The organism is Streptomyces sp. NPDC024698, assembly GCF_055559015.1.
Genome location: NZ_JBVHLK010000028.1, coordinates 1 through 56304 on the forward strand (window position 1 = coordinate 1; position 56304 = coordinate 56304).

49 protein-coding genes (1 of these 49 only partly in view) are annotated in these 56304 nt (G+C 71.9%); 24 read left to right on the plus strand and 25 right to left on the minus strand.

Annotated features, from left to right (window positions below; all coding sequences use genetic code 11):
* On the minus strand, window positions 1-187 hold a 187-nt coding region (locus ACZ4AA_RS34710; protein WP_467611495.1), incomplete at its 3' end, for an STAS domain-containing protein.
* 551 nt (window positions 188-738) lie between these two features.
* Here ACZ4AA_RS34710 and ACZ4AA_RS34715 point away from each other — a divergent pair.
* Both ACZ4AA_RS34715 and ACZ4AA_RS34720 read left to right on the plus strand, forming a co-directional pair.
* Complete coding sequence (locus tag ACZ4AA_RS34715; protein ID WP_467611497.1) at window positions 739-2790, plus strand: phosphocholine-specific phospholipase C; 2052 nt, start codon at window positions 739-741, stop codon at window positions 2788-2790.
* 52 nt (window positions 2791-2842) lie between these two features.
* Complete coding sequence (locus tag ACZ4AA_RS34720) at window positions 2843-3682, plus strand: LURP-one-related family protein (RefSeq protein ID WP_467611499.1); 840 nt, start codon at window positions 2843-2845, stop codon at window positions 3680-3682.
* Window positions 3683-3744: 62 nt separating this feature from the next.
* Here ACZ4AA_RS34720 and ACZ4AA_RS34725 read toward each other — a convergent pair whose 3' ends face one another.
* Entirely contained in the window at window positions 3745-4740 is a 996-nt protein-coding gene (locus ACZ4AA_RS34725) for a DMT family protein (protein ID WP_467611501.1), read from the minus strand.
* Window positions 4737-5600: a phosphatase PAP2 family protein gene (locus tag ACZ4AA_RS34730; protein ID WP_467611503.1), complete on the minus strand. Its 864-nt coding sequence runs from the start codon at window positions 5598-5600 to the stop codon at window positions 4737-4739. Before ACZ4AA_RS34730 ends, ACZ4AA_RS34725 begins: the two co-directional genes overlap by 4 nt.
* Window positions 5601-6006: 406 nt before the next feature.
* Between ACZ4AA_RS34730 and ACZ4AA_RS34735 the strand changes: the two genes are divergently transcribed.
* Window positions 6007-6624 (plus strand): TetR/AcrR family transcriptional regulator, encoded by a 618-nt coding sequence (locus ACZ4AA_RS34735; RefSeq protein WP_467611505.1) that lies wholly within the window; start codon window positions 6007-6009, stop codon window positions 6622-6624.
* A 262-nt stretch (window positions 6625-6886) separates the two neighbouring features.
* Here ACZ4AA_RS34735 and ACZ4AA_RS34740 read toward each other — a convergent pair whose 3' ends face one another.
* Entirely contained in the window at window positions 6887-7867 is a 981-nt protein-coding gene (locus tag ACZ4AA_RS34740; protein ID WP_467611507.1) for a DUF2510 domain-containing protein, read from the minus strand.
* 610 nt (window positions 7868-8477) lie between these two features.
* On the opposite strand from ACZ4AA_RS34740, the gene ACZ4AA_RS34745 reads away from it, so the two are divergent.
* Entirely contained in the window at window positions 8478-11144 is a 2667-nt protein-coding gene (locus ACZ4AA_RS34745; protein ID WP_467611509.1) for an ATP-binding protein, read from the plus strand.
* Between the two features lie 142 nt (window positions 11145-11286).
* Here ACZ4AA_RS34745 and pcaDC read toward each other — a convergent pair whose 3' ends face one another.
* The 6 genes from pcaDC to ACZ4AA_RS34775 all read right to left on the minus strand — a co-directional run bounded on the left by pcaDC (window position 11287) and on the right by ACZ4AA_RS34775 (window position 16723).
* Window positions 11287-12417, minus strand: coding sequence for a bifunctional 3-oxoadipate enol-lactonase/4-carboxymuconolactone decarboxylase PcaDC (gene pcaDC / locus ACZ4AA_RS34750; RefSeq protein WP_467611511.1), 1131 nt, complete (start codon window positions 12415-12417; stop codon window positions 11287-11289).
* On the minus strand, window positions 12414-13763 hold the full coding sequence (pcaB, locus tag ACZ4AA_RS34755; protein WP_467611513.1) for a 3-carboxy-cis,cis-muconate cycloisomerase: 1350 nt from the start codon (window positions 13761-13763) through the stop codon (window positions 12414-12416). Before pcaB ends, pcaDC begins: the two co-directional genes overlap by 4 nt.
* On the minus strand, window positions 13760-14323 hold the full coding sequence (gene pcaG / locus ACZ4AA_RS34760; protein ID WP_467611515.1) for a protocatechuate 3,4-dioxygenase subunit alpha: 564 nt from the start codon (window positions 14321-14323) through the stop codon (window positions 13760-13762). The genes pcaB and pcaG overlap by 4 nt, the downstream gene beginning before the upstream one ends.
* 2 nt (window positions 14324-14325) lie before the next feature.
* The gene (pcaH, locus tag ACZ4AA_RS34765) at window positions 14326-15096 is read right to left on the minus strand and encodes a protocatechuate 3,4-dioxygenase subunit beta (protein WP_467611625.1); all 771 of its coding nucleotides are present in this window, start codon (window positions 15094-15096) and stop codon (window positions 14326-14328) included.
* Between the two features lie 143 nt (window positions 15097-15239).
* On the minus strand, window positions 15240-15887 hold the full coding sequence (locus tag ACZ4AA_RS34770) for a CoA transferase subunit B (RefSeq protein WP_467611517.1): 648 nt from the start codon (window positions 15885-15887) through the stop codon (window positions 15240-15242).
* Entirely contained in the window at window positions 15887-16723 is an 837-nt protein-coding gene (locus tag ACZ4AA_RS34775) for a CoA transferase subunit A (RefSeq protein ID WP_467611519.1), read from the minus strand. The genes ACZ4AA_RS34770 and ACZ4AA_RS34775 overlap by 1 nt, the downstream gene beginning before the upstream one ends.
* Before the next feature lie 268 nt (window positions 16724-16991).
* On the opposite strand from ACZ4AA_RS34775, the gene ACZ4AA_RS34780 reads away from it, so the two are divergent.
* The gene (locus ACZ4AA_RS34780) at window positions 16992-17456 is read left to right on the plus strand and encodes a MarR family winged helix-turn-helix transcriptional regulator (protein ID WP_467611521.1); all 465 of its coding nucleotides are present in this window, start codon (window positions 16992-16994) and stop codon (window positions 17454-17456) included.
* Between the two features lie 14 nt (window positions 17457-17470).
* Here ACZ4AA_RS34780 and ACZ4AA_RS34785 read toward each other — a convergent pair whose 3' ends face one another.
* Window positions 17471-18448 carry a DUF3048 domain-containing protein gene (locus ACZ4AA_RS34785; RefSeq protein WP_467611523.1) on the minus strand — a complete coding sequence of 326 codons (978 nt, stop codon included), beginning with the start codon at window positions 18446-18448 and terminating at the stop codon, window positions 17471-17473.
* Between the two features lie 168 nt (window positions 18449-18616).
* A complete protein-coding gene (locus ACZ4AA_RS34790) occupies window positions 18617-19687 on the minus strand; it encodes an ATP-dependent DNA ligase (protein WP_467611525.1) in 1071 nt (356 codons plus the stop codon).
* Window positions 19688-19761: 74 nt separating this feature from the next.
* Here ACZ4AA_RS34790 and ligD point away from each other — a divergent pair, with 74 nt between their 5' ends.
* Together ligD and ACZ4AA_RS34800 are read left to right on the plus strand one after the other, a co-directional pair.
* Window positions 19762-20793: a non-homologous end-joining DNA ligase gene (ligD, locus tag ACZ4AA_RS34795; RefSeq protein ID WP_467611527.1), complete on the plus strand. Its 1032-nt coding sequence runs from the start codon at window positions 19762-19764 to the stop codon at window positions 20791-20793.
* A 149-nt stretch (window positions 20794-20942) separates the two neighbouring features.
* Complete coding sequence (locus ACZ4AA_RS34800; RefSeq protein ID WP_467611529.1) at window positions 20943-21980, plus strand: LacI family DNA-binding transcriptional regulator; 1038 nt, start codon at window positions 20943-20945, stop codon at window positions 21978-21980.
* Window positions 21981-22014: 34 nt separating this feature from the next.
* On the opposite strand, the gene ACZ4AA_RS34805 is transcribed toward ACZ4AA_RS34800, so the two are convergent.
* Window positions 22015-22806 carry a VOC family protein gene (locus ACZ4AA_RS34805; protein WP_467611531.1) on the minus strand — a complete coding sequence of 264 codons (792 nt, stop codon included), beginning with the start codon at window positions 22804-22806 and terminating at the stop codon, window positions 22015-22017.
* 269 nt (window positions 22807-23075) lie between these two features.
* Between ACZ4AA_RS34805 and ACZ4AA_RS34810 the strand changes: the two genes are divergently transcribed.
* Entirely contained in the window at window positions 23076-23321 is a 246-nt protein-coding gene (locus ACZ4AA_RS34810; protein WP_386602258.1) for a WhiB family transcriptional regulator, read from the plus strand.
* Window positions 23322-23451: 130 nt separating this feature from the next.
* Window positions 23452-24669, plus strand: coding sequence for an esterase/lipase family protein (locus ACZ4AA_RS34815; RefSeq protein ID WP_467611533.1), 1218 nt, complete (start codon window positions 23452-23454; stop codon window positions 24667-24669).
* Between the two features lie 107 nt (window positions 24670-24776).
* Here ACZ4AA_RS34815 and ACZ4AA_RS34820 read toward each other — a convergent pair whose 3' ends face one another.
* The 3 genes from ACZ4AA_RS34820 to ACZ4AA_RS34830 form a co-directional block, all read right to left on the minus strand.
* On the minus strand, window positions 24777-25754 hold the full coding sequence (locus ACZ4AA_RS34820; RefSeq protein WP_467611535.1) for an acyl-ACP desaturase: 978 nt from the start codon (window positions 25752-25754) through the stop codon (window positions 24777-24779).
* Between the two features lie 213 nt (window positions 25755-25967).
* A complete protein-coding gene (gene ddaH / locus ACZ4AA_RS34825; RefSeq protein WP_467611537.1) occupies window positions 25968-26744 on the minus strand; it encodes a dimethylargininase in 777 nt (258 codons plus the stop codon).
* Between the two features lie 127 nt (window positions 26745-26871).
* Window positions 26872-28506: an ABC-F family ATP-binding cassette domain-containing protein gene (locus tag ACZ4AA_RS34830; protein WP_467611539.1), complete on the minus strand. Its 1635-nt coding sequence runs from the start codon at window positions 28504-28506 to the stop codon at window positions 26872-26874.
* A gap of 303 nt (window positions 28507-28809) precedes the next feature.
* On the opposite strand from ACZ4AA_RS34830, the gene ACZ4AA_RS34835 reads away from it, so the two are divergent.
* Window positions 28810-29496 (plus strand): GOLPH3/VPS74 family protein, encoded by a 687-nt coding sequence (locus ACZ4AA_RS34835; protein WP_467611541.1) that lies wholly within the window; start codon window positions 28810-28812, stop codon window positions 29494-29496.
* 350 nt (window positions 29497-29846) lie between these two features.
* Window positions 29847-30689, plus strand: a complete 843-nt coding sequence (locus tag ACZ4AA_RS34840; protein ID WP_467611543.1) for an isocitrate lyase/PEP mutase family protein — start codon at window positions 29847-29849, stop codon at window positions 30687-30689.
* A 14-nt stretch (window positions 30690-30703) separates the two neighbouring features.
* Here ACZ4AA_RS34840 and ssgD read toward each other — a convergent pair whose 3' ends face one another.
* Window positions 30704-31120, minus strand: coding sequence for a spore wall synthesis regulator SsgD (gene ssgD / locus ACZ4AA_RS34845; RefSeq protein WP_467611545.1), 417 nt, complete (start codon window positions 31118-31120; stop codon window positions 30704-30706).
* A 297-nt stretch (window positions 31121-31417) separates the two neighbouring features.
* Here ssgD and ACZ4AA_RS34850 point away from each other — a divergent pair, with 297 nt between their 5' ends.
* Window positions 31418-32518 (plus strand): WD40/YVTN/BNR-like repeat-containing protein, encoded by a 1101-nt coding sequence (locus ACZ4AA_RS34850; protein ID WP_467611547.1) that lies wholly within the window; start codon window positions 31418-31420, stop codon window positions 32516-32518.
* A 111-nt stretch (window positions 32519-32629) separates the two neighbouring features.
* Here ACZ4AA_RS34850 and ACZ4AA_RS34855 read toward each other — a convergent pair whose 3' ends face one another.
* Window positions 32630-32926 (minus strand): YciI family protein, encoded by a 297-nt coding sequence (locus tag ACZ4AA_RS34855; RefSeq protein WP_467611549.1) that lies wholly within the window; start codon window positions 32924-32926, stop codon window positions 32630-32632.
* Between the two features lie 269 nt (window positions 32927-33195).
* Between ACZ4AA_RS34855 and ACZ4AA_RS34860 the strand changes: the two genes are divergently transcribed.
* Together ACZ4AA_RS34860 and mmpA are read left to right on the plus strand one after the other, a co-directional pair.
* Window positions 33196-33885 (plus strand): endonuclease V, encoded by a 690-nt coding sequence (locus ACZ4AA_RS34860; RefSeq protein ID WP_467611551.1) that lies wholly within the window; start codon window positions 33196-33198, stop codon window positions 33883-33885.
* A gap of 165 nt (window positions 33886-34050) precedes the next feature.
* A complete protein-coding gene (gene mmpA / locus ACZ4AA_RS34865) occupies window positions 34051-34197 on the plus strand; it encodes a morphogenic membrane protein MmpA (protein WP_467611553.1) in 147 nt (48 codons plus the stop codon).
* Window positions 34198-34260: 63 nt separating this feature from the next.
* On the opposite strand, the gene ACZ4AA_RS34870 is transcribed toward mmpA, so the two are convergent.
* Window positions 34261-35433 (minus strand): saccharopine dehydrogenase family protein, encoded by a 1173-nt coding sequence (locus ACZ4AA_RS34870; protein WP_467611555.1) that lies wholly within the window; start codon window positions 35431-35433, stop codon window positions 34261-34263.
* Between the two features lie 142 nt (window positions 35434-35575).
* On the opposite strand from ACZ4AA_RS34870, the gene ACZ4AA_RS34875 reads away from it, so the two are divergent.
* From ACZ4AA_RS34875 to ACZ4AA_RS34895, 5 genes are all read left to right on the plus strand, one after another.
* Window positions 35576-35950 carry an MmcQ/YjbR family DNA-binding protein gene (locus ACZ4AA_RS34875; protein ID WP_467611557.1) on the plus strand — a complete coding sequence of 125 codons (375 nt, stop codon included), beginning with the start codon at window positions 35576-35578 and terminating at the stop codon, window positions 35948-35950.
* Window positions 35951-36074: 124 nt separating this feature from the next.
* Window positions 36075-37211: a CaiB/BaiF CoA transferase family protein gene (locus ACZ4AA_RS34880; RefSeq protein ID WP_467611559.1), complete on the plus strand. Its 1137-nt coding sequence runs from the start codon at window positions 36075-36077 to the stop codon at window positions 37209-37211.
* A gap of 58 nt (window positions 37212-37269) precedes the next feature.
* Window positions 37270-38412, plus strand: coding sequence for an acyl-CoA dehydrogenase family protein (locus ACZ4AA_RS34885; protein ID WP_467611561.1), 1143 nt, complete (start codon window positions 37270-37272; stop codon window positions 38410-38412).
* A gap of 22 nt (window positions 38413-38434) precedes the next feature.
* On the plus strand, window positions 38435-39649 hold the full coding sequence (locus ACZ4AA_RS34890) for an acetyl-CoA C-acetyltransferase (RefSeq protein ID WP_467611563.1): 1215 nt from the start codon (window positions 38435-38437) through the stop codon (window positions 39647-39649).
* Window positions 39650-39687: 38 nt separating this feature from the next.
* Window positions 39688-41880, plus strand: coding sequence for a 3-hydroxyacyl-CoA dehydrogenase NAD-binding domain-containing protein (locus ACZ4AA_RS34895; RefSeq protein WP_467611565.1), 2193 nt, complete (start codon window positions 39688-39690; stop codon window positions 41878-41880).
* Between the two features lie 252 nt (window positions 41881-42132).
* Here the strand turns inward: ACZ4AA_RS34895 and ACZ4AA_RS34900 are convergent, their stop codons facing one another.
* Window positions 42133-42831: a MerR family transcriptional regulator gene (locus ACZ4AA_RS34900; RefSeq protein WP_467611567.1), complete on the minus strand. Its 699-nt coding sequence runs from the start codon at window positions 42829-42831 to the stop codon at window positions 42133-42135.
* A 244-nt stretch (window positions 42832-43075) separates the two neighbouring features.
* Between ACZ4AA_RS34900 and ACZ4AA_RS34905 the strand changes: the two genes are divergently transcribed.
* On the plus strand, window positions 43076-44008 hold the full coding sequence (locus tag ACZ4AA_RS34905) for an adenosine kinase (protein WP_467611569.1): 933 nt from the start codon (window positions 43076-43078) through the stop codon (window positions 44006-44008).
* Between the two features lie 96 nt (window positions 44009-44104).
* Window positions 44105-44803 (plus strand): GNAT family N-acetyltransferase, encoded by a 699-nt coding sequence (locus ACZ4AA_RS34910; RefSeq protein WP_467611571.1) that lies wholly within the window; start codon window positions 44105-44107, stop codon window positions 44801-44803.
* On the opposite strand, the gene ACZ4AA_RS34915 is transcribed toward ACZ4AA_RS34910, so the two are convergent.
* Complete coding sequence (locus ACZ4AA_RS34915; RefSeq protein WP_467611573.1) at window positions 44706-45188, minus strand: hypothetical protein; 483 nt, start codon at window positions 45186-45188, stop codon at window positions 44706-44708. The genes ACZ4AA_RS34910 and ACZ4AA_RS34915 overlap by 98 nt on opposite strands.
* 151 nt (window positions 45189-45339) lie before the next feature.
* A complete protein-coding gene (locus ACZ4AA_RS34920; RefSeq protein ID WP_467611575.1) occupies window positions 45340-46839 on the minus strand; it encodes a M1 family metallopeptidase in 1500 nt (499 codons plus the stop codon).
* A gap of 182 nt (window positions 46840-47021) precedes the next feature.
* On the opposite strand from ACZ4AA_RS34920, the gene ACZ4AA_RS34925 reads away from it, so the two are divergent.
* Complete coding sequence (locus ACZ4AA_RS34925) at window positions 47022-48980, plus strand: Xaa-Pro dipeptidyl-peptidase (protein WP_467611577.1); 1959 nt, start codon at window positions 47022-47024, stop codon at window positions 48978-48980.
* Between the two features lie 229 nt (window positions 48981-49209).
* Here ACZ4AA_RS34925 and ACZ4AA_RS34930 read toward each other — a convergent pair whose 3' ends face one another.
* The gene (locus tag ACZ4AA_RS34930) at window positions 49210-50166 is read right to left on the minus strand and encodes an FAD-dependent oxidoreductase (protein WP_467611579.1); all 957 of its coding nucleotides are present in this window, start codon (window positions 50164-50166) and stop codon (window positions 49210-49212) included.
* 66 nt (window positions 50167-50232) lie between these two features.
* Here ACZ4AA_RS34930 and ACZ4AA_RS34935 point away from each other — a divergent pair, with 66 nt between their 5' ends.
* Both ACZ4AA_RS34935 and ACZ4AA_RS34940 read left to right on the plus strand, forming a co-directional pair.
* On the plus strand, window positions 50233-51309 hold the full coding sequence (locus ACZ4AA_RS34935) for an oxidoreductase (RefSeq protein ID WP_467611581.1): 1077 nt from the start codon (window positions 50233-50235) through the stop codon (window positions 51307-51309).
* Window positions 51310-51322: 13 nt separating this feature from the next.
* A complete protein-coding gene (locus ACZ4AA_RS34940; protein WP_467611583.1) occupies window positions 51323-52963 on the plus strand; it encodes an ABC-F family ATP-binding cassette domain-containing protein in 1641 nt (546 codons plus the stop codon).
* 72 nt (window positions 52964-53035) lie between these two features.
* On the opposite strand, the gene ACZ4AA_RS34945 is transcribed toward ACZ4AA_RS34940, so the two are convergent.
* The gene (locus tag ACZ4AA_RS34945) at window positions 53036-55444 is read right to left on the minus strand and encodes a Tex family protein (protein ID WP_467611585.1); all 2409 of its coding nucleotides are present in this window, start codon (window positions 55442-55444) and stop codon (window positions 53036-53038) included.
* A 154-nt stretch (window positions 55445-55598) separates the two neighbouring features.
* Window positions 55599-56304: the 3' portion of an SCO6745 family protein gene (locus tag ACZ4AA_RS34950; protein ID WP_467611587.1), read on the minus strand. Its footprint extends 161 nt past the window's final position; the window shows 706 of its 867 coding nt (coding positions 162-867); the start codon falls outside the window, past its right edge — the gene reads right to left on this strand; it ends in the stop codon at window positions 55599-55601.

The window sequence follows — 56304 nt, forward strand, 5'->3', positions numbered from 1 at the left end:
GGCCGGTGCAGTCGCAGAAGGTGACGGGGGTGAGGTCGATGTCGATGGCGCGGATGCCGTCGCTCAGACACCGGGCCAGCGCCGTGCTTATCAGCCGGGCCGATTCCAGGTCGATCTCACCGGCAAGGGTGATCAGTACCCGCTTTCCTCGGTCATGGCGGTAGAGGGCGAGCTGCGGCCGGGGCATGATGCCTCGATTCGGCGGACCATCCGGCAGCGGACGCGGTGACGCCGGAGAATCCGGCCCCTTGGCGCGCTGCCGGCAGGGCGTACGTTCGGCGGAGGCGGAGCAGCGGCCTGTCCGTCAGCCCGTGCGACGGCACGCGGGACCCGCTCGGTTCCCTCCAGGGATGCGCCGGGTCACAGACGAAGTGTCCGCTCCCTACAGCCATCTGTGTCGAGCAACGACAAGCCGCCAGGGTCTGGGACGCCCGTACAGCAGCATAGTCCTCGACCCGGTCCGGCGGACGGCGGACAGCCGTCCGTTCCTCGCATCCCGGCGACGCCCGGAGATGATGCCGCGCGAGCGCGTCCGAGAGCGTCCGTCGTGCCCATGGTCCGTCGAGAGCGCTCCGCCTCGGGTGGCGCTGTCCGGAATCGTTCGTCCGGCGTACCGCCGACCTTCACGCAAGGGACAGAGGGCCCTTTCCTGACGTTCGGTGCGCTTGGAAAACTTCCATCACGCACGTTCCGTCAACCTCCGGCCGCAGGGCCGTCAGGACGAGAGGTCACCCACACATGCCTCAAGTGAATCGGCGCCGGTTCTTCCAACTCGCTGGTGGCACAGCGGCGTTCACCGCGCTGTCCAGCAGTGTCCAGCGTGCCGCCGCGCTGCCCGCGCACCGCCGTTCCGGCACGATCCAGGATGTCGAGCACATCGTCGTCCTGATGCAGGAGAACCGTTCGTTCGACCACTACTTCGGCTCGATGAGAGGTGTCCGCGGTTTCGGCGACCCGCGTCCCGCGACCACGACGGGCACCAAGCCGGTGTGGTACCAGTCGGACGGCACCAAGGACGTCCTGCCCTTCCACCCGGAGGCGGACGACCTGGGTCTCGCGTTCCTCCAGGATCTCCCGCACGGGTGGAGCGACGGGCACGCCGCGTTCAACAAGGGCAGGTACGACAAATGGGTGCCCGCCAAGTCGGCCACGACGATGGCCTATCTGACGCGGGACGACATCCCCTTCCACTACGCGCTGGCCGACTCCTTCACCGTCTGCGACGCGTACCACTGCTCGTTCATCGGCTCGACGGACCCCAACCGCTACTACATGTGGACGGGTTACACCGGCAACGACGGCAAGGGCGGCGGCCCGGTCCTCGGCAACGACGAGGCCGGGTACGGCTGGACGACGTACCCGGAGCGGCTGGAGGCGGCCGGGATCTCCTGGAAGGTGTACCAGGACGTCGGCGACGGGCTGGACGCGAACGGCTCCTGGGGCTGGATCCCCGACGCCTACCGGGGCAACTACGGCGACAACTCGCTGCTGTACTTCAACCAGTACCGCGACGCCAAGCCCGGTGACCCGCTGTACGACAAGGCCCGCACCGGCACCGACGCCCGCAAGGGCGAGGGCTTCTTCGATCAGCTCAGGGCCGACGTGCGGGGCGGGAAGCTGCCCCAGATCTCCTGGATCGCCGCTCCCGAGGCCTTCACGGAGCACCCGAACTGGCCCGCCAACTACGGCGCCTGGTACATCTCCCAGGTGCTGGACGCGCTCACCTCCGACCCCGAGGTGTGGAGCAGGACGGCCCTGTTCGTCACGTACGACGAGAACGACGGCTTCTTCGACCACGTCGTGCCGCCCTTCGCGCCCCAGTCGGCCGCTCAGGGCAAGTCCACCGTCGACGTCGGCCCGGACCTCCACCCCGGCGACGCGAGCCACGCGGCCGGACCCTACGGACTGGGCCAGCGCGTGCCGATGCTCGTCGTCTCGCCCTGGAGCAAGGGCGGTTACGTCTGCTCCGAGACGCTCGACCACACCTCGATCATCCGGTTCATGGAAGCCAGGTTCGGGGTGCGCGAGCCCAACATCTCGCCCTGGCGGCGTGCCGTCTGCGGCGACCTGACCGCCGCCTTCGACTTCGCGCGCAAGGACACCGCGCCGGTCGGCCTGCCCGCCACCGAGGGGTACCGGCCGCCGGACGCGAACCGGCACCCCGACTATGTGCCGACCCCGCCCGCCCATCCCGTCCTGCCCCGGCAGGAGCGCGGCTCGCGGCCGACCCGCCCGCTCACGTACGCGCCTCTCGTGGACGGTTCGGCGGACACGGCGGCCGGCAAGTTCACGCTGACGTTCGGCTCAGGAGCCCAGGCGGGCGCGGCCTTTCTCGTCACCTCGGGCAACCGCACCGACGGCCCCTGGACCTACACCACCGAGGCGGGCAGGACCGTCTCGGACACCTGGAACTCGGCCTACTCGGCGGGCTCGTACGATCTGACGGTGCACGGTCCGAACGGCTTCCTGCGCACCTTCAGGGGAGTCGCCAGGACGGTGGGGGTCGAGGTCACCGCCCGCCACACCGGCTGCGACGTGGAGCTCACGTTCGTGAACAGGGGCGCCGCCGCGGCGAAGCTCACGCTCACGAACGGCTACGGCGGAGGTTCCCAGGCCATACGGGTCAAGGCGGGCGCGACCGTGAAGCACACGGTGGACCTGCGGGCGAGCAGCCGCTGGTACGACCTGAGCGTGGTCGCCGACGGTCAGGCGGGCTTCCTGCGGCGATTCGCCGGACATGTGGAGAATGGCCGTCCCGGAGTCAGCGACCCCGCTCTCATCACGGTCTGATGGATCCACAACTGCCCGTTGATTTCCGGCCATGTCACGGTAGGGTGCCCCGGTGACCACGCAATCGAACACTCCTCCGGGCTGGTACCCGGACCCCAACGGGAAGCCCCAGACTCAGCGTTACTGGGACGGCTCGCAGTGGACCGACCAGGAGGCTCCGGCCGGACAGCAGGTGCCGCACCAGGGCCCGCCGCCCCAGCAGCCGTTCCCGCAGCAGGCCGGCGCCCCCGACCCGCGCGTCCAGCGCCAGGTGCAGCAGCAGGCCGGGGTGGCCCCGAGCGGTGTCGGCGGCGGCACGCTCTTCACCGAACCGGTCCTGGTGGTGAACCAGAAGGCCAAGCTGATCGAGCTGACCAACGAGTACAAGGTCATGGACCAGCAGGGCAACCCGGTCGGCTCGGTCGTCGAGGTCGGCCAGGGCGTGTTCAGGAAGATCCTGCGCTTCGTCTCCAGCATCGACCAGTACCTGACGCACCGGCTGGAGATCCGTGACGCGCACGGCGTGCCGCAGCTGCTGCTGACGCGCCCCGCGAAGATATTCAAGTCGCGGGTGATCGTGACCCGTCCGGACGGTTCGGCCGTCGGTGAGATCGTCCAGCAGAACATGATCGGCAAGATCAACTTCGCGATGAACGTGAACGGCCAGAAGGTCGGCGCGATCAAGGCGGAGAACTGGCGGGCCTGGAACTTCGCGATCGTCGACCAGTCCGAGAACGAGGTGGCCCGGATCACCAAGACCTGGGAAGGCCTCGCCAAGACGCTGTTCACGAGCGCGGACAACTACGTCCTACAGATCCACTTCCAGCTCCCCGAGCCGCTGCTGAGCCTCGTCGTCGCGACGGCGCTGACCGTCGACACGGCGCTCAAGCAGGACGCCCGCGGACTGGGCTGACCGGCCCCGCACCTACGGAAGGGCGGCCGCGGAACTCTCCGCGGCCGCCCTTCCGGCATGTCCTACAGTGACGTCAGATGGCCCGAGTTGGGCTGCCTGGGCATCAACGAGGGCTCGTACGCCGCCGGTCCGGACTCCAGCGCGAGCACCGCGGCGACGGGGTGGTCGTCGTCCTCCAGGCCGCCCAAGCCGTCCAGACCGCCCAGACCGCCCAGGCGCGGATCCGCCGGTGCCGGGGGCGGCTCGGGCGCCGAGCGGGACAGTGTCACCACGCCCCACGCGGCGACCGACGCCCCCGCGAGCGCGAGCAACAGACCGGACGCGCCGCCCTGAAGACGCTCACCGAGCAGGGACAGCCCGATCACCGCCGCGGCGAGCGGATTGGCGAGCGTCACGACCGCCAGCGGCGCGCCGAGCCCGCCCTGGTAGGCGGTCTGCGACAGCAGCAGCCCGCCCGCCGCGAAGGCCGCCACGAGCAGGGACACCACGACGACCTGCACGATCGGCGTCGAGTCCGAACGGTCCGTCGCGGCGACCGTCACGGTCTGGGTGAGCGCCGAGGCCACGCCCGAGGCGATCCCGGAACCGGTCGCGTGCCGCAGTCCCGGCCGGGCACCGCGCGCCAGCACGCCGATGACGGCGGCCGTCGTTCCCGCGACGCCGAGCGCCTGCGGCAGACTCAGCACCTCGTCGGGCGCCGTCCCCGACGCCGTGACGAGCAGTGCGGCGAGACCGGTCAGGGTGAGCGCCGTACCGCGCCACTCGACCGCGCTGACCCGCCGTCCGGCCATCCGCGCGCCCAGGGGCACGGCGGCCACCAGCGTGAGCGCCCCGAGCGGCTGGACCAGGGTGAGCGTTCCGTACTTGAGGGCCGCGACGTGCAGCAGTGCGGCGCCGGCGTTCAGGGTCACCGACCACCACCAGGCGCCCCTGGCCAGCAGCCGCAGCGTGCCCGAGCCGGCCGACCGGGCGGCGAGCCGCTCCTGGGCGACGGCCGCGGAGGCGTAGGCGACGGCCGAGAAGAGGGACAGGACGACGGCGACGAGTGTCGGATTCATCGCCCCGCTCCCACGAGTTCGGGCCGCTCCGGTACGGGGAACCCCGCGGGTTCCCGGCCCGGCTGCCGTTCCGGTGCCGCCGCCCTCCGGTGGGGCGGGTGGACCACGGCGAGGGCGACGCAGAGCAGCGCGGTCGCGGCGATCGCGTCGAGCCAGTAGTGGTTCGCGGTGCCGACGATCACCAGCAGGGTGAGCAGCGGATGCAGCAGCCACAGGACGCGCAGCCGGGAACGGGTCGCGGCGATCAGGCCGATCGCGACCATCAGCGCCCACCCGAAGTGCAGTGACGGCATCGCCGCGTACTGGTTCGCCAGGGCGTCGGCCGCCGGGTGCGCGCCGTACACCGTCGGCCCGTAGACCCGGCCGGTGTCGACGAGGCCCGTCCCGGCGAGCAGTCGCGGCGGTGCGAGCGGGAACAGCAGGTGCCCGGCCAGGGCGGCGGCGGTGACCAGGGCGAGGACCCGGCGGGCCCACAGGTAGTGCGCGGGGCGCCGCAGGTACAGCCAGACCAGGAAGGCCACCGTGGCCGGGAAGTGGACGGTGGCGTAATAGGTGTTGGCGATGTGGACGAGCGTGTCGCTGTGCAGCAGCGGGGCCTGTACGGCGCCCTCGCCCGGCAGACGCAGGGTCCGCTCCCACCCCCAGACGCGGTGCGCGTTCGCGAAGGCCTCGTCCGTGCGGCCGGTGGCCAGCAGCCGGCCGGCTTTGTAGACGACGAAGAGCCCGACGACGAGCAGCAGTTCCCGCAGCAGCGGCGGGCGTGCGGTGCTCTGGTCCGCGCGGGCGGAGGCGCCGTCCGGATGTGCGGTGCTCTGGTCCGGGTGCGCCGCGGTGTCGTCCGGGCGCGCGCTCTGGCCCACGGGAGAGGGTGTGGGTGCGTGCGGGCGCGCGGGGGCGGCCGCTCCGCGTGAGGCGGCCGCGGGTGTGCCCGTGTCGACGGGTATGCCCGTGTCGGGTGGTTCCGGGTCCGGCGCGGAGTCGGACGCGGATCGTGCAGGCTCGGTTCGGGAATCCATCCCCCGGCCCCCTTGCTGGCGGTCTGATGTCGTGCGAAGCGCGGTGAGCCCAGGACAGGATCCACTCGGCCTTCCCCGTGCGGGGAGGAGTGGATCCTGTCCGAGGCCCATCGATACGGCAGTGTACCGATACGGGTGAGTACCGATACGCGAGTGTACCGATACGGATGCGTACCGGTACCCTTGCGTATCGATTACACTTGCGCCAAGACCGCACCGGCACCGACCGGATCGAGCGAGGAGAAGCGCCATGACGTCGCAGGCCGCGGACGGACCGGACTCGGTCGTCGCCTCGCGCCGCTCCAAGATCACGCCTCAGCGTGAGCAGGAGTTCTTCGACGCCGTGCTCGAACAGATCCGGGAGTGCGGGTACGAGGCGTTCACCATGGAGGGCGTCGCGGCGAGCACGCGGTGCAGCAAGTCCACGCTCTACCGGCAGTGGAAGTCGAAGCCTCAGTTCGTGGCCGCGGCGCTGCGCAACAACCGCTGTCCCCGGTTCACCGGGATCGACACCGGCTCGCTGGCCGGGGACCTGCGCGCGGCGGCCACGGCCGCCGGCGAGTGGTCGGCCCGGGACAGCACGCAGCTGCTCCAGGGTCTCGGCAATGCCGTGATGCAGGACAAGGAGCTCCAGCAGGCGCTCCGCGATGCGCTCGTCGAACCCGAGGTCGCCGAGCTGCGGCAGATGATCGGCCGCGGCGTCGAGCGCGGCGAGGTCGACGCCGGCCATCCGGCGCTGGAGTTCGTTCCGGCCCAGATGCTCGGGGTCCTGAGGGTGCGCCCGCTGCTCGACGGCCAGTACGCGGACGCGGCGTATCTCACACGCTTCGTGGAGGCCGTCGTGCTGCCGACGCTCGGCCTCACCTGAGTCTCAGGCCGCCGTCTGTGGGATGACCGGACGTCGGCCTGTCACGCGCCGCACCGTGGGGACGGGGGCGGCGCACACCCCCGGCCGGGTGGTGTGCCCCTTGAGCGGAGGGGCGCACCATCCGGCCGATCCATTTCCGCCGGCCGACCCCGGCCGGCCTCGTCCGGCAGGGGTCGGGCCAGGGCCGACCCGGCCACGCCCATCTGGACCCGGTCAGGCCCATCTGCCCCGGTCAGGCCTGGTCGGACCCGGACGGGGTGCCCTAGACGTTCTGCCCGTTGCCGCCGGTCCCCGGTGCCACCTTGATGCCCTTCGTGATCGTGTCGATGATCGTCTGCTGGGGGGCCTTGGTGCCCGCGTCGACGCCGAAGCGGACGACTACCAGCGAGGAGGGGTCGGCGGGGGACGGGAACACCAGCGACTCGACGTAACCGTCGTCGCCCTTGCTTGTCACGACCTTCCAGCGCACCAGGTAGCCCTTCTCGCCGGCCACCGTGACCGCCTTCGAGGCCAGCTCCTCGTGCGAGGTGATCGAGCCGTAGCCCTTGCCGTACGACTCGGTGGCGTTCTTGGGGATGTCCTCCTTGGCCGCCGCCTCCGCCGTCGTGGACTTCAGCTTCTGCGCCCTCGCCGGGGCCGAGTAGGCACCGCCGCGCTGGCACTTCTGCGTGGTGTCGCCCGGGCACTGATAGGTGTCCTTGGTGGAGACCGAGGCCGTGCCCGCGAGGCTCTGACCGGTCCAGCCGTCCGGAACCGGGATGCTGATGCCGTTGTAGACGTCCGTGGCGTAGCCGGGGTCGGTCTGCGGCCGGCCGGACTCGCCCGGCGCCGGACTCTGCCCACCGGGGCCACCGGAGCCGCCCGAGCCCCCGTTCGGTCCGCCCTCCTGGCCACCGCCGGGTCCGCCCTGGCCGTTCGGCCCGGCGGGGTCGGCGGAAGCCGCGCTCCCGCCGTGTCCGCCGCCGTTCGTCAGCGCGTACACGCCGCCGCCGATGCCCGCGAGGACGGCGACCGCCGCCGCCACCGCTATGCCCGTGCGCAGCCCGCGCCGCGGGCCGCTCGGGGCGTACGCCGGGTAGGGGCTCGTCCCCGCCGGATGCACGGGGGGACCCCAGGCGGCCGCCGACCCGACGGGGCGGACCTGGTCCGTCCATGTCCTACCGTCCCACCAGCGTTCGGTGGCGGGAGCGTCATTCGTCTGCCCGGGGTCGGGATACCAGCCGGGGGGAGTCACCTGCGTCATGGGTCCACCGTATGAGCCCAGGGTGAAAGGCGGATGAGAGGGTTCCCCCCAAGGCCCCCCGAGGCCCCTCCGCCCCTCGCTATTTGATGCGGGCATGGCAATGAAAGGGCCGGGCGGACGCGGAGTCTCACCGGACGGATGAAGAACGCCTGTGCCAAGGGTGGACACGCCTCGGCTGCGGCTCCGGCCGGCCGTCCCCCTCCGGGGGCGAGGCGGCGGGTGACGGTGAGTGCCATGACCGTCGGCCCCGGCGGCCTCGACGAGACGTCCGCCGCGCCCGCGAGGAGCGCCCGTCCGGAGCCCGGGAGGAGAGGGCGCGCAGGTCACGGTCGCGCGCGGGGGCGTTCGTGCCGGTACCTCCGAAGGGAGCTCGCGGATCGGGCGGCCGCCGTGCCGGCCGATGGACGGAGGAGGAAAATTACCTTCATTTTCCCCGCAGTTGACTGCCCGTCACTTCCCTTCGCGGCCACCAGGTGTTCCGTGTCCGCACCTTCGCGGCATCACCGTCACCCGTCCCGGCAACTGGTGCCGGGTCCCGCCTCCGTCGCGGCTTCCATGAGGCTAGGCTCAGGGGAGTTACGTCGTTTGGGCGACCTGGGGAGGTAGCGGGATGACGGAGGCACGGCCAGGAACGGTCGCCTCGGCTTCCCTGTGGGAGCGCGACGCCGAGGTCGCGGATCTCGAAGAGGCGATCATCGCGCTGCGCGCGGACTCCGCGACCTCGGGCACCCTGCTCGTGATCGGCGGAGAGGCGGGAATGGGCAAGACCGCCCTCCTCGCCGAGACGCGCAGGATCGCGGAGAGCCAGGGCTGTGCCGTGTGGTCGGCACGCGGAGGCGAGACCGTCACGTCCGTCCCCTTCAATGTCGTACGGCAGTTGCTCCAGCCCGCCCTCGTCTCGCTGCTCCCGGAGGAGGCACGCGAGTACCTGGGGGACTGGTACGACGTCGCCGGTCCCGCCCTCGGCATAGCCGAACCCGGTGCCCGCCAGCCCGACCCGCAGGGCGTCTGCGACGGTCTGGTCGCCGCGGTGCGGCGGCTCGCCAAGCGGGACTGGCCGCTCGTCCTGCTCATCGACGACGCGCACTGGGCCGACCAGGAGACGCTGCGCTGGCTCGCCGCGTTCGCCGAACGCCTGGACGACCTGTCGGTCCTGGTCGTGGTGGCCCGCAGGCCCGGCGGGGTCAGCGGCGAGAGCGCCCGGCTGCTGGACGCGGTCGCCGCCGCGGGCCGTCCCCTCTCCACCCTGACCGCGCTGACCCCGGCCGCCACCGAGGGACTCACCCGCGCCACGCTCGGCGAGCACGCCGACGCGCCCTTCTGCCGGGAGGTGTGGGCGGTCACCGGCGGCAACCCGTACGAGACCGTCGAACTGCTCGCCAAGGTCCAGGACAGCGAACTGGACCCGGTCGAGGCCTCGGCCGCCGAACTGCGCGAACTGAACCGCTCCGCCCGCGGCCGTGGACTGGTCGCCCGCCTGGAGGGACTCGGCATCGACGCCACCCGGTTCGCCTGGGCGGCCGCCATCCTCGGCACCGGGATCTCCCTCGACCTCGCCGCCCAACTCGCCGGAATGCCGGACGACGAGGCCTCGCGCTGCGCCGAACTGCTCGGCGCCGCCCGCATCCTGACCACGGTGGCACCCGCCAATGGCCACCGGCCGGACGGCGAGCTGGAGTTCGTCCACCCGCTGATCGCGACCGCGGTCTACCGCTCGATCCCGGACGCCCTGCGCACCGCGATGCACGGTCAGGCGGCCTGGGCGGTCACCGAATCCGGACGCGGTGCCGCCGCGGCCTCCCGCCACCTCCTCGAAGTGCATCCGGACGACGACCCCGAACTCGTCGAGCAGATGCGCGAAGCCGCCCGCGAACACCTCGCCGTCGGTGCCCCGGACGCGGCCCGGCGCTGTCTGGAGCGCGCCCTGAAGGAGCCGCCGCTTCCCGAGGTGCACGCACGGGTGCTCTACGAACTGGGCTGCGCCACCCTCCTGACCGCGCCGTCCACGACCATCGGCCATCTGCGGGCCGCCCTCGACCGGCCCGGACTCGAGGACACCGAACGGGTCGACGCCGTCTTCCGGCTCTCCCAGGCCCTGCTCCACAACAACCAGTTGGACGAGGCCGTCCGCACGGTCGACGCCGAGGTCGAACGGCTGGAGCCGGGGCCCGCCCGGATGCGGCTCCAGGCCGTGCATTACATGTGGGAGGGCATCCACGCGGGTGAGGAGCGCGCCGGACACTCCAGCGGCCTGGCCGAACTCGTCACGACCTGCACGGGGCGCGACAACTCCGAGCGCGCGCTCCTCATACTGCGCGGCTTCGACGCGATGACGCGTGGCGAGAACGCCGAGGAGGTCGCGGAAGTCTGCGACCGTGCGCTCGTCAACGGCCGCCTCGCGCCCGGACTCGCCTGGACCGACAGCGAGTGGGGCGTCGAACTCCTGCTGATGCTGGGCAGCGCGTACGCCTACACGGACCGGCTGGACCGGGCCGAGAGCCTGTTCAGCGAGGCCCTGCACGCCTATGTGAAGGCGGGCTGGAGCGGCGGCCATCTCTCCCTGGCCAACGCCTACCTCGGACTCGCCCTCCGCAGGCGGGGCCGGCTCGCCGACGCGGAGCACTACCAGCGTGAGTCGCTGCGCCTCGCGGAGCGGGTCGGACGCGGGCTGCCCCTGTACTGGTCGGCCACCTGCGGGCTCATCGACACCCTGCTGGCCCGCGGGCACGTCCAGCAGGCGGCGGAGATCGCCGAGCGCTACGGCTTCGCGCCTCCGTACCCCACGACGATCGTCCTTCCCGACACCCGCTCGGTGCGCGGCCGTCTGCTGCTCGCCGTCGGCCGCACCAAGGAGGGCATCAACGAACTGGAGGCGGCGGAGAAGGCCGCCGCGGCCCGGGGCCACCACAACACGGTGCTCGCTCCCTGGGCCGTCGACCTCGCGCGGGCGCTCGCCAACGAGGACCCGTCACGCGCAGCCTCCCTGGCCGGTGACGCCCGCCGCCAGGCGGAGCGGTTCGGCACCGACACGGCGATCGGCGAGGCGCTGCGGTGTGCCGCCGCCCTGGAGACGGGGCAGCGCGCGGTCCGGCTGGCGGCCCAGGCGGTCACCTACCTGGAGGCCTCTCCCTGCCAGTACGAACACGCGGCGGCCCGCATCGAGTACGGCATCGCCTCCCGCTCGGTGATGGAACTGAACAAGGGCCTGACCCTGGCCCGCACCTGCGGAGCGGACGGCCTGGTGACCAAGGCGGAGGCGGCGCTGAGGGGCCTGTGACGAACACCGGCGAACGGGCCGGACGGGCTCGCGCGCCGGGGGTGAGTCGTGCCCCGGACGGGCCGCGTGCCGAGGATGAGTCCCGCCCCGGACGACGTCCCGCCGGGGATGAGTCCCGGGCCGGGGTGACTCGCACCGGGCCTCACTCCGGTGCGGAGTCGTCCTCCGCCAGCACCCGCTGGGCCACCCCGAACGCCGAATTGGCCGCCGGCACACCGCAGTAGACCGCCGTCTGGAGCAGTACCGCGCCGATCTCGTCCGGGGTCAGACCGTTGCGCCGGGCCGCCCGGACGTGCATGGCCAGTTCGTCGAGGTGGCCGTGCGCCACCAGCGCCGTCAGCGTGATCATGCTGCGTTCGCGCCGGGTCAGTGTCGTGTCGGTCCAGATCTCGCCCCAGGCGTACCGTGAGATGAAGTCCTGGAAGGGGGCCGTGAACCGGGTCTGGCGCGCCTGCGCACGGTCCACGTGCTCGTCCCCGAGAACCTCACGGCGCACCGCCGTGCCGAGGCGGGCGACTCCCCCCGAGAAGTGTGCCCGCAGCGCCGTCAGCACGGCCTCCGGGCACTGCGCGGGCGCCAGGTGCGAGGCGCCGGGGATCTCCACGAGCGCCGCGCCCGGCACCGCGTCGGCGATCTCCCGCAGATGCGCGGGCGGGGTCGCGGGATCCTCGCGCCCGGCGATCAGCAGCGTCGGGGCGGTGATCGACGCCAGCCGGTCCCGGATGTCGAAAGCGGCCAGGGCGTCACAACAGGCCGCGTACGCCGCGGGATCGGCGTCGCGGTGGTCCCGGACCAGCTCCGGCACGGTGAAACCGGCGGTGAACCAGCGGGAGTCGGCGGTCGCGACGACGGGTCCCAGACCCTCGCGGCGCACCAGCTCGGCCCGTTCCTCCCATGGCTTCGCCCCGTTGAAGTGGGCCGAGGAGCAGATGACGGCGAGCGACGAGACCCGCTCCGGGTGATGCACGGCCAGGTGCAGGCCCACCGCGCCGCCCAGCGACACACCGGCGTAGGCGAACCGCCCGACGCCCAGGGAGTCGGCCAGCTCCAGTACGAGCGCGGCCAGGTCGGCGACCGTCGCTCCGGGGCCGATCGCACCGGCCGGTGACCCGCCGTGCCCGGGGAGGTTCCAGCGCACCACCCGGTGGCCGGTCGACAGTTCGGGCGCGACCCGGTCCCACAGGGCGTACGACGTCCCGAGCGACGGCCCGAGGAGCAGCGGGGGAGCGGACGGGGATCCCTCGGCGCGATGGGTGAGCAGGTTCGCGGTCAACGTCGCTCCAGAGCACGGTCGGTGAGGACTCCGGCGGAGCCCGTGTAGCGGGTCGGGTCGGTGAGGTCCGCGAGGCCGGCACCGGGGAGGTGGTCGAGACCGGGCTCGTCGCCGAGCACGTCCGCGAGGGGCCGCCGCTCACGGGCCGCCCGCGCGGCGGCTCGCGTCAGCAGCTCCTTGGCGCGCTCCCGGCCGAGAACCGGGGCGAGTTCGGCGGCCAGCCGTTCGGAGACGATCAACCCGTGGGTGAGGCCCAGGTGTTCGCGCATGGCGTCGGCGTCGACCCTTAGACCCGCGGTCAGTTCGGCCGTGTCGCGGGCCGCTCCGCCGGTCAGCCGGAGCAGATCGCGCAGGGGTTCCCATTCGGCGTGCCAGGCCCCTGCGGGCCGTTCGTCCTCGGCCGCCATCGCGCCGTACAGCGTCGCCGCGAGCAGGGGAGCGCGCCGGGCGGCCGAGGCGACGAGGGTGGCCCTGACCGGGTTCGCCTTGTGCGGCATCGTGGACGAACCGCCCCCCGTCCCCTCGGCCAGTTCGGCGATCTCGGTGCGCGAGAGCGTGAGCACGTCGACGGCCGTCTTGCCGAGCGCGCCGGCCGTGAAGGCCAGCGCCCCGGCCAGGTCGGCGACCGGGGTGCGCAGAGCGTGCCAGGGCAACGCGGGCTCGGCGAGGCCCAGTTCACTGGCGTACGCGGCGGTCAGGGCCCGGGTGTCGTCCGCGCCGAAGGCGGTGAAGGCGGCCAAGGTGCCTGCGGCTCCGCCCAGTTGGGCGGGAAGGGAGGTCCGTACGGTGTGCAGCCGGTCCCTGGCGTCGAGCACCAGGGACCGCCATCCCGCGGCCTTCAGCCCGAAGGTCGTCGGCACCGCGTGCTGGGTGAGCGTGCGGCCGGGCAGGACGGTGTCCCGGTGCCGGGCCGCGAGCCGGGCGAGGCTGTCCGCCGCCCGCTCCAGATCGTCCAGGACCAGGTCCAGGGTGCGGGCCGCGACGAGCATGGTGGCCGAGTCCAGGATGTCCTGGCTCGTCCCGCCCCGGTGGACGTACGGACCGAACTCCGCGGGGACGGCGGCCGTCAGGTCCGCGACCAGGGGGATGACCGGGTTGCCGCCGCCCCGGGCGCGCAGCGCGATCGAGGCGAGGTCGAAGTCCGCGGTACGGGCGGCGAGGGTCACCGCCGCCGCGGCCTCGGCCGGGGCCAGCCCCAGCGACGCCTGGGCCCGGGTCAGTGCGGCCTCCGCGTCGAGCAGCGCCCGCAGATAGGCGGAGTCGCTCGTGGCGGCCGACGCCGGGGAGCCCGCCCGGCCGGGAGCGAGCAGACCGAAGTCGGTCGCGACGGGGTCGGCAGTTGTCACGGGAACTCCAGGAAGACCGTTTCGCCTTCGCCCTGAAGGCGGATGTCGAAACGGTACGTCCGCGGCGCGCCCGGGGTCGCGATCAGCGTGGCGCGCCGCTCGTCCGACAGGGCGTCGAGCAGCGGGTCGGGGCCGTCGGCCAGATAGGCGCGGGTGAACAGATGGTGCGTGAGACCGCGCGCGAACACGCACACGGCGATGTACGGCTGCCCGGCGTTGCCCGGCGGCAGCGTGCGCAGCGCGTAGTGGCCGTCGGCGTCGGTGGCGACCCGGCCGAAACCGGTGAAGTCGACGCCGTTGCGGCCGAGGAAGCCGCCCGTGGACGGGTCCCGGCGCAACGAGCCCGGCAGGCCCGTCAGGGAGCCGTCGGGCGCGGCCTGCCAGAAGTCGAGCAGGGCGTCGGGGACCGGGGCGCCGGCGCCGTCGTACACATGGCCGCGCAGGGTGATCGTGTCGGGGTGGCCCTGCGGCGCGATGTCGCCGCCGCCGGGGAAGGGCAGCGCGTGGCCGTAGAAGGGGCCGATGGTGTGGGCGGGGGTGGGGAGCAACCGCTCGGTCATGCTCAACGGCCTTCCTCGATCCAGGTGGCGGAGGGGCCGTCGAGGACGATGTCCCACGCGTAGCCCAGGGAGAACTCGGGACGCGACAGCTCATGGTCGTAGGCGGCGATCAGCCGGTCGCGGGCCGCCGCGTCCGTCACGGACCGCAGGATCGGGTCGTGACGGAAGAGCGGGTCGCCGGGGAAGTACATCTGGGTCACCAGCCGCTGGGTGAACGCCGTGCCGAAGACCGAGAAGTGGATGTGCGCGGGCCGCCACGCGTTGGTGTGATTGCCCCAGGGGTACGGTCCCGGTCTGACCGTGGTGAACACGTACCGCCCCTGATTGTCCGTCAGAGTCCGCCCCACGCCGGTGAAGTTGGGGTCGAGCGGTGCCGGGTGCTGCTCGCGCAGATGCGCGTAGCGTCCGGCGGCGTTGGCCTGCCAGATCTCGATGAGCTGGCCCCGTACCGGACGCCCCTCGCGGTCCAGCAGCCGGCCCGAGACGGTGATCCGCTCGCCGATCGGCTCGCCCCGGTGCTGGAGGGTGAGGTCGTTGTCGACCCCGGTGATGTCGGTGAGCCCGAAGACGGGGCCCGACAGCTCGACCGTCTCCGGGTCGCCGCCGCTCACCGCGACCAGCGGCCGCTCGGGGTGGCGGAGCCGTGAACTGCGGTACGGCGCGTAGTCGCGCGCGGGGTGATGCCGTACGGGCGCGCCGCCGGCCACCGCCGTGTCGTACGCGTCCTGCTGATCCTTGATCTCGGCGTCGATGTCCGACTGGGTGGGAGCCATGGTCGCTTCCTGGGGTTCGAGGAGGAGGGCGGGGCCGAGGGCAGGAGTGACGGCCGCGTCCGAGGTCTTGTCCGACGCTCCGTCACTTCCCGTGCCCGTAACGGCTGTAGCGCGGTGCGAGGACTCGACGAAGTGGACGTCCCTCATGGCCGGACCCCTTCCTCGAGGCGGATCTCGGCGGCGGTCCGCGCCGCGACCTCCCCGGCCGTGACACCGGGCGCGGTCTCGACCAGCAGCAGTCCGTCGGGGGTGATGTCGAGGACGCCCAGATCGGTGACGATCCGGTTCACGCAGGCCTTGCCGGTGAGCGGCAGATCGCAGGTGCGGAGAATCTTGGGCGAGCCGTCCTTGGTGGTGTGTGTCATCACGACGATGACGGTCCGGGCCCCGTGGACGAGGTCCATCGCGCCGCCGATGCCGGTGATCATCTTGCCGGGGACGGCCCAGTTGGCGAGGTCGCCGCCGGCCGACACCTGCATCGCGCCCAGCACCGCGACGTCGATGTGCCCGCCGCGGATCATCCCGAAGGACAGCGCGGAGTCGAAGTACGAGGCACCTGGCAGGACGGTCACGGTCTCCTTGCCGGCGTTGATGAGGTCGGGGTCGACCTGGTCGTCGGCCGGGTAGGGACCGGTGCCCAGGATGCCGTTCTCCGACTCCAGGATCACCTCGACGCCCGGGGGGAGGTGGTTGGGGATCAGCGTCGGCAGGCCGATGCCGAGGTTCACGTACTGGCCGTCCGTCAGTTCGCGCGCGGCGCGGGCGGCCATCTCCTCCCTGCTCCAGGCCATCACGCGCCACCCGTTCCGCCGGCCGTGCCCACCGACGCGCCGGCCTTTGCCCCGATCGTGCCCACCCCGGCCTTCGCCGCGGGTGCCGAGACGGTCCGCTTCTCGATCATCTTGGCCTCCGCCTGTTCACGGGTCAGGGCCACGACACGCTGCACGAAGATGCCCGGCAGATGCACCGCGTCCGGGTCGATCCCGCCCGGCTCGACGAGCTCCTCGACCTCGGCGATCGTCACCCGGCCGGCCATCGCGGCCAGCGGGTTGAAGTTCCGGGAGGACTTGTTGAAGACGAGATTGCCGTGCCGGTCGCCCTTGGCGGCCCGTACGAGCGCGAAGTCGGTGCGGATGCCTCGCTCCAGCACGTACGCGGTGCCGTCGAACTCGCGCACCTCCTTGGGCGGGGAGGCCACGGTGACACCGCCCCGGCCGTCGTACCGCCAGGGCAGCCCTCCCTCGGCGACCTGGGTGCCGACCCCGGCGGGCGTGTAGAAGGCGGGGATTCCCGCGCCGCCCGCGCGCAGCCGTTCGGCCAGCGTGCCCTGCGGGATCATCTCGACCTCCAGTTCGCCGGCCAGGTACTGCCGGGCGAACTCCTTGTTCGCGCCGATGTACGAGCCGGTGACCCGGGCGATGCGTCCGTCGGCGAGCAGGGTCGCGAGCCCGGAGTCCAGGGCGCCGCAGTTGTTGGAGACGACCCCGAGCCCCTGGACGCCACGGTCGTGGAGGGCCTGGATCAGCACGTTCGGTACGCCGCTGAGGCCGAATCCGCCGACCGCCAGTGTCGCGCCGTCCGGTACATCGGCCACCGCCTCCAGCGCGGTGGCGACCACCTTGTCCATCCGTGAAGCCCCATCTCTCCCGAGTGTCCCGCGCCGCGAATTAATCAGGGCACTGATTAATCCGTCGAGATGCTCAACACGCTGTCACCCGGACTTCGGTCCGTCAAGACTCCAGATAGGGGAGGCTCTATGCCGAGACCGTGGTGTCGAGGGAGGCGGGACAGTCGTCACGGTCGCCCGCTATTGTTCAGTGCACCAACGAATATGCAACGCGTTCGACACATCGACACATCGGTGCATCGGCGCGCACCGGACCCGAGGAGCGCACATGGCCGCGGTGGACCTCTCCACCCACCCCGGGCACCTGGCCCGGCGACTCCAGCAGGCGCACCACCTGCTGTGGAACACGATGGTCTCCGAGGAGACCACCTCGCCGCAGTTCGCGGTCCTGAACGCCCTCGTCGCCGAACCCGGCCTCGACCAGCGGACGGTGGGGGAGCGCGTGGGGCTCGACCGGTCCACGATCGCCGAGGTCGTCAGCAGGCTCGGGCGGCGCGCGCTGCTCGACAAGGTGCGCGACCCGCAGGACGGGCGGCGCTTCCTGCTCCGCCTCACGGACGACGGGGTGCGCGTCCACCGGAAGCTGACCGTGCGCACCGCGCGGATGAACCAGGTCTTCCTGGCCCCGCTCTCCGCCGAGGAACAGAGCCTCTTCCTCGACCTCGTCCAACGGGTCTCGGACGCCGCCGAAGAGCTCCGCGATCCCGTGGAACCCCTCCGCGCGCCGCACTGAGCACCGGAGGCCGCTCACGCCTGGGCGAGGACCACCCACACCTGGCCCGGGGCGAAGTTCATCGGCGCGCCGTCCGGTGTGGTGAACCGTGTGCCGTCGCTCGCCTCGGGACGGTTCCAGTTCGCGTCGAAGGAACGGCCGTCGCGCAGCACCTGGGCCCTGCCCGTGCCGACGGACTGCGAGAACGGCGAGTTGTTGCCGAGCACGTCGTGGTACTTCGACCTGGTCACCTTGACGTACTGGACGACCACCGTCGCCGGAGCCACCGTCTTGCCGTCGGTCGTCACCGTCGGGGTGCCGTCCATGGCCACCAGCCAGCGTCCGCGGTCGGCGGACCAGGTGAAGGTGAAGCGGGCGGACGGGAAACGGACCGTGCGGGAGGCCTCGGGCGTGCCACCCGCGGGGGCGGCGCCGAAACGGAAGCCCGTGGTCAGCGCGGCGTCACCGGGCGCGGAGTCCATGAGCCGCCGCGGGCGCAGATACAGGTTGTGCGGCGCGGCCTTGCCCGTGCCGCGGTACCAGGCGTCGGGCACCTTCCCCGCGGGCTCGGGAACCAGCGGAGCGCTGTCTATCAGAGGCAGCAGTTTGCGCTGGGCCCCGGAGAACGCGAGCGTCGGCTCGTGGAACTGTCTGAGCAGTTCGAGATCCGACTCGCGGGCACTGCGTACGGGGCCGACGGCGTTGGGCAGATTGCTCGCGAAGACCGCCATCAGCCGGCTCAGACCGCCCTCGACCTGCTCCGCGTAGATCACGTCCGCCGCGTCGAGCCCCGTCTGCGGGCGTGCGTCGGGCGCGTTGTCTATCTTCACGGCGAGCACCGGGCCGGCGTTCGCGGTGGCGCTCTCGCTCGGGCTCCGGCTCGGGCTCGGGGACCGGCTGTCGTCGGCCCGTCCGCCCCCCGAGGTGCACCCCGTCACCAGCGCACCCGTCACCGTGAGGGCCAGCAGCGCCGCCGTCCACGCGCCTCGTCCGCTCCGTACCGTCTTCCGCATGCCCACCGTGCCACCTGTCCCGTGCCATCGATTGTGCGTTCAACAGTTCATCGGTGGTCATACCCGATCGTTTCTGATGACGCGCGGGGAATGAGGTGATCGGCTCGGCGAAACGATCCGTACAAGGGCGAACGGGGTCGCGGACGATGTGGTTCCGTGCCCGGTGCGTCAGCTCCGCGGCCCCAGGATCTCCGCCAGGTCATAGCCGACCGGCTCCTCCAGTTGTCCGTACGTGCAGCTCTCGGCGGTGCGGTCGGGACGCCATCGGCGAAAGCGGGCCGTGTGGCGGAACCGGGCGCCGTTCTCCATGTGGTCGTACGCCACCTCGGCCACGCGCTCGGGCCGGACCGGGATCCAGGACAGGTCCTTCTTCGCCGACCAGCGGCTCGGCGCGCCCGGCAGCCGGGCGTTCTCGTGCGCCGACTCCTGCGCCCAGGCCGCCCACGGATGCCCGGTCACGTCCTCCAGCCGCAGCGGCTCCAGCTCCTCCACCAGTTCCGCCCGCCGCTTCATGGTGAACGCGGCGCTCACCCCCACGTGCTGGAGGGTGCCCCCGCCGTCGTACAGACCGAGGAGCAGTGAGCCGACGACCGGTCCGCTCTTGTGGAAGCGGTACCCCGCGACCACGACATCCGCCGTCCGCTCGTGCTTGATCTTGTACATGGCGCGCTCGTCCCGCAGATACGGCAGCGTGAGGGGTTTCGCCATGACCCCGTCGAGCCCCGCGCCCTCGTACTGCTCGAACCAGAGCTGAGCCACCTCGCGGTCCGTGGTCGCGGGCGCCACGTGGACCGGCGCGCTCACCCCGGACAGCGCCTTCACCAGCAGCGCGCGCCGGTCGCCCAGCGGGACGTCGAGCAGGGATGTGTCGGCCAGTGCCAGCAGGTCGAAGGCCACGAAGGACGCCGGGGTCTTCTCCGCCAGCATCCGCACCCGGGAGTCCGCGGGGTGGATCCGCTCCGTGAGCGCGTCGAAGTCGAGCCGCCCGTCCCTGGCGATCACGATCTCCCCGTCCATCACGCACCGCTCCGGCAGCCGCTCGACCAACGCCTCCACGAGCTCCGGAAAATACCTGGTCAGCGGCTTGCCGGTACGGCTCCCGATCTCCAGCTCGTCCCCGTCCCGGAACACGATCGCCCGGAATCCGTCCCACTTCGCCTCGTAGTGCATGTCCGGCGGGATCTTCGCCACGGACTTGGCGAGCATCGGCTTCACGGGGGGCATGACGGGCAGATCCATACTTCGATTCTGCGCGGTGACCCGGCCGTCCGCCCGGTGTGCGGGGCCCGCGAGCTGCGCCTACCGTGGCTCGCATGGGCGATGCGGTGGAACTCGAAGCGGCCGGGCGGAGCGTTCGGCTGTCCAGCCCGGACAAGATCTTCTTCCCGGAGCGCGGCTTCACCAAGCTGGATCTCGCCCAGTACTACCTCGCCGTCGGCGAGGGCATCCTGCGCGCCCTGCGCAACCGCCCCACCACACTGGAGCGCTACCCGGACGGGGTGAGCGGCGAGTCCTTCTTCCAGAAGCGGGCGCCCAAGAACATGCCCGACTGGATCCCGACGGCCCACATCACCTTCCCCAGCGGCCGCAGCGCCGACGAGATGTGTCCCACCGAGCCCGCCGCCGTGCTGTGGGCCGCGCAGTTCGGCACGCTCACCTTCCACCCCTGGCCGGTCCGCCGCGACGACGTCGACAGCCCCGACGAACTGCGCATCGACCTCGACCCGCAGCCGGGCACGGACTACGCCGACGCGGTGCGCGCGGCCCACGAACTGCGTGAGGTCCTGCACGAGTACGGCGGTCTGCGCGGCTGGCCCAAGACCTCCGGAGGCCGCGGACTGCATGTCTTCGTGCCGATCCAGCCGCGCTGGACCTTCACCCAGGTGCGCCGGGCCGCCATCGCCGTCGGGCGCGAGCTCGAACGCCGTATGCCGGACCAGGTCACCACGGCGTGGTGGAAGGAGGAGCGGGGCGAGAAGATCTTCGTGGACTACAACCAGACCGCCAGGGACCGCACCATCGCCTCCGCCTACTCCGTACGGCCCCGCCCGCACGCCCCGGTCTCCGCGCCGCTGCGCTGGGACGAGGTGCAGGACGCCCGACCCCGGGACTTCGACCTGGCGACCATGCCGAAGCGCTTCGCCGAACTCGGCGACGTGCACGCCGACATGGACGAGCACGCCTTCTCGCTGGAGGCCCTGCTGGAACTCGCCAGCCGCGACGAGCACGACCACGGCCTCGGCGATCTCCCGTACCCGCCCGAGTACCCGAAGATGCCGGGCGAGCCCAAGCGGGTGCAGCCGAGCCGCGCGAAGCACGAGGACACCGAGCCGTCGGGCGGCTGATCCCGGCGGCCTTTCCGGGTCGGGGACCCCCGTCCGAGAACCCCTCGGAGAGATCGGTTCGAGCCGTTCTCGGTGATCGGGAAGCACGTCCACGGAGCGGGCGGTCGCGCGGCTATCCTGATCGGCATCCGCCGAGGAGGTGCCCTGAGGTGACCGAGACAGTGTCGCGCCCCACGCTGGAGGCCGTGGCCGCGCGGGCCGGGGTCTCCCGGGCCACCGTGTCGAGGGTCGTGAACGGTGGGGACGGGGTCCGCGAGCCGCTGGTCGAGCGGGTGCGCCGGGCCGTCGAGGAGCTCGGGTACGTTCCGAACCAGGCCGCCCGCAGCCTCGTCACCCGACGCCACGACGCGGTCGCCGTCGTCATCGCCGAGCCGGAGACCAGGGTCTTCGCCGACCCCTTCTTCGCACTCCAGCTCCGGGGCATCAGCAAGGAACTGGCCGCCAACGACTCCCAGTTGGTCCTGCTGCTCACGGAGGGCCGCGACGACCACGCCCGCGTCGCCCGCTATCTCGCGGGTGGCCATGTCGACGGCGCGCTCGTCTTCTCGCTGCACCTCGACGACCCGCTGCCCGGCCTGATCCACGGAGCGGGCGTGCCGACCGTGTTCGGCGGAAGGCCCGGCTGGGGCGACGGCGTCCGCGAGGCCGTCTACGTCGACTGCGACAACCGCGGCGGGGCCCGCCAGGCCGTTCGTCATCTCCTCGGTCTCGGACGGAAACACATAGCCCACATCACCGGTGCCCTCGACCAGACGTCGGCGGTCGACCGGCTCGACGGCTTCCGGGACGTCATGGCCGACGGCGATCCGGCGCTCGTCGCGACGGGCGACTTCACCCCCGCCGGCGGCGAACGCGCGATGCGGGAACTGCTGGAGCGCCGCCCCGACGTGGACGCGGTGTTCGTGGCGAACGATCTGTCGGCCCTCGGTGTCCTGCGCGTCCTGCGCGAGCACGGACGGCGGGTGCCCGAGGACGTCGCCGTGATCGGCTTCGACGACATGCTGCCGATCGCCGAGCAGACGGACCCCCCGCTGACGACGGTACGTCAGGACATCGAGGAGATGGGCCGGTTGATGACCCGTCTGCTGATCAGCGGACTGGAGGGCCGTGACCGGGCCCCGGGCCCGGTGTCCGAGACCTCGGGAGTGGTCCTGCCGACGACGGTGGTGCGACGGGCCTCGGCCTAGGACCGCCGTCAGGTGAAGTCCCGTGGGCCGGACGTCAGTTCTGCTGGGGCACGCTCTTGATCACCGCGAGGTGCGCGCCGTACGGATCCGCGATCCTGGCCATGCGGCCGACGCCCTCCATGTCCGTGGCGGGCATACGGACCGTGCCGCCGAGCTCCTGGGCCTTGGCGACCGCGGCGTCGGTGTCGGGGACCTCGATGTACGGCAGCCAGTACGCCCCCGTCCGTGACTCGACCGGATCGTCGGCCAGCGGCACCAGGCCGCCGAACATGCTCTCCTCCTCGGTCCCGGCCGGATTGACGCAGGTGTAGATCCCGCCGGGGAACCGAACCGCCGAAGTCTCCCATCCGAAGACCGAGTTGTAGAACGCGGCGGCCGCGGCGATGTCCGGGGTGACGAGTTCGACCCAGCACAGCGAGTTCGTGACACCGGCCAGGCCCAGGCCCTTGGTCCGGCCCGGCTGCCAGACGCCGAAGGTCACGCCCGCCCTGTCGGCGAGCATGGCCATGTGTCCCTCGCCCATCACGTCCATGGGCGGCATGAGCACCGTGCCCTTGGCCTGCTCGACGGCCTTTGCGGTGGCTTCCGCGTCCTCGGTCCTGAAGTAGACGTGCCAGGACGGCGGACCCTGCTCGGCGGTGATCTGCATGCCCCCGGCCACGGTCTTGCCGTCGACCTGGAAGAAGCCGTAGCCACCGGCGTCGGGCCCCGCCGACCGGAACCGCCAGCCGAAGAGGCCTCCGTAGAAGGCGATGGCGCCCTCGATGTCGGAGGTGCCGACATCGAGCCAGTTCGGGGAGCCGTTGACGAAGCGGGTGGTGAGCATGATTGCCCTCCTTTGAGGGGTCCCGTTGCCTTTGGTCCCCACTCTTCCACCGCCCACTGACAATCGCCGTCGATGCGCGCGAATCGCCGGGAGTGGCCGCGCCCGTCACTCTGGGTGTGCGCGGGGATTCTCATGGTCGCCGTCCCTTCCGCGCGCCGCCGTGCCCGGCGCCGTCCGGCGGGCCATCATCGAGGCGGCCGGCGGCCTCGGCGCCCGGCGTTGATCCCGTGTTGAGCGAACGTTTTTCGCGACGGGGCACGCTCATGGGCATGTACTCGGAAACCATCACTCCGTCCGACCTCGCCTGGCAGGAGCAGGCGCTGTGCGCGCAGACGGGGGCGGACTTCTTCTTTCCCGAGCCCGGCAGCTCGGTCCGTGACGCGAAGCGCATCTGCGGGATGTGCGCGATGCGTCCCGCGTGCCTCGACTACGCGCTGAGCAACGACGAGCGCTTCGGTGTGTGGGGCGGACTCTCCGAGAAGGAACGGCTCGGACTGCGACGCGCCCTGGAGTGACCCGGGCCCCGGCGGTCGGCCGCGGGTCGCGTGGTTCATCGGAGTGAGCTCTCTGGCATATGCGCTTGGACCGTGCCAAATCTGCGTATGACGTCCTCTGATCGTTGTCACCGACACCGAAAGGGACGTCATGGCCGACAGCAAGGCCACCAGAGCAAAGAAGGCCGCGGGGTCCATCGGACTCGTCACTCCGATGGACAAGCCCGTGCCCGGGCAGGCACCCCGGGCCGACGAGGAATGGGCACTGCCGGGCGGCAGTGCCCGGGTGTACTACGGGGAGGGCCAGCGGGGTGTGGTCCGCCCCGTGGTCCTGGCCGACGGGTTCAACCTCGGGCCGTCCGACTTCGACTGGCTGTGGGACGGGCTGGAGAACGGCAGGTTCCCGTTCATCAGCGAACTCCGGCGGCGGGGACGCACGCTGATTCTCGTCGGGTTCGACGAGCGCAGCGAGTCCATCCTGCGCAACGCCGAGACGATGACCGCCGCGATCATGCGGACCATCGGGGAACAGCTCGGCGACGCCCGCCTGCTCGTCGGCGGGTTCAGCATGGGCGGCATCGTCGCCCGCTACGCGCTGGCCAAGATGGAGATGCAGCGCATGGACCACCGGGTCGGGGTCTACGCGTCGTTCGACAGCCCGCACCGGGGAGCGTGGGTGCCGATCGGACTCCAGGCCCTCGCCCACCACCTCGCCGCCGCGGGCGACGACACCTACCTGCGGCAGATCGGCAGCCCGGCCTCGCAGCAGATGCTCTGGCGCCACCTGGACGCTCTCGACGGCACGCCGAAGGAGAGCCCGCTGCGCAAGGAGTTCAAGGAGCAGCTGGAGCGGGTGGGCGGCTGGCCGCGCATCCCGCGCCTGATCGGGGTGTCCAGCGGGCGCGGTGACGGCGTGGGCAACGGGGTACGCGCCGGGGCGAAGGCGCTGACCTGCGCCGGACCGCTCTTCGACGGTACGTACTTCCTCGCCCAGTCCAAGGGCGAGGCCGCGGAGGTGGCCGTGCTCGACGGTGTCCTCGGTGGACCGCACACGATCACCACGAGCGGGTTCCCCGAACTGGACGGCGCGCCCGGCGGGACCCTCGAATCGTTCGGCATCGTCGGGGACACGCTCACGGCGTTCGGCGAGAACGTCGACATGGTCCACCGGTCCGTGTGCTTCGTCCCGTCGGTCAGCGCGGTGGCCGTCCGTGACCTGGACCGGCAGGAGAACCTGTACGTCGACATCGACGGGCTGTCCCCTGAGGAGTCGGAGCTCGACGACTTCCTGCTCTCGGGGGACAACGATCCGCACGCGATCATGACGCCGGAGATCGGGGAGTGGGTCCTGGACCGACTGCCCGACTAGACGCACCCACGGGGCCACGACGCGCGCGGGCGCCCCGGCAGGACCTGAACCCTGCCGGAGCGCCCGCGCCCGTTCACGTCAGTCGCCTCGCGCGTACGCGGGCGGCGTCACGCCGTGGCGCGGGCCGCCATGCGGGCCTTGCGGGCGGCGAGCTTCTCGTCGAACTTCGAGGCTTCGGCGTCGAGGCCGCCCATGAAGAAGCCGAGCTCCTCCTGGGCCTTGAGGCCCTCGGGGCCGAGGCCGTCGATCTCCAGGACCTTGAGGTGGCGCAGTACCGGCTGGAGCACGTCGTCGTGGTGGATGCGCATGTTGTAGACCTCGCCGATGGCCATCTGCGCCGCCATGCGCTCGAAGCCGGGCATGCCGTGACCGGGCATGCGGAAGTTGACGACGACATCACGCACGGCCTGCATGGTCAGGTCGGGGGCGAGTTCGAACGCGGCCTTCAGCAGGTTGCGGTAGAAGACCATGTGCAGGTTCTCGTCGGTCGCGATGCGCGCCAGCATGCGGTCGCAGACCGGGTCGCCCGACTGGTGGCCGGTGTTGCGGTGCGAGATGCGGGTCGCCAGCTCCTGGAAGGCGACGTACGCGACCGAGTGCAGCATCGAGTGACGGTTGTCCGACTCGAAGCCCTCGCTCATGTGCTGCATCCGGAAGGCTTCGAGCTTGTCCGGGTCCACCGCGCGCGAGGCGAGAAGGTAGTCGCGCATCACGATGCCGTGCCGGCCCTCCTCCGCCGTCCAACGGTGCACCCAGGTGCCCCAGGCGCCGTCGCGGCCGAACAGGGAGGCGATCTCGTGATGGTAGCTCGGGAGGTTGTCCTCGGTGAGCAGGTTGACCACGAGAGCGATCCGGCCGATCTCGGTGACCTTGGACTGCTCCTTCTCCCAGGCCTCGCCGTCCTCGAAGATCCCGGGGAAGTTGCGGGCGTCGCTGAACGGCACGTACTCGTGCGGCATCCAGTCCTTGGCGACCTTCAGGTGGCGATTGAGCTCCGTCTCGACGACTTCTTCCAGCGCGTACAGCAGGCGGGCGTCGGTCCAGGCGGACGACGGGCCGGCGAGGTCGGGAGAGGTGATCGTCACGGGTACTCCAGGGAGGGACGGGACAACGAGCGGTAAAGCTAACCTACGGCATCGTAGGCTACGTCTCCGTAGGTTACGCCTCCGTAGGTTAAGAAGTCCGTAAGGGCCCCTGATCAGCGGCGATGCGGGCGGCCGGCCCGCACTTCCCGGCCCACGACGGAGGGACCCGGGGCGTCGGAAGCCCGGGGCCGTTCGGATGGCTCGCTCACTCGGTCAGGCGTACAGCCCCCGAAGTCTCACCGAGAGGCATGTCACACAGCCTTCGAGCTTCTCGAACTCGCCGATGTCCACCACGACCGGTTCGTGACCGAGGTCGGCGAGCAGTTCAGCGGTCTTCGGGGCGGACGCCGCCATCAGCAGCCTGCCGCCGCCGAGGAGCACCACGTGCGCCCCGGACTCCTCCGGCACCGCGAGGAAGCGCGGGAAGAGCGAGGGGGTGTCCACGAGGGACTCGTGCCCGATCACCGTGCCGTCGGGCAGCGCGGTGACCGCGGACTTCAGATGCAGCACCTTGCTGACGGGGACCGCGACGACCCGCGCCCCGAGCGGTTCGAAGACCGCTCGCAACTGCTGGACCCCGGCCGCGTTCGTCCGGCCGCCGCGGCCCACGTAGATCGTGTCGCCCACCTTCAGGACGTCGCCGCCGTCGAGGGTGCCCGGATCCCGGATCCGGTTCACCGAGCAGCCGAGGCGCGCCACGGCCTCCTCCACGCCCGGAGTCTCGGCGCGGCGGGTCGCGGCGCCGGGACGGGTGATGAGGGCGACGTTGCGGAAGACGACGACGGCGTCCTCGACGAACACCGAGTCCGGGCAGTCCTCGGCCGGGTCCACCTCCACGGTCTCCCAGCCGTGGGTGCGCAGCGCCTCGGCGTACGCCTCCCACTGCCCGACCGCGAGATCGACGTCCACCGCCCTGCGTTCCAGGTGGGTCACCAGCCCCTCGGCGAGGCGGGGGCCGGGCCGGCGCACGAGCGCTTTCTGACTGGGCACGAGCGGTCTCCGAATCGGCTGGGGGTGTCGGCGCACCATCATGCGGCGCGGTTCACGCGTGCAGAAGCCCCCGGCCTGACGCCGGGTACCCGCCTCCCATGACGCTAGGCCGCCCCCGCCTCCCGCACTATGAGGAATACCCGACAGTTTCCCGGGCGATTTCTTTCAGTTCTCCTCCTTCCAGCAGCAGCCGTCGCGTGATGCCGATCGACTCCAGGAACGGCATGTCGTGGCTGGCGACGATCAGCGTCCCTTCGTACGACTCCAGGGCCGTGGTGAGCTGCCGGACGCTCGCCATGTCCAGGTTGTTCGTCGGTTCGTCGAGCATGAGGAGCTGCGGGGCGGGCTCGGCCAGCATCAGGGCCGCGAGCGCCGCGCGGAAGCGCTCGCCGCCGGAGAGCGTCGCCGCGAGCTGGTCGGCCTTCGCCCCCTTGAACAGGAATCGGGCGAGACGGGCCCTGACCCGGTTGTCGGTGGCCGCCGGCGCGAACCGGGCCACGTTCGCGGCCACGCTCAGCGCGTCGTCCAGGACGTCGAGCCGCTGGGGCAGGAAGCGCAGGGGCACATGGGCGTGCGCCTCGCCGGACACGGGGTCCAGCTCCCCGGCGATCGTGCGCAGGAGCGTCGTCTTGCCCGCTCCGTTGCGCCCGATGAGTGCCACGCGCTCGGGTCCGCGGAGATCGAACACCCCGTTCACCCGAGCGCCGTGCTTCAGCTCCAGCCGGTCGAGAGTGAGGACGGTGCGCCCCGGCGGCACGGCCGTGTACGGCAGGTCGACCCGGATCAGATCGTCGTCCCGTACGGCCTCCACCGCCTCGTCGAGACGCTCCTTCGCCTCGCCGAGCCTGCCCTCGTGCAGGAGCCGGTGCTTGCCCGCGGACTCCTGGGCCGCCCGCTTGCGCGCCCCCATGACGATCTTCGGCTCACGCTTCTGGTCGTTCATCTTCTGCCCGTACCGCTTGCGCCGGGCCAACTTGACCTGTGCGTCGACCAGTTCACGCTTCTGCTTCTTCAGATCGGACTCGGCCACGCGCACCATGCGCTCCGCCGCCTCCTGTTCGGCGGCGAGCGCCTCCTCGTACGCGGAGAAGTTCCCGCCGTACCAGCTGACCTCGCCGCCGTGCAGATCGGCGATCTGGTCGGCCAGGTCGAGGAGTTCACGGTCGTGACTGACCACGACCATGACCCCGGACCAGGCCTCCACGGCCGCGTACAGCCGCTGTCGCGCGTACAGGTCCAGGTTGTTGGTGGGTTCGTCGAGCAGGAGGACGTCGGGACGGCGCAGCAGGAGGGCGGCCAGCCGCAGCAGCACGGACTCGCCGCCCGACACCTCGCCGATCGTGCGGTCCAGGTCGATGTGCCCGAGGCCGAGTTCGCCGAGGGTCGCTCGGGCCCTCTCCTCGACGTCCCAGTCGTCGCCGACCGCGTCGTAGTGCTCCTCGGACACGTCGCCCGCCTCGATCGCGTGCAGGGCGGCGCGGACCGCGCGGATGCCGAGGGCCTCGTCGACCCGCAGCGCGGTGTCGAGCGTGACGTTCTGCGGCAGATGGCCGACCTCGCCCGCGACCCGGACGGTGCCGTCGGCCGGGGCGAGTTCTCCGGCGATCAGCTTCAACAGGGTTGATTTGCCTGATCCGTTGACGCCGACGAGCCCGGTGATACCCGGTCCGAAGGCGACCTGGAGCCCGTCGAGGACATCGGTGCCGTCGGGCCAGGCGAACGACAGGGACGTACAGGTGATGGACGTGGGAAACGCTGACATGAGGGCCTCGCGAATGCTGGATGCGGTCGGGGGTACGCGTAGGGGACACCGCGAGACCACGACGATCCGGCTCGGAGGAGAGCGAGAGGAAGGCTCGGCACCCAGGACGGCTCGAACGCCGAGGTCGCACGCAGCGCACACACGGGGTCCGACAGGACCAGCCGGGTGTGACGCGGTGTCTCAGACCTCAGACGAGCAACGTCCTTCTCCATTCGACGGCAACAGAACCGCTGTACACCGTAGGGACGGTCCCGAGGGCTGTCAAAGGATTAACGCGCCCCACCGACGAACCGAGGAGACCCCGTGCCGAACGGCCCGCTCTCGTTGCCCGCCCGGCTCCACCTCCTGGCGTGGGACACCACGAAGGGGAGGATCACCGGGTCCACGCACCTCCACCACCTGGTGCGCGCCGGCGCCCTCACCGAGCTCGCCCAGCGCGGGCTGCTCGTCGACGACGACGGCATCGTCACCCCCGTCGACCCCGACTCGCGGACGGGGGACGTCGTGCTCGACGGGCTCCTGGAACTCGTGTACGAGTCCCGGCCCCGGGGGTGGAAGACGTGGGTCACCTGCCGGGCCCGGTTCACCCTGGACGCCGTACGGGCCCAGCTCGCCGCCGAGGGATATCTGCGGGCGGAGCGGAAGCGGGTCCTCGGGCTGTTCCCGTCCGTCGAGTACGAGCTGGACCGGGTGCCCGCGGTCGAGGCCCTGCGCGCGCGGGCACGCGAGGTGCTGGAGGGTCCCGTACCCGTCGCCGACGTCGGTGACCGCGACGCGGCCCTCGTCGCCCTGGCCACCGCCGCCGAGCTGCGCACCTTCGCCTCGCCCAAGGAACGCAAGCTCCACAGGGCCCGTATCGACGAACTCACCGAACGCGGCGGCGCGGCGGCTCCCGCCCTGAGGAAGGTCATCCAGGACGTCCGCACGGCGGTGGTCGTGGCGGCCACCACGGCCGCCTCCACGAGCGCGACGGCGACCACGGCGAACTGAACGAGCGCGGCGGCGACCACGGCGAACTGAACGAGCGCGACGGCGACCAGCGAACCGAACGAGCGCGACGGCGACCACGGCGAACTGAACGGGCGAGGCGGCGACCACGGCGAACTGAACGAGCGCGACGGCGACCGAGGCGAACCGAAAGGGCATGGCGGCGACCACGGCGAACCGAAGGGCATGGCGAAGGGCCCCACGGACGGATGGGCCCACGTCGGTCCGCCATGTGGGCCCCGCACGTACACCCCTCGCATGCGTCTCTCACCTGTGTCCCTCAGCTGTGTGCCTCACGTATGTGTCGGTTTCCTGCCAGCCGGCCGTGCGCCCGCCGTGCTTGGCTTGGCCCCATGACCGACACCGAGCAGCTCCGTGCGTCCGCCCTCGCCTTCCGTGACCTGCACGTGCCAGGCCGTCCCCTCGTCCTGGCGAACGCCTGGGACGCGGTGAGCGCGCGGATCGTCGAGGAGGAGGGCGCTCCGGCGCTGGCGACGACGAGCGCGGGCCTCGCCTGGGCCCTGGGCGCCGCCGACGGGGACCGGCTGGACAGGGACGACGCGCTCGCGGCCGTCGCGCGGATCACCGCCGTCGTCCGGGTGCCGGTGAGCGCGGACATCGAGAACGGGTACGCGTCCGAGGCGAAGGGCGTGGAGGACACCGTCCGCGCGGTGCTCGCGGCGGGCGCGGTGGGCGTCAACATCGAGGACGCCCTCTACGGGGCCGAGGACGGGGCCGGGCCGCTGCGTCCGGTGGGGGAGCAGGCGGAGCGCATCGCCGTGGCCAGGGCTGCCGCCGACGGGGCCGGGGTGCCGCTGTTCGTCAACGCCCGCGTCGACACCTTCCTGCGGGGCGCGGGCGGGGTGGGGGAGAGCCTGGAGAGGGCCGCCGCCTTCCTGGCCGCTGGTGCCGACGGCGTCTTCGTGCCCGGAACCACCGATCCGGCGACCGTGAAGGCGCTCGTCGCGGGCATCGACGGCCCGCTGAACATCCTGGTGGGCCCCGGAGCGCCGTCCGTCGGTGAACTGGCCGCGCTCGGCGTGGCCCGGATCAGCACGGGTTCGAGCATGGCGGCGGCCGCGCACGGCCTGGTCCGGCGTGCCGCGCGGGAGCTGCTGGGCACGGGGACCTACGGGACCCTGGCGGGCGGGTTCGACTACGCCGCTCTCAACGCCCTGATGGGGCGCGCCGGTTGATCCCGCGAGCGCCGCTAGCAGGTGCCCCGCATGAGCTCCGCCAGATCGTGGTCCAGGTCCACCTGGAGGTGCTCAAGACCGACCGGCACCAGGTCGGTGGTCTGCTGGAGGAAGTTCCGCACCTCTCCCGAGCGCACATGGACCACGGCGGTGCCCTCGGGGGCGTGGAACTCAAGGACGGTGCGGTCGAAGCCGTACGGCCGCACCCGCACGTCCCCGTGCCCCACCGCGTCCTCCAGTCCCGACACGAGCAGGTCGCGGGCGAAGGTCCAGCAGACCTCGACGCCTTCGAGCGTGGCGGGGGCGGGGAAGGTCATGCGGACGGCGAACGGGTCGGTCCGGTCGTAGTGGAGCGTGGCCGGAATGCTCGGCATCCGCGGCGCGGCGGCGACGAGGCGGGCCTCTACGGGCTGCTCGATGACGGTGGACAACGCCTTGCTCCCTTGTGACGGCTGGACGAACTCCGGGCGGATGAAGCCGGTCAATTGAAGAGACGGAAGAACGACCCGGCGCGTGCACCTCTGACCCGAGTGACCTCTGTCACCGAGGTCATGCACCGCTAGATCCACTTTCTCCGATCGTGGTGATCCCTTTCCGTTCCGCACTCGCCCGACACCGAGGAGGACACCCGGGCGGCCCCCGAGGTTCCCGCCGACAGCGATATGGACGCCATCGGGGGACGGAGGCCGTCTGGACGCCGCCGGGGGAGTGCACTAGCTTCGCCCGCCATGAGGGGCTTGGGGAAGACGAGACGCACGAGCCGCGCGATCGGCGTGGGACCTGTTGTGGCCGCACTCGCCGCGGCGCTGGTGGTGGCGGCGCCCGCGACGGCGGCACCGGCGCACGGCACGGCACGGACCCCGCACTGGGCGCTCAAGGCCAGTGGCACGGACGCCCGCTTCCGCGGACTGTCCGCCGTGAGCCGCAACACCGCGTGGGTGGCCGGTTCCCAGGGCACGGTGCTGCGGACCACCGACGGCGGCGCGGTCTGGCGGAACGTGTCGCCGCCCGGTGCGGCGGACCTGGAGTTCCGCGACATCGAGGCGTTCGACGCACGCCGTGCCGTGGTCCTGGCCATCGGCGAGGGCGAGGCCTCCCGCGTCTACCGGACCGAGGACGGCGGCACCACCTGGACCGAGTCGTTCCGCAACACCGACGCCAAGGCCTTCTACGACTGCCTCACCTTCCTCGACCGGCGGCACGGTCTGGCGATGAGCGATCCGGTGGACGGCAGGTTCCGCATCCTGTCGACCAGCGACGGCGGCCGCTCCTGGAAGGTGCTGCCGGGCGACAAGATGCCCGCCGCGCAGGACGGCGAGGCGGGCTTCGCGGCGAGCGGCCAGTGTCTGGTCGCCTCGGGGCCCCGCGATGTGTGGCTGGCCACCGGCGGGGGCGCCCGCGCGCGCGTGCTGCACTCCGCGGACCGCGGACTCACCTGGACCGCCGCCGACACTCCGGTCCCCGCGGGTGACCCGGCGCGCGGCGTCTTCGCCCTCGCCTTCCGCGACCGCGTCCACGGCATCGCGGTGGGCGGCGACTACCGCGCCGGCCAGGCCTCACCGCAGGCCGCGGCGACCACCCGCGACGGCGGCCGTACCTGGACCCCCGCGGACCGGCCCCCGCCCGCCTACCGCTCCGGCGTCACCTGGCTTCCGCACAGCCGCACCGCGGCCCTCGCGGTCGGCCCCACCGGCACCGACCTGACCACCGACGGCGGCCGCACCTGGCGCACCGTGGACACCGGCTCGTACGACACCGTCGACTGCGCCGCGGACCTGGGCTGCTGGGCCTCCGGCGAGAAGGGGCGGATCGCCCGGCTGGAGCGCTGAGGAGCGGGAGGGTTCCCGGCCGGGGCCACAGGGCGTTCAGGGGCCGCGGGGCCACAAGTCCCCAGGGCCCGCCGGGTCCTCAGGCCCTCAGGCCCTCTGGGCTTCCGGGCTTCAGCCCAGGGTCTCGCGGTAGCGCTCCAGGCCCGGTGCCGTCTTCGTCGCCACGAACTCCGTGACGCGGTACGCGCACACGCCCGCGGTGACGAACGGGTCGCCCGCGGCGATCTCCTCGATCCGCGCCCGGTCGTCGGCGACGGCCAGGATCACGCCTCCGTCGCGGGGGTTCTTGCGCCCCGACGCGAGGAAGGTCCCGGCCGCGTACTGCTCGTCCAGCCAGGCGACATGGGCCTCCAGGAGGGCGTCGACGGCTGCGAGCGGCGCGGTGTAGGACAGCTCAAGTACGAACATGATCGCGAGCCTACCGCCCGGCCCGTCACCCGCGTGTTCGGTGCCCGCGCTGTGCCAAGTGCCGTGCGCCGAGGCCCGGTTGAGGCCGGGCCATCGAGCCGGTACCGTCCGGCGGAACCGTCACCCGGGTCTGCCCGCCCCGAGCCGCCCGCCCCAGGTGGACCTTCCTCGGGCAGACCGTCCCCGCGTGGACCCCCGACGCCGGTCGCCCCGCACGGCCCGCCCCACGCGGTCCCGGGCGAGGTGCGCCCCGTAGGCTCGATCGCATCATGACGACCGTGAGGATTCCCGCGGGCTGGCCCGCCACCGAGGAACAAGCCCGCGCCGTACAGGACGAGTTGCGCGAGCGGGTGGTGCTCGACGAGCCGGGGCCGCCCCCCGGCACCGGCCGGGTGACGGGCGTCGACGTCGCCTACGACGACGAGCGGGACGTCGTCGTCGCGGCGGCCGTCGTCCTCGACGCGGCGACCCACGAGGTCGTCGCGGAGGCCACCGCTGTCGGCCGGGTCTCCTTCCCGTACGTCCCCGGACTGCTCGCCTTCCGCGAGATCCCGACCGTCCTGGCCGCACTCGACGCGCTGCCGTGCCCCCCGGGCCTGGTCGTCTGCGACGGGTACGGGCTCGCGCACCCGCGCCGCTTCGGCCTCGCCAGCCACCTGGGCGTCCTCACCGGGCTCCAGACGATCGGGGTCGCCAAGAACCCGTTCACCTTCTCCTACGAGGAGCCGGGCGTCCGGCGCGGCAGCGCCTCACCGCTGCTCGCGGGCAGTGAGGAAGTGGGCCGCGCGCTGCGCACCCAGGACGGCATCAAGCCCGTGTTCGTGTCCGTCGGCCACCGCGTGGACCTCGACAACGCCTGCGCCCACACCCTCGCCCTGACCCCGAAGTACCGCCTGCCGGAGTCGACCCGCCGGGCGGACTCCCTGTGCCGGACGGCTCTGCGCCGGGCGACCGCCTGACACAGTCCCGCCCGACGTCCTCGCCCGACGCGGGCCGCGTGACCTCACCGGCCTCGTGCGGCCCGCCCGTCGACCCGGCTCGCGTGCCCGCGTACGGGTTCTGAGTACGGGTTCTGAGTACCCGTACGGATGTACGGCCGCCCCACGGCGGCGAGGCTGGTCCGCATGACGACACATCGGACCTCGCACCTCTCCGCCGAACCCGCACGGGACGCCGGGCGCGCGGTGACGACCGCGCTGGTCCTCGCGATCTCGGCCGGCCTCGCCTGGACGGCCGGGATGATCTGCACGGTGATCGCCTGGACGTCGTGAGGACCGGGCGCCCTCACGAACGCGCCACCCCGCCGCGCCCGGCGCCGCCCCGCCGGACTCCGCCTAGCGCACCGCCGCCACCCGGAAGGTGATCCCCGCCGCGCCGAGCCGTTCGAGGAGGGCGTCGCCCATCGCCACGACGGGCGTGACCTGCCCGGCCGTCTTCGGCAGGTCGTCGAGGGCCAGGGACAGGGCGGACTCCGCCAGCATCTTCGCGGTCTCGCCGTAGCCGGGGTCGCCGCCCGAGACCTCGGTGTACACGCGCCGGCCGCCGCCCTCGCCCACGAAACGCACCGAGAACCAGCTCTTCGCGCGGAGCTCGGCGCTGGGTCCCTCGCCCGGCTTGATCCGGCCGGACAGCCAGCGGCGCGCGGGCGGCAGCTGGGCGGCGGCGAACAGCGCGCTCACCCCGGCGACTCCGCCGAGGGCGACGGGCAGCCGCTCGACGGCGGCGTAGTGGCGGTAGCGGAAGTCGGGCCCGTACCGCGCCAGGGCGCGCGCCGAGCGCTGCACCACCTGGGCGTCGATCGTGGGCAGCGGCAGCGCCCACGCCCCGACCTCCTTGGCGAAGCGCGGCGCGCCCAGCGGAGCCTCCACCCGCCTCCCCATCAGCCGAGGTTCGTGATAGCGGCGCTCCCGCGCGGCGGCGAGCAGGTGCCGGCCGCGCGCGAACTGGTTGAGCGCGGAGGCGAAGGTACCGCCCGAGAACATCGCCCGGGAGCGCACGAATCCCTCCACGCGCAGCGGCACGTCCTCGGGGAGCTGCTTGACGGTGAAATAGGCGCCCAGGTCGTGCGGGACGGAGTCGAAGCCGCAGGCGTGCACGAGCCGCGCGCCCGTCTCCCGCGCGCGGGTGTCGTGCCGGACGTACATCAGGTCCACGAACTCGGGCTCGCCGGTCAGGTCGAGATAGTCGGTCCCGGCGTCCGCGCAGGCGGCCACCAGTTCCTCCCCGTAGGTGATGTACGGGCCCACGGTGGAGGCGACCACGCGTGCCTGCCCGGCGAGCTCGCGCACCGACTGCGGGTCCGTCACGTCCGCCCGCAGCACGCCGGGGGCGCCGCCGAGCCGCTCCCGCAGCCGTTCCAGCTTCTCGGCGTCCCGTCCGGCGATCGCCCAGCGCAGTCCCCCGGGCGCGTGGGCGGCCAGATACTCCGCGGTGAGCTCCCCGACGAACCCCGTGGCTCCGAAGAGCACGATGTCGTACGCGCGGTCCGGCTCGTTAAGCCTGCTCATGACACCCTCCACCACTGTGGGCTGCGCTCGAACGCGCGGTCCGCGCCACGTTCGTGCGCGAAGCGCCGTTGTCGGTGGCTGAGGCTAGCGTGAGGTACGAACAGTCGGACGACGAGGTCGCACGAACAGGCCGGAGGCAGCCGTGGCCGTGTCGGAAAACGCGCTGAAAGAGTGGCAGAAGGTGCGGGAATTCGCGCTCGGCCTGCCCGGCGCCGCGGAGGAGTTCCCCTGGGGCGAGACCGTCGCGAAGGTCAACAGGAAGGTCTTCCTCGGCCTCGACGACGGCAGTCACCCGCTGGGTGTCACGGTGAAGCTCAGGGACGAGGCGGCCCACGCGCACGCGCTCACCTCGCCCGGCGCGGAGCCCGCCGGATACGGCCTGGGCAGGGCCGGCTGGGTGCGCGTCCCCCTGGAGGAGCGCGGTGCCCCGGCGGCGGAGCTGCTGTGCGACTGGGTCGAGGAGAGCTATCGCGTCATAGCCCCCAAAAGACTGATCGCGGAGCTGGACGCGCGCTGACCGCGGTGCCGTCCCCGACGGCGGAATTTAACTAAGCGCTTGCTCGTTAGGGGCTTGCCCGGAGTGGAACACGTTCTTAACATCACTGATGTCACATCAGTGGTGTCACAGTGCTGGGGGCTTGATGACAGCGGCAGGAACGCCGGGGCACGGTCCCCTGGCCGGGGTGCGCGTGGTCGAGCTGGCGGGCATCGGTCCCGGCCCGTTCGCCGCGATGCTGCTCGCCGACCTCGGAGCGGACGTCGTCCGGGTGGACCGGCCCGGCGGCCCCGGGATCGGGGTCGACCCGGCCCACGACATCGTCAACCGCAACAAGCGGTCCGTGATCGTCGACCTGAAGGCCGAGGACGGCGCGTCCCGCGTCCTCGAACTCGCCGAACGGGCCGACATCCTGATCGAGGGCTACCGGCCCGGCGTGGCCGAGCGGCTCGGCGTGGGCCCCGAGGACTGCCGGGCCCGCAACCCGGGGCTCGTCTACGGCCGGATGACCGGATGGGGCCAGCAGGGCCCGCTCGCCCAGCGCGCCGGGCACGACATCGCCTACATCGCGCTCACCGGCACCCTCGGCATGATCGGTGACCCGGGCCGGCCGCCGCCCGTCCCCGCGAACCTCCTCGGCGACTACGCGGGCGGCTCGCTCTACCTCGTCGTCGGCCTCCTCGCCGCCCTGCACCACGCGCGCGCGACCGGTGCCGGACAGGTCGTGGACGCGGCCATCGTCGACGGCACGGCGCACCTCTCGACGATGATCCACGGCATGATCGCCGCGGGCGGCTGGCAGGACCGGCGTGCCGCCAACCTCCTCGACGGCGGCTGCCCGTACTACGGGACCTACGAGACCGCCGACGGCCGGTACATGGCCGTCGGACCCCTGGAGCAGCGCTTCTACGACCAGTTCGTCGACCTGCTCGGCATCCCGGGACTCGCCCCCGCCCACAAGGACCCGGCCCGCTGGGAGGAGCTGCGCGCCACCGTCGCCGAGCGCTTCAGGACCCGTACGAGGGACGAGTGGACCGCCGTCTTCGAGGGCACCGACGCGTGTGTGGCGCCTGTCCTGTCCCTGCGCGAGGCGCCCGGGCACCCGCACCTCGCCGCCCGGGGCACCTTCGTCGACCACGAAGGCATCACCCAGCCCGCCCCCGCGCCACGTTTCTCGGCCACCCCCACATCCGTCCGCGGCGGGCCCGCCCTGCCCGGCGCGGACACCGCGGAGGTGGCCCGCGACTGGGACGTGCCCGGGCTGACGAAGGACGGCGGCTGATGCGGACGCGCCGGCCGTTCCCTCCGTACCCCCGTTACTCCAGGAAGGCGTTCCCCGCATGAAGCGGCAGATCTTCACCGCCGAGCACGAGGCGTTCCGCGAGAGCGTGCGCACCTTCCTCGCCAAGGAGGTGCTGCCCCACTACGAGCAGTGGGAGAAGGACGGCATCGTCTCGCGCGAGGCCTGGCGGGCCGCCGGGAAGCAGGGGCTGCTCGGACTCGCCGTGCCCGAGGAGTACGGCGGCGGCGGGAACCGCGACTTTCGCTACAGCGCCGTACTGGCCGAGGAGTTCACGCGCGCGGGCGCCGCCGGCCTGGCCCTCGGACTGCACAACGACATCATCGGCCCCTATCTGACGGACCTCGCCACCGAGGAGCAGAAGCGCCGCTGGCTGCCCGGCTTCTGCGACGGCTCGGTCATCACGGCGATCGCCATGACCGAACCCGGCGCCGGCTCCGACCTCCAGGGCATCAGGACACACGCCGAGGACAAGGGCGACCACTTCCTGCTCAACGGCTCCAAGACCTTCATCTCCAACGGCATCCTCGCCGACCTGGTGATCGTGGTCGCCAGGACCACGCCCGAGGGCGGCGCGCACGGTCTGTCGCTGCTCGTCGTCGAGCGGGGCACGGAAGGCTTCGAGCGCGGCCGCAACCTCGACAAGATCGGCCAGAAGTCGCAGGACACCGCCGAGTTGTTCTTCAACGACGTCCGCGTGCCCAAGGAGAACCTGCTGGGCGAGCTCAATGGCGCGTTCGTCCACCTGATGACCAACCTCGCCCAGGAGCGCATGGGCATCGCCGTCGCCGCCATCGCCGGGGCGGAGCACCTGCTGGAGATCACCACGCGCTACGTGAAGGAGCGCGAGGCGTTCGGACGGCCGCTCGCGAAACTCCAGCACATCCGGTTCGAGATAGCCGAGATGGCCACCGAGTGCGCCGTCACCCGCACCTTCCTCGACCGCTGCATCGTGGACCACTCGGACGGCGAACTCGACGCGGTGCACGCCTCGATGGCCAAGTGGTGGGCGACCGAACTGCAAAAGCGCGTGGCCGACCGCTGCCTTCAACTGCACGGCGGTTACGGCTATATGACGGAGTACCCGGTCGCACGGGCCTTCACCGACGGACGCATCCAGACCATCTACGGCGGGACGACCGAGATCATGAAGGAGATCATCGGCCGCTCCCTGCTCGGCTAAACCCTCCTCGAAAGGCTTACCAGTGAGCACCGAAGCGTACGTGTACGACGCGATCCGCACCCCGCGCGGTCGCGGCAAGCAGAACGGCTCCCTGCACGGAACCAAGCCCATCGACCTGGTCGTCGGGCTCATCCACGAGGTGCGGCGGCGCTTCCCCGGCCTCGACCCGGCTGCCATCGACGACATCGTGCTCGGTGTCGTCGGCCCCGTCGGGGACCAGGGCTCCGACATCGCGCGGATCGCGGCCATCGCCGCCGGACTGCCCGACACGGTGGCAGGCGTCCAGGAGAACCGCTTCTGTGCCTCGGGTCTTGAGGCGGTCAACATGGCCGCCATGAAGGTCCGTTCGGGCTGGGAGGACCTCGTCCTCGCGGGCGGCGTCGAGTCGATGTCGCGGGTGCCGATGGCCTCGGACGGCGGCGCCTGGTTCGCCGACCCGATGACCAACCTGGCCACCAACTTCGTGCCGCAGGGCATCGGCGCCGACCTCATCGCCACCATCGAGGGCTTCTCCCGCCGCGACGTCGACGAGTACGCGGCCCTCTCCCAGGAGCGCGCCGCCGCCGCCGTCAAGGACGGCCGCTTCGAGCGGTCCGTCGTCCCGGTCAAGGACCGCGCCGGTCTCACCGTCCTCGACCACGACGAGTTCCTGCGCCCCGGCACCACCGCCGACTCGCTGGCGAAGCTGAAGCCGTCGTTCGCGGACATCGGTGAACTGGGCGGATTCGACGCCGTGGCCCTCCAGAAGTACCACTGGGTCGAGAAGATCGACCACGTCCACCACGCGGGCAACTCCTCCGGCATCGTGGACGGCGCCTCGCTGGTCGCCATCGGCTCCAAGGAGGTCGGCGAGCGCTACGGCCTGACCCCGCGCGCGCGGATCGTCTCCGCCGCTGTGTCCGGCTCCGAGCCGACCATCATGCTCACCGGTCCCGCGCCGGCGGCCCGCAAGGCGCTCGCCAAGGCCGGTCTGACCATCGACGACATCGACCTCGTCGAGATCAACGAAGCCTTCGCGGCCGTCGTCCTGCGGTTCGTGAAGGACATGGGCCTGTCGCTGGACAAGGTCAACGTCAACGGCGGCGCCATCGCGCTCGGCCACCCCCTCGGCGCCACCGGCGCGATGATCCTCGGCACCCTCGTCGACGAACTGGAGCGCCAGGACAAGCGGTACGGCCTCGCCACCCTGTGCGTGGGCGGAGGCATGGGCATCGCCACCATCGTCGAGCGCGTCTGACCTTCCCAACGGATCAAGGATCTACGGAGCATCCCCTGATGAGCACTGAGCCCACCACCATCCGCTGGGAACAGGACGAGGCCGGAGTCGTCACCCTCGTCCTCGACGACCCCAACCAGTCCGCCAACACCATGAACGCGGCGTTCCGCGCCTCCCTCGCCGCGGTCACCGACCGCCTGGAGGCCGAGAAGGACTCGATCCGCGGCGTCATCTTCACCTCCGCCAAGAAGACCTTCTTCGCGGGCGGCGATCTGCGCGACCTCATCCGGGTCACCCCCGAGACCGCCCAGGACCTCTTCGACGGCGGTCTCGCCATCAAGCGCAACCTGCGCCGCATCGAGACCCTGGGCAAGCCCGTCGTCGCCGCGATCAACGGCGCGGCGCTGGGCGGCGGCTTCGAACTCGCCCTCGCCTGCCACCACCGCGTCGCCCTCGACACCTCAGGCACCAAGATCGGCTGCCCCGAGGTCACCCTCGGTCTGCTCCCCGGCGGCGGCGGAGTCGTCCGTACCGTGCGTCTGCTGGGCATCGCCGACGCCCTGCTGAAGGTCCTGCTCCAGGGCACGCAGTACAACGCGACGCGCGCCCGGGACAACGGCCTGGTCCACGAGGTGGCCGCCACCCCCGAGGAACTGCTCGCCAAGGCACGCGCGTTCATCGACGCCAACCCCGAGTCGCAGCAGCCCTGGGACAAGCCGGGCTACCGCATCCCGGGCGGCACCCCGGCGAACCCGAAGTTCGCGGCCAACCTGCCCGCCTTCCCGGCCAGCCTGCGCAAGCAGACGAACGGCGCCCCCTACCCGGCCCCGCGCAACATCCTCGCGGCCGCCGTCGAGGGCTCCCAGGTCGACTTCGAGACGGCCCAGGTCATCGAGGCCCGCTACTTCGTCGAACTGGCCGCGGGCCAGACCTCGAAGAACATGATCCAGGCCTTCTTCTTCGACCTCCAGGCCGTCAACTCCGGCGCCAACCGCCCCAAGGGCATCGAGCCGCGACCGGTCCGCAAGGTCGCCGTCCTCGGCGCCGGGATGATGGGCGCAGGCATCGCCTACTCGTGCGCCCTCGCCGGCATCGAGGTCGTCCTCAAGGACGTCTCGGCCGAAGCGGCGGCCAAGGGGAAGGCGTACTCCGAGAAGCTCTGCGCCAAGGCGGTCTCGCGGGGGCGTACGACCCAGGAGAAGGCCGACGCGCTGCTCGCCCGCATCACGCCCACCGGCGACCCGAACGACCTCGCGGGCTGCGACGCCGTGATCGAGGCGGTCTTCGAGGACACCTCGCTCAAGCACAAGGTGTTCCAGGAGATCCAGAACATCGTCGAGCCCGACGCGCTGCTGTGCTCCAACACTTCCACCCTGCCCATCACCGCGCTCGCCGAGGGGGTGGAGCGGCAGGAGGACTTCATCGGACTGCACTTCTTCTCTCCGGTCGACAAGATGCCGCTGGTGGAGATCATCAAGGGCGAGCGCACCGGGGACGCGACCCTGGCCCGCGCCTTCGACCTGGTCCGCCAGATCAGGAAGACGCCGATCGTCGTGAACGACTCGCGCGGCTTCTTCACCTCCCGGGTCATCGGCCACTTCATCAACGAGGGTGTGGCGATGGTCGGCGAGGGCATCGAGCCCGCCTCCGTCGAACAGGCCGCCGCCCAGGCCGGCTACCCGGCGAAGGTCCTCTCCCTGATGGACGAGCTGACGCTCACCCTGCCGCGGAAGATCCGCAAGGAGTCGAAGCAGGCCGTCGAGGAGGCGGGCGGCACCTGGGAGACCCACCCGGCCGAGGCCGTCATCGACCAAATGGTGGACGAGTTCGAGCGCCCCGGCCGCAGCGGGGGAGCGGGCTTCTACGAGTACGGCGAGGACGGCGGGCGCGGTCTTCTCTGGCCCGGTCTGCGCGAGCACTTCACCAAGCCGGGGTACGAGATCCCGTTCGAGGACATGAAGGAGCGCATGCTCTTCTCCGAGGCGCTGGACACCGTCCGGCTCTTGGAGGAAGGCGTCCTGACGTCCGTGGCCGACGCCAACATCGGCTCCATCCTCGGGATCGGCTTCCCGGGCTGGACCGGCGGTGTCCTCCAGTACATCAACGGCTACGAGGGCGGGACCGGGACCGGCCCGGCCGCGTTCGTGGCCCGCGCGCGGGAACTCGCGGAGCGCTACGGCGACCGGTTCCTCCCGCCGGCCCTGCTGGTCGAGAAGGCGGAGAACGGCGAGCGGTTCACCGACGCGTCCTGACCTGACCGGTGCCCGCGCCCGACCGGGGCGCGGGCACCGGCGCGCCCGGCCCCCGGAGCGGGCGCTCCCGCACGGCCCGCCGTGGCTTCACCGGATGCGTCCGGTGTCCGGCGTGGGCGTCCGGGGTGGGTCTCGGCGTCCGGCGTCCGGCGTCCGCCGTCCGATGCCCGCGTCCGATGTCCGCCGTCCGATGCCCGCGTCCGGTGTCCGCCGTCTGATGTCCGCGTCCGGTGTCCGCGTCCGCGTTCGCGGTCAGGACTCCTTGAGCCACTCCCGCAGCTCGTCCTTCAACGAGCGCTGGAAGGCGGTCAGCAGCGCCTGCACCACCAGTGGCTGCATGTGCGCCGACAGCGACTTCACGGCCGCCACGGACTCCTGTTCGCCCACGGCCTCGCGCAGCAGATCGGACAGTTCGCGGGCCGCCGCGCGCGCGTGCTCCAGCAGGACGCCGCGCGCGGCGAGGATCGCCTCGTCCGCGATCGGTACGTCCAGAAGCTCCAGGCCGAGCTTCAGCAGTCCCGGGTCAAGCCGTACGGAGTCCGCCGTCACCTCGATGACGCTCATCGCGGCGAGCCGCTCCAGGTCCGCCTCGGTGAGCGGCCGTCCGGCCCGCCGTCCCAGTTCCTCCCGGGTGACGTCCTCCATCGCGTCCGGGGCCCAGGACGCCACCACGGCACGGTGGATGGCGAGGTCGTGCGCGCTCAGACCGGGCGGCAGCCGGGTCAGCCGGCGCTCGATCGCGGCCAGCGTCATGCCCTGGTGCTGCAACTCCTCGATGAGCGCGAGCCGCGCCAGATGCTCCTGGCTGTAGTGGCCCACCCGGCGGTGTCCGATCACGGGCGGAGGCAGCAGGCCCCTGGCGCTGTAGAAGCGGACCGTACGGACCGTGACACCCGCCCGTGCGGCCAGCTCGTCGACCGTGAGCGTCGGCTCCCCGGTGTCCGTCGTCATCGCAGGTCCTCGCCTCTCGCGTCATGCGGCGCACGCCCATGGTGACGGCTGACGGCGCGGTGCAACAGTATTGCTGTCTCACCAGTGTTGTGAAAGCACCACGGGCCCGCTCCGACGCCGGGACAACTGCCCGGGCAGGGGTGCGGAGAACGGCGTGCCGTGGGGCTTGTGGAAGTTTCTGCAATTCCTTGCGGGGGAGGAGGAGGCCTGGTTGACTCGCTGCTCGCGTTCGAGAGGGAGAGTCATGAGCCGCGACATCGATGTCCTCGTCCTGGGCGGTGCGGGTGTGGACACCATCGTCCATGTCCCCGAACTGCCGTTGCCCTACGCCGACAGCTACATGATCCGTCCGGGCATCGAGACCCGCGCCGGACAGACCGGTGACTTCGTCGCGCTCGGGCTGCACGCCCTCGGGCTGCGCACCCACCACCTGGACATGCTCGGCGACGATCCCGAGGGCGAGCTCGTGCGAGCCCTGCACCGCGACCGGGGCATCCCGTTCACCGCGGTCCCTCAGCCCGCGGGCACCAAGCGCGCGGTCAACCTGGTCGGTCCCGACGGACGCAGGCTGTCCCTGTACGACGACACCCGCGCCCGCGAGGCGGACCGGCTGCCCGAGCACGCGGTACGGGAACTGGCCGCGTCGAGCCGGCACGCCCACGTCTCGATCACCCACCCGTGCGCCTTCGCCCTGCCGGTCCTGCGGGAGGCCGGGGTGACCATATCGACGGACCTGCACGACTGGGACGGCGAGAACCCGTACCACGAGCCGTTCGCGTACACCGCCGACCTCGTGTTCGTCTCCGCCGCCGCCCTCACCGACCCCGAGCGCACCATGCGGCGGATCGTGGAGCGGGGCCGGGCCGAGGTGGTCGTCGCCACCGCCGGTGCCCAGGGCGCGTACGTGCTGGCCGACGGCGAGGTGACCCACGTCCCCGTCGTCCCGCCGCGCAATCCGGTCGTCGACTCGAACGGCGCCGGGGACTCGTTCGCGGCGGGCTTCCTCTACGGCCGGCTGACCGGCGAACCGGTCGGGCGCTGCGCCCTGTTCGGCGCGGTGGCCGGCGCCTACGCCTGCACGGTCCCCGCGACCCGCGCCGACGCCGTGAGCCGCGCCGAACTCCTCGACCAAGTGGCCGAGTCGGACGCCCGCACGGCGGATCCGGCGCTCTCCTGACAGAGCCCGACCCTTCCGACGCGCCGCGTCCCGGCTCCCCGACACCGTTCCGGGCAAGGGTGGTTCAACACGATCCGGCCCGGACAGAGACCCGGCATGTCTGCGCACGCGCCCACCTCGGACGAAGAACCGCACCTCGGATTTCTGTGGCTCGATCTCTCCCGCCCGAAGGACGCGGCCGTCTTCGCGACCTGGCGGCAGGAATGGCTCGGCCTGCTGAGCGTCTCGTACGGCCGGCTCAACCATCGCGACGAGCTCCACCTGGCCCGGGTCCACGAGGAGGGCTGCCGTCTCCTGCTCGCCGTCGAGGGCGACGGAGACCGGGCCCGTCTCGTCGGCTGTTCCTACGTCGGTAAGGGCGGCAGACGTTCGGCCACGGCCGTCGACCCGCGTCACCGAGGCCGTGGCCTGGGCCATTCCCTCGTGCGTGAGACGGTGAGGCGGGTCCCCTACCAGTTCAGCGAGGTCCGCCCCGCGAACGTGGCGCAGCGCAGGATCCTGGAGAGGAACGGATTCGCCCCCGTCGCCGACCCGGTGGCGGTGAGAAGGATCCTCGGCCCGCTGCTGAGCGGCCTGATCGTTCCGGCCTCGGTGCGCGAGAGCGACGGAAGCTATGTGCGCGGCAGCCATGACGCCGCCAGGAAGGGCCGCTACGTCATGTACGAGAGACGTCCGCAGCCTCCGCCGCCGCGTCCGCTCAGTCCTTCCGCTTCAGGCCGTACGGGCTGGAGACGATCCCCAGGGCGTCCACCGTGTCAGGGGTACCGGCGTCCGGTGTGCGGTCCCAGTACATGACCCGCCCCGCCAGCAGGACCGGACGCGCGGAGGCGACCCAGCGCAGCACCACGACACCCCCGCGGTAATGGGCGGAGTCGTCGTGGAACGTGGCGGTGAGCTGCTCGGACTGCCAGCGGCCCTTGAACGTCATCTTCCTGTTGATCGGCTGCCCGCTGCGGTTGACGGTTCGCGTCAGATGCATGCGCACATGACGCCCCCTCTGCTTGATGATCATCTCGCCCATCGGGGGCCCCGTGCAGTCGGCGACGTCGAAGGTCTCCCAGCGCCCGGATATGGCGGGCTCCCCACGGCCGTAGAAGACGTAGAGCGCGGGAACAAGGACGTACTTCCAGATGACCCCGAGGCCGGCGACGATCAGGCCGCCGATGATGTTCTCCAGCACGGCTGCGACCCTAGGGAGCGCCGACGGGACACGGCAAGGGGCGACCCGGTGCGAATCTCCCGAGCCACCCCTCCACCGGCTCGGGCAGGATCCGGATCCGGCCACACCGGGTCGCGCGCCACAGCCCGGAGGCGCTCCCGGGCCGCGTGCCTCAGCCCGAGTGGACCGAGTCCGTGGCGGCGATCTTCTTCCACGACCTGGGCCGGGCGACCGGGCCCTTCACCGCCGCGGCGGGGGCCACACCCGCGCTCCGTGCCGCCGGCGCCGCCGGCTTCGACGGCTGGAACAGCCAGGTGTCGAAGAGCGCCGGGAGCGAGACGCCCGACACCTGCTCCGCGTACTTCCGGAAGTCGGCGACCGAGGCGTTCCCGTACGCGTGCTCCTTCGGCCAGCCCTTCAGGATGGCGAAGAAGGCGTCGTCCCCGACCCGGTTGCGCAGCGCCTGCACGGCCAGCGCGCCCCGGTCGTAGACCGCGATGTCGAACTGGTTGTCGGGACCGGGGTCGCCGGGCGCCACCGTCCAGAAGGCGTCGTCCGCCGGATGCGAGGCGTACACGTAGTCCGCGAGTTCCTGGGTCGTGCCCTCGCCCTCGTGCTCCGACCAGAGCCACTGCGCGTAGCGCGCGAAGCCCTCGTTGATCCAGATGTCCTTCCAGCCCTTGAGCGACACGTCGTCGCCGAACCACTGGTGTGCCAACTCGTGTACGACGACGGAGGTGTTGGAGCCGCTCGCGAACTGGCGCGGGCTGTAGTACACCCGGGTCTGGGTCTCCAGCGCGTATCCGGTGGTGGTGTTGGGCACATAGCCGCCGGCGCTGCTGAAGGGATACGGCCCGAAGTAGCCGCTCAGCCAGTCGACCAGCTCCCCGGTGCGCTCGACACTGGCGCGCGCCGCCCCGTCGTTGTCCCCGAGGTCCTTGCTGTAGGCGTTGACGACCGGCACGCCGCCCTCCGACGTGCCGGTCGTGATGTCGAACCTCCCGACCGCGAGCGTGGTCAGATAGGTGGCCTGCGGCTTGTTGGACCGCCAGTTGTAGCGGGTCCAGCCGAGCCGTGAACTCGTCGACTGGAGCGTGCCGTTGGAGATCGCCTGGGTGCCGTCCGGGACGGCCACCGACACGTCGTAGGTCGCCTTGTCGAGCGGGTGGTCGTTGCTCGGGTACCACCACCACGCCGACTCGGGCTCGTCCGCCGCGACGGCCCCGTCCGGGGTGCGGTGCCAGGTCGAGAAGCCGTACGCGCTCTTCGTGGACGGCACTCCGCTGTAGCGGACGACGACGGTGACCTGCGTGCCCTTGGCCAGCGGCGTGGCCGGTGTGATCTCCAGTTCGTGCTGGCCGGAGGTGGCGAACGACGCCTTCGCGCCGTTGACCCGCACCTCGCCCACATCGAGCAGAAAGTCCAGATCGAACCGGGACAGGTCCTGCGTGGTGGTCGCCAGCAGCGTGGCCGTCCCCTCCAGCTCGTCCGTCCGCGGCTGGTACGTGAGCCTCAGGTCGTAGTGCGAGACGTCGTATCCGCCGTTGCCGTAGGCCGGGTAGTAGGGGTCGCCGATGCCCGGTGCTCCCGGGGTGTAACTTGCCGCCGATGCCGGGATCGCCAGCATCAGGGAGGCGGCGAGGGCGCCCGGGGCGATGAGTCTGCGGTGCACGTCAAGCTCCAAGTCGTCGGGGCATGAAGTCGGTCCGGAGCCTATTCAGTCCCTGGGGCCCCGGTCATGTCCACGGCCACCCCTGTCACACGATCGCCATTCGGCCGACATGACTCATCCCGAACCGATGGTCCGTCAGACACCCTCTGTCGCAGGAGAGTTGACCGGGGTACGTTCCGCTCATGCCGAAATCAGTGCGCCGCACGCGCTTCATGACCTGGAGACCGCTCGCGACGGCGGCCGTTGCCGCCCTGATGGCCGCCTTCATCGTTCCGGCCGCCGCACACGGCGCCCCGAGGGAGAGCGCCCCGGTCTATTCGTACGCGAACGCGATCCGTGAGTCCGTCTGGGTCGACACCGGTCTCGACGGCGACAAGGACGGGAAGCACGACCGTGTCGCCGTCGACATCGTCCGGCCCGCCGAACCCGCCCGACAGGGACACAAGGTCCCCGTGATCATGGACGCCAGCCCGTACTACTCCTGCTGCGGGCGCGGCAACGAGAGCCAGAAGAAGACGTACGACGGAGACGGCCACGTCGTACAGATGCCGCTCTTCTACGACAACTACTTCGTGCCGCGCGGCTACGCCTTCGTCGGCGTCGACCTCGCCGGGACCAACCGCTCCGACGGCTGCGTCGACGTCGGCGGCCGCTCCGACATCCAGTCGGCCAAGGCGGTGATCGACTGGCTGAACGGCCGTGCCAGGGGCTACACCACCCGTACCGGCACCACCACGGCCAGAGCCACCTGGACCAATGGCAGGACCGGAATGATCGGCAAGAGCTGGGACGGCACCATCGCCAACGGCGTCGCCGCCACCGGCGTCAAGGGCCTGAAGACCGTCGTGCCGATCAGCGCCATCTCCTCCTGGTACGACTACTACTTCGCCAAGGGCGCCCCGCTCTACGACTCGGGCCCCGACTGGCTGTCCGGCTACGTCGACAGTCCCGAGGCCCTCGCCCGGTGCGCGTCCGTGCAGCGGAAACTGGTGGACGGGGCGCCGCGCACCGGCGACTGGACCTCGCTGTGGACCGAGCGCGACTACGTCAAGGACGCCGCGAAGGTGAAGGCCAGCGTCTTCCTCGTGCACGGCATGCAGGACCTCAACGTCCGCACCAAGAACTTCGGCCAGTGGTGGGACGCCCTCGCGAGCCACGGCGTCGAGCGCAAGATCTGGCTCTCCCAGACCGGCCATGTCGACCCCTTCGACTTCCGCCGCTCCGCCTGGGTCGACACCCTGCACCGCTGGTTCGACCACGAACTCCTCGGCTACGACAACGGCATCGACCGCGAGCCGATGGCGGACATCGAACGCCACCCCGACCAGTGGACCACCTCCGCCGTCTGGCCGCCCCGCACCACGAGCGCGACGACCCTGCGTCCGGCCACGGGCGCGCAGCCGGGCGTCGGCACCCTCGGGCTGGCCCGCCGTTCCGGGACCGAGACCTTCACCGACGACCCGGCGCGGAGCGAGACCGACTGGGCCGCGCACATCGACCAGGCCACCGCGGACAAGGCCGGATTCACCACCGGGCCGCTCACGCACGACCTGCGGCTCTCCGGCTCCTCCCGGGTGAGCGTCACCGCCACCCCCACCACCGCGACCGCCCACCTCTCGGCGGTGCTCGTCGACCTCGGCCCGGACACGATCCGCGACTACGCCGGCTCCGGTGAGGGGGTCGACACCCTCACCGGCCGCACCTGCTGGGGCGCGAGCACGGCCGGCGACAGCGCCTGCTTCAAGGCGACCGAGGCGGCCAGGACCGACGTCGGCTTCACCGTCGTCAGCCGCGGCTGGGCCGATCTCGGGAACTACGCCTCGGACAAGGGCGTCGCGCTCACCCCGGGCAAGGCGTACACCATCACGCTGGACCTGGCCCCCACTGACCACGTGGTCCCGAAGGGGCACCGGCTCGCGCTGATCGTCGCGGGCACCGACAAGGACCTCATCGACCCGCCCGCCGACACCCCGACGCTGACCGTCGACCTGTCCCGTACGTCGGCCCGGGTGCCCCTGGTGGGCGGCGCGGACGCGTTCGAGCGGGCGACCAAGGGGGCGACGGCGGCCCCGGCCGCGTCCGTCCTCGACGGTCTACGTGCCCCGCGCACCGCGCTCCGCGTCCCGGGGGAGGACCGCTGATCCGCCGACCGTCCGACCGACCCGATACGAACGCGCCTCGGCGAGAGGCGGCCGGACCCGCGAGTCCGGCCGCCTCGCCCGCCGGCTCCCATGGGTCCGGCCGCGCCACCCGCCCGCGCCCGTGAGGCCGACCACCTCACCAGGTCAGTCCCGTGAGGCCGACCACCTCACCAGGTCAGTCCCGTGAGGCCGACCACCTCACCAGATCAGTCGCATGAGTCCGGTCGCCTCACCAAGGCATTCCCGCGAGCCCGGCCGCCTCCCGCGCGCATCCCCACGCCACGGTGACCCCGGCGCCCCCGTGCCCGTAGTTGTGCACCAGCACGCCTCCGTCCCGCCGGACCTCGCGTTCCAGCCGGACCGCGTCGCGCACCGGCCGCAGCCCCACCAGATGGCCGAGCACCCGCGCTCCGGCGACCTCGGGGCGCAGCGCCGCGCACCGTTCGACGATGCGCGCCGCCACTTCGGGGTCGGGCACCAGGGACCAGTCGTCCTCGTCCGTGGTGCCGCCGAGGATCACCCGGTCGGGCTGCGGGAAGACATACGTCGTCGTCCCGTCCGCGGCGTCCTTCGCGACGACCCACTCACGGATCCCGGGGTTCTCGACGATCACGAGCTGCCCACGCACGGGCCGTACGGCCGGATCCGGGACGAGTTCGCGGGCACCGAGGCCCGCGCAGTTCACGACGACCGGCGCGTCGAGCTCCGCGAGGTCGGTCACCGAACGCTCCTCGACCGTCCCGCCCGCCCGCAGCAACCGCTCCCGCAGATACCGCAGATGCACGGGCATGTCGATCAACGGCAGCCGCGCGCGCAACGCGAGCCCCGGGTACTCCTCGGCTCTCGCCGCGCGCAGCGCCGGCACCCGGGCCGCCCACGATCCCAGCTCGTCCAGTCCCGTCTCGCCCATGACCCCCTCGACCAGGCGTACGCCACTGTCCTCGGGCCGCGCCGCCAACTCCGCGTACACGCCGAGCGAATCGAGCGCCCACTCACGGGCCGACGCCTCCGGCGCGATGCGGTACGGCCACCACAGGGCCCCCGCAACAGCCGAGGTGGTCCGCTCGGAGTGCTCCCGCGCCCATACCCTGACCCGCCGGCCGGCCTCCGCCAGCACCAGGGCCGTCGTCAGGCCGACGACACCCGCGCCGACCACGATCACTTCACCGCTCCCGGGGTTCTCCATGCCGGGACGCCGGCCGAAGTCACCGGAACATGGTCTCGTCACTCTGCGTCCGGGAATACTCACAGCATGTCCTCCGAATACGCCACGTTCGGCCTGGCACCGGCGATGCGTGCCGGTGGAGTCCTCACTGACGGTGACTATCAAGTCCACCGGGACTTCGTCGACTTCGTCGTCGACGGACGCCCTCTTCTGTTCCGGCTCTCCGATCTCGACGCGGTCTCCCCGCTCGCCTCCGACGTACCGCCCGCGATCTTCACCGCGCAGGTGCGCGGCCTGCTCCTGGAAGCCGGCGCCCCGCTCGACGGCGGCAGGCACATCATCTACGGCTGCCCCGAGTGCGAGAACATCGAGTGCGGTGCCGTCACCGCGCTCATCGAGAGGGCCGGCGACGACTACGTCTGGCGGGACTTCGCCTGGCAGACCGGCGAGCGGGCCGACCTGGAACGCAACGGCTACCACGGCATGGGGCCGTTCCGCTTCCGCGGCCCCGAGTACCGCGGCGCGCTGAACTCCCTGCTCGACGCCGCCGCGGGTGCCCGCCGCCGCGTGCTGCTGATCGGCGCCCGCGGCGCGTCCCTCGCGAAGCCGGCCGCCGCCCTGCGCGCCATCGGCATCGGCGCCGACATCGTCCGCGGCGCCCTCGGGGTGCCGCCGGACGAACTGCGCACCTACGGCGCGGTGCTGTTCGGCCGGGCCGTCCCCGAGACGGAGCGGGCCGCCGTGCGGGAGTCCTTCCGCGGCGCGGGCGTCGACATCGCCCAGGTCGAGGGCCTCGCCCCGATCGTTCCGCTGCTGGTCGCCCAGATCGAGCACGCCCTGGACCGCAGCCCGGTGGAACTGCGCCGGCTCACCCGCCTGGTCGCCGCCGACGACGAGGCCGGGGTCGAGGTCACCTCCACCTGCCGCGTCCGGCTCACCGCGTACCGCCGCGACCGCCTCGCGCGCACCCACGCGCACGACGTCTTCGACGGAGTCCTGCCGACCGGCCACCACCGGATCCCGCTCCAGGCCGGAGCCGTCAGGGGAAAGTCGTTCGTCGTGGCCCGGACCTCGGGCGGCGTCCTGGTGGAGACGGTGACCCACGGACGAGGGCGCCGGGGCCCCTGGGGATCGGCGGTGAGGCGGGCGGCGGCGGACCGTTAAAATCGGCTCCCTGATGACTGCCACCCTCGTCGCCAAGAACCTCACCGCCGGACACGGCGACCGCGCTCTCTTCGCCGGACTCGACCTCGTCGTCGCGCCCGGTGACGTGATCGGGCTCGTCGGCGCCAACGGCGCGGGCAAGTCCACGCTGCTGCGGCTGCTCGCCGGCCTCCTCGCCCCCGAGCAGGGCGAGCTGCGGCTCTCCCCGCCCTCCGCGACCGTCGGGCACCTGCCCCAGGAGCCGGATCGCCGGGAGGGCGAGACCGTACGGGACTTCCTCGCCCGCCGGACGGGCGTCGACGAGGCCCAGCGGGTGATGGACGCGGCCACCCAGGCGCTCGTCGACGGGGAACCCGGCTCGGACGACGCGTACGCGAACAGCCTGGAGCGCTGGCTCGACCTCGGCGGCGCCGACCTGGACGAGCGGGCCGAGGAGGTCGCCGACTCCCTGGGGCTCGGCGTCGGTCTCGACCAGCCGATGACGTCCCTGTCCGGCGGCCAGGCGGCCCGCGCCGGACTCGCCTCCCTTCTGCTCTCCCGCTACGACGTCTTCCTCCTCGACGAGCCCACCAACGACCTCGACCTGGACGGCCTGGAGCGCCTGGAGCGTTTCGTCTCCGGTCTGCGCGCCGGCACCGTCGTCGTCAGCCACGACCGCGAGTTCCTCACCCGCACGGTCACCAAGGTCCTCGAACTCGACCTGGCGCAGCAGCAGATCACGCTGTACGGCGGTGGCTACGAGGCGTATCTCGAAGAGCGCGACACCGCCCGCCGGCACGCACGCGAGGACTTCGAGGAGTACGCCGACAAGCGCACCGCCCTCGAAGGCCGGGCCCAGATGCAGCGGGGCTGGATGGACAAGGGCGTCAAGAACGCCCGGCGCAAGGCGAACAACGACAACGACAAGATCGGCCGCAAGTTCCGCAGCGAGGCAAGCGAGAAGCAGGCCGCCAAGGCCCGGCAGACACAGCGCATGATCGAGCGGCTGGACGTCGTCGAGGAGCCCCGCAAGGAGTGGGAGCTGCGCATGGAGATCGCGGCGGCCCCCAGATCGGGCGCGGTCGTCGCCACGCTCCGGGACGCGGAGGTACGGCGCGGGGACTTCACCTTCGGTCCGGCGACCCTCCAGATCGACTGGGCCGACCGGGTCGCCGTCACCGGCGCGAACGGCGCCGGCAAGTCGACCCTGCTGGGCGCGCTGCTCGGCCGGGTGCCGCTGACCTCCGGCCACGCCACGCTCGGCTCCGGCGTGGTCGTCGGCGAGGTGGACCAGGCCCGCAAGCTCTTCCACGGTTCCGAATCGCTGCTTGAGGCGTTCGGCGCGGCCGTCCCGGACACCGAACCCGCCGAAGTCCGCACGCTGCTGGCCAAGTTCGGCCTGAAGGCGGAGCACGTGCTGCGCCCGGCGGCCACGCTGTCCCCGGGCGAGCGAACCCGCTCCGCGCTGGCACTGCTCCAGGGCAGGGGCGTCAACCTGCTGGTCCTGGACGAGCCCACGAACCATCTCGACCTGCCGGCCATCGAGCAGCTGGAGTCCGCGCTGGACACCTACGAGGGCACGCTCCTGCTGGTCACCCACGACCGGCGCATGCTGGAAGCGGTCCACACGACCCGCCGCCTGGAAGTGGCGGCCGGCAAGGTGACCGAACGCTGAGCCTCACCACCGGCCCACGGAAGGGGGCGACCGCCGAACGGCGGTCGCTCCCTTCCGTACGTCAGCCCGTCGTCACTTCCGGCCCCGCTCGGGGCCGCTCAGACCCGCGCGGCGCAAGGCGTCGGCCATGGCGCTGTTCGCCGGCGGCGGAGCCTGCCGGGAACCGCCCGCGCCCCCGGTACCGCCCCCCGCACCGCCGCCCTGGCCCTGCCGCTGCTGGCCACGCTGCTGCCCGCGCTGCTGGGGCGGCCGTCCGCCCCGCTGGGGCCGGTCGCCGCCGTCCTCGGCCGCCGGGGCCGCGGCCTCGTCGTCCAGCCGGAGCGTCAGCGAGATCCGCTTGCGCGGGATGTCGATGTCCAGCACCTTCACCTTGACGATGTCACCGGACTTCACGACGTCCCGCGGGTCCTTGACGAAGGTCTTGGACATCGCGGAGACATGCACGAGCCCGTCCTGGTGGACGCCGATGTCCACGAACGCGCCGAAGGCGGCCACGTTCGTGACGACGCCCTCCAGCACCATCCCGGCCGCCACGTCGGAGATCTTCTCCACGCCGTCCTTGAAGGTGGCCGTCTTGAAGGCGGGCCGCGGGTCGCGCCCCGGCTTCTCCAGCTCCCTGAGGATGTCCGAGACGGTGGGCAGACCGAACGTCTCGTCGACGAAGTCGGCCGGCCGCAGCGAGCGCAGCACACTCGTGTTGCCGATCAGCGACGCGACCTCGCTGCCCGCCGTCTTCACCATCCGCCGCACCACGGGGTACGCCTCGGGGTGCACGCTCGACGCGTCCAGCGGGTCGCTGCCGCCCCGGATCCGCAGGAAGCCCGCGCACTGCTCGTACGCCTTGGGGCCGAGCCGGGCCACCTTCTTGAGAGCCGTCCGGGAGGTGAAGGGACCGTTGGCGTCGCGGTGCGCGACGATGTTCTCCGCGAGGCCGGAGGTGATGCCGGAGACGCGGGCCAGCAGCGGGGCGGAGGCGGTGTTCACGTCCACGCCCACGCCGTTCACACAGTCCTCGACCACCGCGTCCAGCGAGCGGGACAGCTTCACCTCGGACAGGTCGTGCTGGTACTGCCCGACACCGATCGACTTCGGGTCGATCTTCACCAGCTCGGCCAGCGGGTCCTGGAGCCGGCGCGCGATGGACACGGCGCCGCGCAGTGACACGTCCATGTCGGGCAGCTCTTGGGAGGCGAACGCGGACGCCGAGTACACCGACGCGCCCGCCTCCGACACCATCACCTTGGTGAGGTTCAGCTCCGGGTGCTTGGTGATGAGCTCACCGGCGAGCTTGTCGGTCTCCCGCGAGGCCGTGCCGTTGCCGATCGCGATCAGGTCGACCGCGTGGTCCTTGGAGAGCCGGGCGAGCTTGGCGATGGCCTCGTCCCACTTGTTGGCCGGGACGTGCGGGTGGATCACGTCCGTGGCGACGACCTTGCCGGTCGCGTCGACGACGGCCACCTTCACGCCCGTGCGGAAGCCGGGGTCCAGGCCCAGCGTCGCGCGGGTGCCGGCCGGGGCGGCGAGCAGCAGGTCCCGCAGGTTCGTCGCGAAGACGTTCACCGCCTCGTCCTCGGCGGCGGTGCGCAGCCGCAGGCGCATGTCGATGCCGAGGTGCACGAGGATGCGGGTGCGCCAGGCCCAGCGGGCGGTGTCCGTCAGCCACTTGTCGCCGGGACGGCCGCGGTCCGCGATGCCGAAGCGGTGCGCGACGATTCCCTCGTACGAGGACGGTCCCTCGGTGGACTCCTCCGGCTCCAGGACGAGATCGAGGACGTCCTCCTTCTCGCCGCGCAGCATGGCGAGGATCCGGTGCGAGGGCAGCGCCTTGAAGGGCTCCGCGAAGTCGAAGTAGTCGGCGAACTTGGCGCCCGCCTCCTCCTTGCCCTCGCGCACCTTGGCTGCGAGCCGTCCGCGCACCCACATGCGCTCGCGCAGCTCGCCGATCAGGTCGGCGTCCTCGGAGAACCGCTCGGCCAGGATCGACCGGGCGCCGTCCAGGGCGGCCTGCCCGTCGGCGACGCCCTTGTCGGCGTCGACGAAGGCCGCCGCCGCGGCGAGCGGTTCCACGGACGGGTCGCCGAGCAGGCCCTCGGCCAGCGGCTCAAGGCCCGCCTCGCGCGCGATCTGCGCCTTGGTGCGCCGCTTGGGCTTGAACGGCAGATAGATGTCCTCAAGGCGCGCCTTGGTCTCGGCGCCCCTGAGCTGCGCCTCCAGTTCGGCACTGAGCTTGCCCTGCTCGCGCACCGAGTCGAGGATCGCGGCCCGCCGGTCCTCCAGCTCCCGCAGATAGCGCAGCCGCTCCTCGAGGGTGCGCAGCTGCGCATCGTCGAGCATCTCGGTCGCTTCCTTGCGGTAACGGGCGATGAAGGGCACCGTCGAACCGCCGTCGAGCAAGTCGACGGCTGCCTTGACCTGCCGTTCCCGCACACCGAGTTCTTCGGCGATCCTGCCTTCGATGGACCCTACGAGGGGTGTCGTCACGATCCCGTACCGCCTTCTCCACTGGGGTTGCGCGGCAATTGTGGCAGGTGACACCGACATCGGGGGCCCAGGGCGCCACACGGGGCCACCGCGCGCCGCGCGCCCGCCCCGGCCGGCGCCCCCGCACGCGGCAGGCGGGCCGGGGCCGGGCGCCTCAGCCCTTGCCGATCATCCCGTCCGGGAACGCGCCCGCGGCGAACGCCGTCATCAGCAGCCCCTTCGCGAGCTCGGTGAGCCGCTCGACCCCGGCGGCGCCCAGGTGTTCGTAGGGTGCGCGGTCGAGGCGGTCCGTGCGGTCCTCGATGTCCCGGCGCAGATCCGTACCGGCCGTCGTCAGCTCGCCGTCCGTGTCCAGCAGCCCGCGCTCCCGCAGGCGTCCGGACGCCTCCTCCCAGTCCTGCCGGGACCAGCCCCGGGTGCCGAGCACCCATCGGGGCGCCATGCCCTTGCCGGTCGCGGTGTGGCTCACCAGGGCCTCCACCGGGTCGAGCTCGGCGTCCAGCAGCGCCGCGAGATGTCCGTCGCCCCGGTGCTCGCGCAGCAGGGTGGCCGCGTGCCAGAGCGCCAGGTGCGGCGCCTCGGGCACCGGAAGGTCCGCGTGCGCGGCGTACAGCGGACGGGCGGTCCTGCCGCAGGCCTCGGCCGCGCGCAGGGCGAGCTCCGCGGCCTCGGCCACCTCTCCGGAGGCGATGACGTCCTTCCCGAGCAGACGCGTGAGCGTCGCGTCCACGGCGCGCAGCCGGGCCGCGAGCACCGTCTCCGGGGTCGCGGTCCCCCACACCGCGGGCACGTGGGCGGCGACCAGCTCGTACCGGAAGTTGAAGAACGTCGCCGTCACCGTGCCCGCGCCGACCGCGCCC

What these genes read in the sequence shown, in the direction of transcription:
- ACZ4AA_RS34715 (WP_467611497.1), top strand. Translation starts at nt 739, where the DNA reads ATGCCTCAAGTGAATCGGCGCCGGTTCTTCCAACTCGCTGGTGGCACA.
- ACZ4AA_RS34725 (WP_467611501.1), bottom strand. Translation starts at nt 4,740, where the DNA reads ATGAATCCGACACTCGTCGCCGTCGTCCTGTCCCTCTTCTCGGCCGTC.
- ACZ4AA_RS34735 (WP_467611505.1), top strand. Translation starts at nt 6,007, where the DNA reads ATGACGTCGCAGGCCGCGGACGGACCGGACTCGGTCGTCGCCTCGCGC.
- ACZ4AA_RS34740 (WP_467611507.1), bottom strand. Translation starts at nt 7,867, where the DNA reads ATGACGCAGGTGACTCCCCCCGGCTGGTATCCCGACCCCGGGCAGACG.
- ACZ4AA_RS34745 (WP_467611509.1), top strand. Translation starts at nt 8,478, where the DNA reads ATGACGGAGGCACGGCCAGGAACGGTCGCCTCGGCTTCCCTGTGGGAG.
- pcaG (WP_467611515.1), bottom strand. Translation starts at nt 14,323, where the DNA reads ATGACCGAGCGGTTGCTCCCCACCCCCGCCCACACCATCGGCCCCTTC.
- pcaH (WP_467611625.1), bottom strand. Translation starts at nt 15,096, where the DNA reads ATGGCTCCCACCCAGTCGGACATCGACGCCGAGATCAAGGATCAGCAG.
- ACZ4AA_RS34770 (WP_467611517.1), bottom strand. Translation starts at nt 15,887, where the DNA reads ATGGCCTGGAGCAGGGAGGAGATGGCCGCCCGCGCCGCGCGCGAACTG.
- ACZ4AA_RS34775 (WP_467611519.1), bottom strand. Translation starts at nt 16,723, where the DNA reads ATGGACAAGGTGGTCGCCACCGCGCTGGAGGCGGTGGCCGATGTACCG.
- ACZ4AA_RS34780 (WP_467611521.1), top strand. Translation starts at nt 16,992, where the DNA reads ATGGCCGCGGTGGACCTCTCCACCCACCCCGGGCACCTGGCCCGGCGA.
- ACZ4AA_RS34785 (WP_467611523.1), bottom strand. Translation starts at nt 18,448, where the DNA reads ATGCGGAAGACGGTACGGAGCGGACGAGGCGCGTGGACGGCGGCGCTG.
- ACZ4AA_RS34790 (WP_467611525.1), bottom strand. Translation starts at nt 19,687, where the DNA reads ATGGATCTGCCCGTCATGCCCCCCGTGAAGCCGATGCTCGCCAAGTCC.
- ligD (WP_467611527.1), top strand. Translation starts at nt 19,762, where the DNA reads ATGGGCGATGCGGTGGAACTCGAAGCGGCCGGGCGGAGCGTTCGGCTG.
- ACZ4AA_RS34805 (WP_467611531.1), bottom strand. Translation starts at nt 22,806, where the DNA reads ATGCTCACCACCCGCTTCGTCAACGGCTCCCCGAACTGGCTCGATGTC.
- ACZ4AA_RS34810 (WP_386602258.1), top strand. Translation starts at nt 23,076, where the DNA reads ATGTACTCGGAAACCATCACTCCGTCCGACCTCGCCTGGCAGGAGCAG.
- ACZ4AA_RS34815 (WP_467611533.1), top strand. Translation starts at nt 23,452, where the DNA reads ATGGCCGACAGCAAGGCCACCAGAGCAAAGAAGGCCGCGGGGTCCATC.
- ACZ4AA_RS34830 (WP_467611539.1), bottom strand. Translation starts at nt 28,506, where the DNA reads ATGTCAGCGTTTCCCACGTCCATCACCTGTACGTCCCTGTCGTTCGCC.
- ACZ4AA_RS34840 (WP_467611543.1), top strand. Translation starts at nt 29,847, where the DNA reads ATGACCGACACCGAGCAGCTCCGTGCGTCCGCCCTCGCCTTCCGTGAC.
- ACZ4AA_RS34850 (WP_467611547.1), top strand. Translation starts at nt 31,418, where the DNA reads ATGAGGGGCTTGGGGAAGACGAGACGCACGAGCCGCGCGATCGGCGTG.
- ACZ4AA_RS34855 (WP_467611549.1), bottom strand. Translation starts at nt 32,926, where the DNA reads ATGTTCGTACTTGAGCTGTCCTACACCGCGCCGCTCGCAGCCGTCGAC.
- ACZ4AA_RS34860 (WP_467611551.1), top strand. Translation starts at nt 33,196, where the DNA reads ATGACGACCGTGAGGATTCCCGCGGGCTGGCCCGCCACCGAGGAACAA.
- mmpA (WP_467611553.1), top strand. Translation starts at nt 34,051, where the DNA reads ATGACGACACATCGGACCTCGCACCTCTCCGCCGAACCCGCACGGGAC.
- ACZ4AA_RS34870 (WP_467611555.1), bottom strand. Translation starts at nt 35,433, where the DNA reads ATGAGCAGGCTTAACGAGCCGGACCGCGCGTACGACATCGTGCTCTTC.
- ACZ4AA_RS34880 (WP_467611559.1), top strand. Translation starts at nt 36,075, where the DNA reads ATGACAGCGGCAGGAACGCCGGGGCACGGTCCCCTGGCCGGGGTGCGC.
- ACZ4AA_RS34885 (WP_467611561.1), top strand. Translation starts at nt 37,270, where the DNA reads ATGAAGCGGCAGATCTTCACCGCCGAGCACGAGGCGTTCCGCGAGAGC.
- ACZ4AA_RS34895 (WP_467611565.1), top strand. Translation starts at nt 39,688, where the DNA reads ATGAGCACTGAGCCCACCACCATCCGCTGGGAACAGGACGAGGCCGGA.
- ACZ4AA_RS34900 (WP_467611567.1), bottom strand. Translation starts at nt 42,831, where the DNA reads ATGACGACGGACACCGGGGAGCCGACGCTCACGGTCGACGAGCTGGCC.
- ACZ4AA_RS34905 (WP_467611569.1), top strand. Translation starts at nt 43,076, where the DNA reads ATGAGCCGCGACATCGATGTCCTCGTCCTGGGCGGTGCGGGTGTGGAC.
- ACZ4AA_RS34910 (WP_467611571.1), top strand. Translation starts at nt 44,105, where the DNA reads ATGTCTGCGCACGCGCCCACCTCGGACGAAGAACCGCACCTCGGATTT.
- ACZ4AA_RS34925 (WP_467611577.1), top strand. Translation starts at nt 47,022, where the DNA reads ATGCCGAAATCAGTGCGCCGCACGCGCTTCATGACCTGGAGACCGCTC.
- ACZ4AA_RS34930 (WP_467611579.1), bottom strand. Translation starts at nt 50,166, where the DNA reads ATGGAGAACCCCGGGAGCGGTGAAGTGATCGTGGTCGGCGCGGGTGTC.
- ACZ4AA_RS34935 (WP_467611581.1), top strand. Translation starts at nt 50,233, where the DNA reads ATGTCCTCCGAATACGCCACGTTCGGCCTGGCACCGGCGATGCGTGCC.
- ACZ4AA_RS34940 (WP_467611583.1), top strand. Translation starts at nt 51,323, where the DNA reads ATGACTGCCACCCTCGTCGCCAAGAACCTCACCGCCGGACACGGCGAC.